The following is a 57671-nucleotide window of genomic DNA, read 5'->3' as shown; positions in this document are numbered from 1 at the left end:
ATGACTCTACCTCATGAATCGATTCGGCCATAATTTTAACGAGATAACAGTACTGTCCTGTAACGCGATGGCACTCGACGACGATCGGTGACTGTTGGCACACTTGTTGGAATACAAGCATTTTTTTCGTCTCGAATAAAATAAAGGCGGTAACCTTTCTGTTCAATTTCTCAGGATTAACGATGGCTCGATAGGCCTCAATTACGCCAGCACTCTCCAGCTTCCGTACCCGTTCCGTAACAGCTGGTGTAGATAGATTAACCATCTGACCAAGCTTGGTCATGGAGATGCGGCCGTCCTCTTGCAGAATGCGCAGCACTTTTTCATCGATATGATCCATTTTGAAGTTCTCCTTTATTTTTTAAAGTTTGATCGTAATATAGCTAAAAATATTTTGTTTTGAAGGTAAAACACCTTTTAAATGTTATGTAAGTTACTCCCTGCAATTCTTATACTTTTAGTATAACGAATATGTGTTCGAGAGGGAGCTAACATGACGCTTAAGATGATGACTAATTGTAAAAGATGCAGCCAACGCATTCAAGAAGATGAAGCGGCTTATATATGTTCGGAAGAGTGTACGTATTGTAAGTCTTGTGCAACAGTATTGAAACACTCTTGCTCCACTTGCGGTGGAGAGATTGTTCAGCGGCCTCGTCCTAAGATTACGACAACTAAGGCAGGGAGTAGTGGCGGTTGGAGCGCTTATGGAATGCTTCCTTATTAGAGTTGTGCATAAATATTAAATCTATAAAGTATATACCTAACAAGTACGATCCGACAGTTTTATAAAATAGCAAAGAAGGCAAGTTATACTTAAATTATTATAAGATGTTGAGAAATAAGCCGAGGACTGCGTTCCTTCGGCTATTTTTATTAATTGACTCCCCATTCTTTAAGAAACTACACTTACCCTCAGTATAGAGCCGTTGGAATTCATGAGCTAGGCCATGCACTTGGTTTAAATCATGAGAATGACGGAACTCCTTCCATTATGAACGACCAATTATATCCCCCTAATAGCTATTTAGTACCTCAACAGGATGATATAAATGGAATCAACAATCTCTATTAATCGATAGGAGGAATTTATTGATGAGACATATAGTATCGACTCTGATTATAGTGGCTTTGATGATAACAACTTTATCGGCATGTGGTAATGAAAAACAAAATCAAGCACAACAAAAAAAAGAGAGTAATGTGTATTATGGAAATTTTATGCTAGAAACACATTATAAATCTTTAGAGGAATTGGCCTATGATGCTGATCTAGTAGCGGAAATAGAAGTGGATGAAAACAATCAAAATATTAGTTATATAGACCCCACATTTAAAACCATTGAGGTTAAAGTAAATAATGTGTTGAAAGGAGATTTCAAAAATAAAATCTCGGACAATTCGTATTCTCGAAATAGCTTCCACCGTTAGCGGAAATGCTAATAAAAAGAATATCGTGTTCCTCGATAAATACGAAGGTGTTAAGCACTTCCAAGCATCTGTGGAAGGCTTAGATAAACAATCTTTTGAACAAAGAATTCAAGAAGCCATTAAAAACGCTAGTCCTCCTCAGCCGAATATACCTCAATTAAGTGAGGCTGATAAGAAATTAGAAGAAGAAGGCCACAAGATATATTTGGAAGATAAAAAGCGATTAGAAGAAATGAAGAAGAAAAGTACGGAAGAAAAACAAAAGCAAGCAGACCCAACTAACAAATAAAAGGCAGCCAATTAGCTGCCCTCTAGTTCATCGAGCAACCTTATCCCCTATAGGGAAAAAGATTGCTCTTTTTCTTTTAATCATTTTATCTCCACAACACCATCTACCACTCACGCGTGCGAATGTTGCGTGCCCAGTACAGAAACGGTGTCGATGCAATCGATACGATTAACTTGATAACATACGTCGTAATGAAAATTTCGAACCATACATCCCATGGGAATACGAATGCAAAAGCGATAAAGCAAAATACGAATGAATCCGCGAGCTGACTTAGCCCTGTACTTACATTACTGCGAATCCATAGCTGATTCGGCTTGTCGAACTTCTGCTTGATGATGCTGAACAGCTTAACGTCCAAGAACTGACTGATGAAGTAAGCCGTCAGGCTTCCGATCGCGATACGCGGCATCAATCCAAAGATCGATTCCATCGCATGCTGCATCGTCATATCCCCTTGTGGCTCAAACACAAGTACAAGCTGCATAAGGACTGTTGTCATAATAAGCGTAAAAAACCCAAACCATACAGCGCGGCGCGCTTCCTTCGGTCCATACTTCTCATTTAACAAGTCTGTCGCCAAGAACAAGGTTGCATTCGCCGTGTTGCCTAGTGTCATGACGATCGTAAACATTTCAATCGTCTTTGTTACTTGGATATTAGCAAGAACAGTCATAACCCCGATCCATGCATACATCCCAGCTTTACCGAATTGACGGTAACAGAGTAGGAAAAATACGAAGTTCACAAGAACGAACAGTATCCCCCAATAAAAATTAAACATATAGGATTTCCTCCTAGTTTTGATATCGCGGGATGGTTACGAACCGCGGTGCATCTCGCACAATGTGCTAACACAATGAGTTACTATATCACAATTAAAATGGAGCGCCAATAAATTTTTATCTTTCGTTGAAATTGTGATAAATATCATAGCAAATTGGAGTTAATTTTGCGTATATTTCTGGAATTGTGATGAAAATTTGAACATTGTTATCGATCTCTCAATATGATGCAAATTACGTATATGAAAGGCTTGAATCGTATTGCGAAAGTGCTACAATGAACTTGAAATCACTAAGATATTTTTTTCACAAAGTATTAATAACTTAATTTTACAAATTAAAAAGGTGGGGGAAATCATGAAAAAACTTTCATTGATCCTTGCAATGACAATGGCATTGGGTTTACTCGTTGGCTGTGGAGCTAAAGAAGAAGCGAAAGATGCTGCTCCTAAAACAGAAACTACAGCACCTGCTGCTACAACCGAACAACAAGCAGCTTACAAAGACGGTACGTACCGTGCTGAAGGCAAAGAGTTCGACGCGAAGTCTGGCTGGAAAGGCACAGTCGAAATTACCGTAAAAGGTGGAAAAATTGAAGCAGTAAACTGGGATGCTGTTCATAAAGATGGTGGCGACACAAAGAAAGTTCAGTCCCAAGACGGTCGCTATGACATGGTAAAAGGCGGAGCTTCTGCTCATTGGCATGAACAAGCTGCATCCATGGAGAAAGCACTTGTCGAGAAGCAAGATCCTGCTGCTATCGTGCTGAAGGAAGATGGCAAGACAGATGCAGTAACCGGCGTATCGATCCACGTATCTGAGTTCGTGCAATTGGCTCAAGAGGCTCTTGAGAGCGCGAAATAATTGAATGTTCGTCATGAGACAGCTCCGCTGTAGAGAAAGCAAGAATGGATCTCACGTTATGTGGAGACCTCCCCTTTTCTGCAGCGGAGCTCCCTTTTACGTATAGATTGATTTAAATTTGAACATTTCCGCAAGATCTAGCACTACAGTCCACTTGGACATTACACATTTTAGGGGTGACCAATAACCATGAAGAAAATCGTTGTTCTCGGCGGCGGTTATGGTGGTGTCTTAACAGCGAAAAAGCTGGCAAAGCGCTTAGCGAAGCATAAAGATGTCAGCATTACACTTGTCGACCGCCATCCATACCATACGATGATGACGGAGCTGCATGAAGTAGCAGCCTGCCGTGTAGATGAAGAAGCTATCAAAATGGATTTGAAACAAATCTTTGCAGGTCGTAAAGTTGACGTCGTATTAGATGAAATTAAAAATATCGACTTCGACGGGCAAGCTCTAAAAGGAAACAAGAAGACGTATGACTACGACTATCTTGTTATCGGTACCGGATGTAAGCCTACTTTCTTCGGCATTCCTGGTGCAGAAGAGCACGCAATGACACTATGGTCGTTCGATGATGCGGTGAAGTTGAAGCGTCAAATCCGTGATATGTTCAACCTTGCTTCGAAAGAACTGGACGTAGAGAAACGCAGACAAATGCTAACGTTCGTCGTTGTCGGCGCTGGTTTCACAGGTATTGAGCTGATTGGTGAAATTGCAGAGTATCGTGAAGAGCTATGCCATGAATACCATATCGATCCGAAAGATGTTCGTCTTGTCGTAGCAGATATGGCGCCGAAGATTTTGCCTATATTGCCAGACAAGCTTATTAAGAAGTCTGAGAAGTATTTGCAAAAAATGAACGTAGAGATGATTACGAGCGCGAAGATTACAGGTGTTACGGAGAACTCTGTCGTACTTGGTGATAAAGGCGAATTGCAAGCGAAGACGATCGTCTGGACAGCTGGTGTGGAAGGTTCAGAGCTCGTAGGCAACCTAGATGTGCAGCAAAATGGCCGCAAACGTATTGTAACGAATGACAAGCTGCAATCGGCTGATCATAAAAATGTTTACGTTGTTGGCGACAACATTTTCTATGTGCCAGAAGGTGAAGAACGTCCTGTACCACAGATGGTTGAAAATGCGGAGCACTCAGCTACTCTTATTGCTCACAACATCACAGCCGACATTAAACAGACTGGCAAGTACAAATCGTACAAGCCTACCTTCCATGGTACAATGGTGTGCATCGGTGGACGCTACGGCGTTGCTGCGATCGGTACACCGAAGAAAATGTTCCATTTCACAGGCTTTATGGCGATGTTCTTCAAACATATGATTAATATTGTCTACTTCCTGCAAGTGCTTGGCTTCCATAAAGTCTGGTCTTATAAAATACATGAGTTCTTTAAAGTTAAAAATAAGCGCAGCTTCGTTGGCGGACATCTCGCCATGCGCTCGCCGAACTTCTGGCTCGTTCCGCTTCGTATTTTCCTAGGCTTCAAATGGTTAAGTGAAGGTTTGGCGAAGCTCCCTAAAGTGTTGGAGAATCCATCGAACATCTTCTTAATTCCACCCAAGGCAGCCGATGGAACGACAGGTGCATCGCAAGCAATCGAAGCCGTTCAACAAACCGTTGACGGGCATACCGCTGCTTCTTCCGTCCAAACAGCAAAGACAGCTGTTGAAGCGATTCCGGTTCCGGATTTCCTCAAGAGCATGGTCGACGGAAGTATGGATATGTTCTTCTACACGACTGATGGCGGATTTACAGCATTAGCGACTATTTTCCAAACCGGCATGGTGTTCGCAGAAATTATTTTCGGGGCGATGCTAATTCTAGGCTTGTTCACATCGCTGGCATCAATCGGTACGATTGCGATGGGGGTTATGATTTATACCTCTGGCATGGCACCATTCGAAATGCTATGGTATTTCTTCGGTGGTATCGCTCTCATTGGTGGTTCCGGCAGCACGCTTGGCCTAGACTATTACTTGTATCCGCATCTCAAACGAATTTGGAAAAACATACCTTTCGTGAAAAAATGGTACCTTTACACGGACTAATCCGTAGTAAATAGTATATTCATTTATATAGGCGTAAAGTAATGTGTACATCGTGCACATTACTTTACTTATTTTATCGGGAGGCGGGGGATCATGATTACGCAATTCATTCAAGACATGTATGAACAATTGGAGCGAGAGCTTCCACAACAAGCCGGCATACAGCTCAGCGCAGATCTACACAACATAAGACTTCAAGACATGGCCGTTCGCTTGCATCATGTTGAGATGGCTCATAAGGAACGACTAGCATTGCTTGGCTGCTATGCGCTCGTCCTTCTTTCCTTGCGCATTCATGATCAACTTCCCACCGACCCAGCGGCTGCTGGACGATCTGTACTGGATGGAGACTTTATCATGAGTTTCTATTTGCAGTTCGCCCTGCGTCACGGATTCATCGACCTGATTGCAGAGCTCGCCCCTGTCATTAAGCAAGTACAGATTAAGCGTGCTGAGCAAAAACTAACGGATGAAGCCAATATTCACAAACAGACGGTTAGATTTATAGCTAAACGTTATAAAAAACTGTATCCATTGACTCAAACGTTTAAGCAGGTGACTTATGACGTTGTCTAACCTTTCATTACCCGACCAGTTGCAAATTTCCATGAAGCGGATTAACCGTGATCTGGAACGTATCGTGACGACTGACCCTGATGTAGCATCCCGCTCCATTGTAAGAAAAAGTGTGCTGGAGCTCATTCGTTCAGGGGGCAAACGACTCCGTCCTATTATGGTTATCGTCGGCAGCCGATTTGGGACGAAACCGGAGAGTACAAATGTGTATCAACTAGCTGCTGTCTGCGAGTTCATTCATGCAGCTTCACTTGTACACGATGACATCCTGGATCAGGCTGACACCCGCCGTGGACAGCCGTCTTTGCATAAAATAACGGATGTAAAGACCGCCGTACAAATCGGAAACTACATGATGAACCGTGTATTGGAACTGCTATCTGCCCGCACAAAAGACCGCGACCGCAACATCGAAGAGCTCGCTTCGCTAACAACGACACAGTTGTGCCTAGGCGAATATCAGCAGATGGATAATCGTTATAATTTCGACCTAACCTTGGAACAATATTGGGAGAAGACCCGAAATAAGACAGCTGTACTTATGGCTACCTCGCTGCATCTCGGTGCTAGAGCAGGTGAAGCCAACGAAAGCGTAGCTAAGCAGCTGTACGAGTTCGGCGATCAATTGGGCATGGCGTTCCAAGTACGAGACGATGTGCTCGATCTACAGCAGTCAGCCGAAACACTCGGCAAGCCTGCAGGAGCTGATTTGCGCAATGGACAAGTTACCTTGCCTGTCCTGCTCGCTATGGAGGATCCCGCTATAGAAAGCCACTTGCGGAAGCTGCATGAAGGAGCACCCGATCATCTCTTCGATGAAGCAATCACGCTCATTCGGGACAGCGACGCGATAGAACGAGCTTTGGAAGTGAGCCATACATTTATGCAGCGTGCTTGGGATATTACCGAACAGCTATCTGCCTATCCCGCTCATCGCGACTTGCAAACCTTGTGGCATTATTTCGAGAAGCGTACGTATTAATAAGCTATCTGCTAGTGAATACGTCTGACAACATAATAGGAACCAATCCTGTAGAAACACAAATAAGCTCTTCGCCCATGTACGGTGTACATGCGCGGAGAGCTTTCTGATTTCTGTTATACGGCATGAATGACTCTTTTTCGTGTATAATCACAATGGTAAAATAAAAAGTGGGACAACAGCATTCGCATTGTCCATTACAGACCACCTGCAATATTGCTTATAGGTGGGTGTTCATGAAGGAGGACCGAGTGTGAAGCCACGGCGATTCGTAATTGAAGCAGTCATGTTAGCCGTATACGGTCACCTATTCGTCCCGAAACGGCCTGTAGAATATATGATTCCATACTCTACGATTAGTGAATTGTATGAGTTGCGCATTACTGACGAGCGCATTATGCCTGATCCAGAGGATGACCAACATGCTAAGAAACATGTGGACTTGCTGATCGAACTTTTTGAAAGGCCATTTAATAAGAAAAAGATCGACCGCGCACTTGGCATCCCTTGGCGGCAAAGCGCTCCTTTGCTAATAAACGAGCAGGTATCCATTATCATCATCAATGGGATGGACAGTATGCAGTACGGGGAAACCTTTGACCCCATTGAAACAGAGCTTATTCTCACTTGCATACGCGAGCAAGCCCCTTTGCTGACCGACCAAATAGAATACGTCGAACGACTTATTCAGCATGAGGTGCCGATTCCGATCTACGATATTGAAGATTATGAGTATGCGTTAGAGCATACTGAGGAATAACGTTGGCTGGCAAGTGAATTCATAGCATGCAGAGGGCGGAAGACGAAAAGCTCGATATGTAAGTGTCTAAACGGCCCCTGGTCGGTTACAGTAGAATATTTATGACTTTTCGTTTTCGCCCCTGCGTAAATGAAGATGCGCTATGGCTTGCTGCCTAATGGGGTAGACCATGACAATAAACCATGTCAGTGAACGATGCTGACACCTATTGATTAACATATGTTAGATCGAATCGTTCATGTTTAGAGACTACCGAACTCAAACTCTCTCGTCTTCAACCATTGCAGTAACGGTTGCCACATAGGCTATTCCACTTATATTACTTGTTTTTGATATGTAAAGGATGCCAAAGAGCTTATTTGCTCTATAAAGCGATATTTTCGCCAATATTACTAAAATAATCTCTCGTACGACCGTTAAAATCTGAATACAGACGATTTCGTGAAAATAACGTCAATGGCGTTCGTTAGATAAAACGCCGCGGCGTGATACAATGTCAAAATAATATGTCCAGGACCATCATTAGGTTCAGGTTTATTAGGCTTCACCTATTACACGATTCAACGACACCTGGAACAACTTCCATTCCTCCGTTTTTTCCTGAAGCTGCTTTTTCCCCTTCTCGGTAATGTGATACGTCTTGCGAGCCCGCCCCTCTGCTTCGCTCCAGATCGCTTCCACATGACCTTCATTCTCCAATGCGTGAAGAATGGGATATAGTGTACCTTCTTTCAGTGCAAATACTCCATTGGATTGAGCATCTAACCGCTTAATGAGCTGATAACCATACATCGGCTGCTGCTCCAGCATGGACAGCACGAGCATAACCGTACTCCCCTTGAGCAATTCTTTACTCACTTTCATATTTCATCTTCCTTTCCCGATTGCAACTATCCTATCCCATCTAGCCTCATGTTTTGGGAGAGTATCTTTACGCATATAAATATTCGTACATAATCCAAGCGTAAACATCCAAATGAGCATGGAATTAGCACCATAGCTTAGCAATGGCAAATTTGCCCCATTCATAGGTACTATGCCAATTAGACCACCTACATTGAATATAACAGGGATTGTAACGTAGCAGCTAATGAATAACATCAAGCCTTTCCCAAAACGCTGCTTTACTTGATACGCAGAACGGAACAACCATAATAGTCCTCCAAACAAAACAGCCAGCACTCCTAACCCAGCAATCCAGCCGAATGCGTGAACAATAACGATTAACATATGATTAGAATGTGGGTATGGAATATCCGCTGGTTGAGCCCATCCCTTTCCCCACCAACCAGATTCTACAATTAGCTGCTGCATATGATAGAACAGCCATGTTGCATCATTCGTATTATAACCTAGTAGTTGGTTCATCCATGTTTCTAGCCTCTGAACCATGTAAGACTTCAAACTCAAAAATCCGAGCACACCTGTACTTATTGCAGCAATTCCTCCTATAATCAAGGCTTTCAAAGAAAACGACTGTATCAACAATATAAGTATAAAGCCTATTAAATAGACAATTACTTCATAGTACTGGGAGCTAATAACGAATGTAAGGACTGGAATAATCCCAATGAACTGAAGAATAAGCTGGACTCTAATACTGAGCTCTGAGTGCTCGGCACGATATTGTGAAATGATTAAAAAGGTCCCTAACAAAAATGAAAAGGTTGTCAGAAACCCAACATCTAATACAATACCACCGATTGCAATCCAAGCTCCCACTCCATTTACCTCTAGCCCTATTAATTGTCCTAATCCAAATAAAGCCGTTGCCGTTACATATAAAAACCATCCTTTATTACGCCACCAGCGATAGTCGATTAATGAGGTAATGATAAATATAACAAGTCCAAACCCTAGAAAAACAAAATGTCTATCCAACAAACTTCTTTCCGCATAATTACCTGTAACCGTATGCTGTACCGCCCAAATACCCAATACACTTACTATTAATAAAATAGCAATCATACCCCAAAACAACCATGGATAACGTGTTCGATGCATCATATTAAACTTCTCTGCTAACGTATCAATAGATCCCATTTGCCTAACCGCTTTCGCTTCGGCTTCAGAGCGAGACATCCCTTTGTCCACTTGCTCTTCGACCTGATTGTACAGATGGTCCTCCAGCTCTGCACGTATGCTGGCTCTCATTTCTTGTGCATGAATACCCGCTTCTACTTGATTCACATAGGAATCTAACAGAGAGCGTTCATTCGCTTCTCGATCCATGGACAGATAACCCTCCTTTAATTCGCTTTCTGACTTTCCACAATGAACCATTTTTATACCTAGAAATACCATACATAGATTTACTATGCATGTAAAGGTACTTATCTATTCCTATCCTAAATGTTAAGCAGATCCTATTCGCATTAACTGAGGATCGTGCTTGAGAGTAAGCTTACACACGTGCACCAGCAATTCAACTATAGTTCCATAGAAAAAGGAGCAGCTAGTAGTTTCACTGCCCCTTTCGTAACTATTAGTTTCCTCCCCCAATTAAAAGACTCCTAATGTTAAACAATCTCCGCTTTTACCTTAATCTACTCCCCCCTCCTTATCATTTCTCTTCCTCTAACTCCTATCACAACGTGAGCTAACCTACACCGTAGTTCATATCCTTGCCATAACCTACATGCTTATTCCACCCAAGTTCCTGAACACATTTCCGCTGTAAAGCCTGGTCCAAATGCCGCTAGTAAGCCTTTATCCCCGGGGGAGCACGTTCCCACTTCGAATAGACGCGCTAAGACATCAAATACGACAACGCTGGACAGGTTTCCGCACTCTGACAAGCTTTCTCTGCTCAAGCCTACACGCTGCTCTGCAATGCCAAGATGCTTCACCAGTTCATCTAATATGCGTCGCCCCCCTGTATGGAATACGAAGAAGTCGATATCAGATGGCGTCCGCTGCACCGTCTCTTCCACAAATTCGCGCATGACCGGAGCTACCGTCTCAATCGTATACATTACCTGCTTGTCCAACACAAAGTGGAAGCCAGTATCCTTTATATCATAGGCAATATAGTTCTCCGTATGCTTAATCAGATAGGAGGCATTCGACTCGACTTGAAAGCCTGTTCCACTAGTACCTTTCATAACACAAGCAGACACGCTGTCCCCGAATAATGCAGCAGATACGAAATCAGAAATTGCACTTTCAGCAGGCTGGAAGCAGAGTGAGCACAATTCGGCACTTACAATAAGGACGTTGGCGCCAGGGAATGCTTCGCAATATTCAGCAGCACGATTAATGGCAGACGCTCCAGCAGCACAACCAAGCTGTGCAATAGGAAGCTGTTTCGTTTGTTCACGGAATGGCAAATCGCTTATTAGGTAGGCGGTCATGGAAGGCATCATAAATCCGGTACAAGATGTCACAATAATGAGGTCAATTTGGAAAGCTTCTAACTCAGCATTCTCCAACGCTTGCTCAACGGCTTGGACGCTAAGTCGTCTCATCTCTTCTTTGTAAATAAGGCTGCGCTCTTCAAAACGAGAATGCGCAATAATCTCTTCAATTGGCCGTACGATATAGCGCTCATTTACTTGTGTGTTGCGAATCATACGGTTGATTTTACTCCAATCGGGATGATTGGGATGGAGCCGTTGAAGCACATCCACCATTTCGTCTTGGGTAATGCGATATTGTGGTCGTACGATAGCCGGCTTCGTTAATATACCCATGCAAGTCACCTCTTCATATGAAATTGGAATGGAAAATGATATACAAAACAAACGAATGTCAAGCAAGGATGGCGGTATCATTTCAATAGAATATTAAGATGAAGAACATCATGTAGAGATAAAAATATCCGGCAGGATTAGATCTTTAGGAAGAGATGTAGAAAGAGAGTAGCATTTCCCGTGGATAAGAATGACGCTTGACGATGCATAGCGTTCTTGCATTCATGAGGCAGCGGATGGTTAGAACATGTAGGATTTCTGTCTGTAGACTAGAATACAATATATTTACCGATGGGGAAATATGTATTTTTCCATGTGTTTCTTGGATCTTCATACCTATTCTTGTCGAAAAGACGAAGAATGAAAATAGCCGCTGTTCGAAAATACGATTGATTCGCACTTCTACAGCGGCAGATTTTATGATTGGCTACAATAACTGATCCAACAGCGTACAAGCTAATATAACCATACTAATGACTTGATTCAAATTGTAGGAAGCAACATTCATTCGCTTACGGCTCGATGGTTTAATAATCCGATGCTCAATCGCAAGCAGGACCATCGACAAACCTATCCCTATCAGATAGAGCCATCCAAGCGAATCTCGGAAAAAGTACAGCAGAATAAGCAGCAGCACCATAACCGTATGCAGCGTACGCGCAATGAACAACGCATCCTCATAGCCAAATACACGCGGAACGCTCCATAGCCCTGCACTCCGATCAAACTCGATGTCTTGCGTAGCATAAATGATATCAAAGCCTGCAATCCATAGCATGACGACCGTACCAAGCACGAATGGCGTCAACGCCAACTCTCCTGTCACAGCAATCCATGCACCAATCGGGGCAGAAGCAATCGTAAAGCCAAGATAGAGATGGCTCAGCCATGTAAACCGTTTCGTATACGAATAGCTAGAAATAAGTACAATTGCCACTGGTGATAGGGCTAAGCACAACGGATTCAACATCGCCGCTGCTAGAATAAATAGCGCATAGTTTACTACGATAAATACCGTTACCTCTCGTTCCATTAGTAATCGTCTAGGCAGATGACGGTGTGCTGTACGCGGATTTTGCGTATCGAACTCCCTGTCTACGAGACGGTTGAACGCATTCGCTCCATTGCGTGCTGCCACAAGGGCAATTAGTGACCACAGCATCACCTCACCAGCCGGCAAGCCATTGGCTGCCCACACCATCGAAATGATGGCGAAAGGCAAAGAGAATAACGTATGCGAGAACATAACCAGTTCTCCAAACATACGAGTCTTATAGACGACCTTATGAATCATGTCCATCCTTTGGCCCCCTCTCTTCATCGGCATAAACCGCTTCAGAGAGAACTTCGTCTAGTATCGAAAGCATCACATGAATCTCATCTTCCGGCATGATGAGCGGAGGCTGGAAAGCAAGGACGTTGCGCCCAACTCCATTTTTGCCAATCAAATACCCGCGATCTTTCATATTTTCCAACACATAATCTGTCAACGCTGCATTTAATGACGCTTCACCCGTATTTAACTCGGCTCCTACCATAAGCCCTTTGCCACGAACATCTGCAATGACACTGTGCTTCACTTGCAGTGCACGCAGTCCGTCTTTCAGCTGACTGCCTAACTCGGCGGAGCGCGCTACAAGCTGCTCCTGCTCGATATAGTCCAGCACCGCCATAGCCGTTGCAGCAGAAACTGGATTGCCTCCAAATGTAGAGGCAGATGGACGATTAAAGCTGGCTGCGATTGCATCTGTCGTTGCAAAGGCTCCGATTGGCACACCGTTGCCAAGTGCTTTCGCCATCGTGATGATATCTGGCGCAACCTCATAATGATCCATCGCAAACATGCGACCCGTACGGCCGAAACCAGTCTGAATTTCGTCTGCGATGAGCAAGATGCCGTATTCCGCCAGCAATGTTTTTATTTCGCGGAAATACCAGTCAGGCGGGACGATCATCCCCCCATTGCCTTGAATCGGCTCCACGATCATGGCAGCGAACGTATTCCCCTTTTCCGCTAGCACTTGTCGCAGCGCCTCAATGGAACGATGGGCAGCATCCTCCGTGTCCATCTCTTCATCGTACGGACGAGGAATAAAGGTAACATGCGGATCAAGGTAATCATCCGTGCGCCACATCGGCATCCCTGTTACTCCCATCGTGAGGAACGTTCTGCCGTGCAGCCCGTACTCCAGCGCTAGGAAATCTTTGCGCTTCGTATGCAATCTCGCAAGCAGCAATGCCCCTTCATTCGCCTCGGAGCCGCTGTTGCAGAAGAACGTTCGTTTCAGCTCACCTGGCAAGCATTCATATGCCAGCCGCTCTGCTAATTGAACCATCGGCTCTGTCAGGTAAATCGTTGTCGTATGCTGTAGCGTTGTTAGCTGTTCAATGGTCTTAGCCGTAATATGCTCGTTGCAATGTCCGCAAGCAACGACAGATACACCTGCGAAGAAGTCTGTATATGCCTTGCCTGTATGGTCAATAAGCTGATGCATGCTCCCCTGCACGATTTGCGGCGGATCTTGGTAAAAATGATGGGTACAAGGGAAGAAATATTGTTTGCGCTTCTCTAACACATTTTCTGGACCGATATAGGTTGGCTGCTTTATTGTTACGCTTGTCATGCGTATTCACCTCGTCACATTCTGAATCCGTAATATCTTCGCGTTACTACCTATTCAACTATCAGTTATCGTCTCTATAACCTAATGCCTAAACATTTGTGCTTATTAGCTCAATATGGCGTGCCGCCCCGAACTGCAAGCTGCCAAGCGTATAGCCTGCATAAACGGGCTTCATCTGGGCGAACAAGCTGCCGCATTGGTCCAAGTTATCCGCTGCTTGACGGTAAATGCGTACAATCGTCCGCAGCTGCTCATCTGTATACGTCTTGCCTTCGATTCGGAAATAATGGACGCCTGCTTCATATAGTTCCTTCATCATCGGCAAGTAACACAATTCTTTGGACAATGCGAGATGGTTGCGTCCGCTCCAATCCCGATAGACTGGGCTCTCGCCTTTGTCTGTCATAAGGACAAGATATTGATTGTCCACATAGGCGTTATCCTCTTGGCCGATCGACTCCATCACTTCCGTATTTTCATAGAGATCAAGCTCCAGATACATGACGATCGGCGAGCCATGCACCGTCATCTCCACAGGCACTTTTGTATGCTCAATAAAGTTCGCCAAATCATTCAACGGCAGCTCTACGGAAGCATGGACCCGCTTTACTCCGAAGTGCTTCTCGTACACAGCAGCAGACATATAGTTGTATACATTCAAGTTAGCATCGCCAATCATAGGCAGCCCAAGCTCAAGTGAGCCAAACTTATGCAGCGCTCCGAAATTGGATACGAGCAAGCCATCCAGCCCATACATGCCCCGCTGCTTTCCTTGCTGCAAGAAGTGCGTATACTGCTCTATATGAAGCTCTGTCATCATACGAGGCGTGCCAAGAATAATTTGCGACGAACCTTTCGATGCGGTCAGCTGCTCAATATCTTCAAGACTATAAGGACGGTCCGGCATATACACATCACCTGTTAAATAGATGATATCCGCTCCTTCTTCGAGCGCAGCATATGCCTGCTTCACAGTGTTCACATGCACAGCAATTTGTGGACGTCCTGTGTGATCGGTATCTTTTTTAGTGTCAGCAAGACGCTCGCGAATTTGAGTAACACGTTCTTCCTTCAACTCACGTTCTGTCGTAGGCGTACTGAACACTTTCCCTGTGCTGTAGAACTTGCCTGTCCCTTCATAACGTCTATTAATATAGTTGAGACCTGGCTTGCCAAATGCATATGCCGTTGAGAAATCCCGCTTTCGGTTATCGTACAGCTTGTCCGCATCTTCTTCGCGGTTAAAGCCAATCGGGTCTGCGATATAGCGATCGATAGCATCACCATACTGATTGACCAACAAGTTCAAGAACTCGATATTGCGCATTCTGCCCTCAATTTTAAAAGACATAATGCCTGACTTAATCAGTTCTGGAATGTGTTCATACATGTACATATCCTTCGCAGCTAGAGGGTACTCCGTCGGATAAATATGCCCATCCCTCTTCACACGATAATCCCAGCGGCAGGGCTTCATGCAGCGCCCACGTTGAGCACTGTTACCAAACATCATCGAACTAATCGTACAATTCGCACCGTGAACCGTGCACATGTCGCCATGAACAAAATATTCGAACTCCATGCCGCTTTTTGCTTGCAGCAGCTCGGCTGTGTGCAGGTCCATTTCACGGGAGGCAACAACCCGAGTTACCCCAAACTTCTTCATCGCCTCAATCATTTCAAGATTGTGAATGTTCATCATGACGGAAGAATGAACAGGAATATTCGTATAGTTCTGCTCGTGAATAAGCGGGAACACGGCCATATCCTGCGCAATGATCGCATCAGGTCCGACTTCGTTAAGAAACTCGAAGTACCGCTTCGCCTCATCCAAATCTTCTTCGTTCAATAAATTGTTCACGGTAACATATGCGCGCTTGCCTCGGTCATGAGCCATTTGAATAGCTTCACGTACTTCGTCATAGGACAAATTGTATCCTTTGCGCATCATCCGCATATTGAGTGACGGCCCGCCGAAGTAAACCGCATCACAGTTCATATCAATTACCTCTTGGAAAATAGGAAACGTTCCTGCAGGAGCCAACAACTCTATCTCTTTACCGTTGAAATATCTAGCCATAACTATTCCTCCCCACCCTAATTTTTGTGATTATTTTCACATTTTAATTGCTATTCGTGCTGCAAGCGCCTTACAAGTAAGCAATTGTTCCGCGGAATACCTAATCTAACGTATGGCCTTGTTATAGAACTAAAATGATAACTTGGTCTACATCACGAGAGTGAAGACAAGCATCATTCCAAAACCAATGAGAAACAGCGAATCGATTCCCCGCCATGCCAACGCACGAAGGGAAGTTCGTGCTCTATCCAGCACATACCCTCTCGACTCCATCGCCTGCACTAAGTCTTCCGCTCTGCGGAAAGCCCCTACGATAATGGGAACGAGTAAGGTGAGCAGCATTTTCCCCTTTGCCGCCAACTTCAAATCGTTGATATCTGCTCCCCGAGATGCCTGAGCCTTTAAAATACGGTCAGCTTCCTCAAATATCGTCGGGATAAATCGCAGCGCAATCGTAATCATCATTGTCCACTGCTGTGGAGAGACACCAATTAACTTCAGCGGCTTCAATACCGCCTCAAGCCCAAGATTCAATTCGATTGGTGTCGTTGTAAAGGTCAGTATCGAAGTAAAGCACACGAGCAGCAGCATACGCCATACGGATGCTAGCCCAAGTAATACGCCCTCGCTGCTAACGAGGAAGCTGCCTATTTCGAGCAGTGTACTTCCACCTTGCTCAAACAGTACATAAAACAAAAACATAAAGAACATGAGCGGCCATAGCGGCTTGGAAGCACGACCATAGCGAGATAACGGGATGCCTGAGCTTGCTAAAACGAGAAGCGCGATGGCAGTTATCGTGCTTAGTTCCACGAATGAGTGAGCGCTAATGACGGCTGCAAGAAACAGCATCATTGCTACTAGCTTCGCCCGTGGATCTAAGCGATGCACCCATGATGAAGCTTCCACATAACGTCCCATGACCAACTTAGATGGCTGCATCATCACTCGTCCTCCTCACTTAACAAGCAAAGGGAACGCTTCGCACTTTCACTTTCCCCCGTTATCGCGTAATAAACATTGGCCCCTCGCTCTGCTGATTGCGCGGACTGCTGCTGTTGATGCAGCTTCGCACTGCTATCTTCATGAACAACCGAAGCTCGTCCTCCATCTTGATTTTGCTGATGCATTTGGATCAGTCGATCTGCCCATTCCTTCACCGTAATGGGCAATTCTTGCCCCTGTGTTTCTAATACACGGCTCTGCCCTCTGCATCGCTCACCCACCAGCTGCCCAAGCCTCAATGTGGCAGGCAGGACGAGCCCTGCGTCTTGCAGCTGCAAAGGCTGTGCCAGCAGCTCAGCACGACTGCCTTGAAACACGAGTCGGCCAGCCTTCATTAGCATGTAGTCACTCGCGAAAGGCAGCATCTCATCGAGCCGATGCGTAACGACCGCAACCGTCTTGCCTTGCTCGACTGTAAGCCGGTGTAAGAGCTGGATAAGCTCCTGTCTGCTGAGCGGGTCGAGCGTAGCCGTGGGCTCATCCAGTACGAGTAAATCTGGATTAGATGCCAGTACAGCTGCAATGGCCGCCTTACGCATCTGTCCACCGCTGAGCTGGAATGGATTCATCGTGAGCACAGCTTCGGGCAGCCCTACCGTCCGCAGCGCCTCGCGGGCCGCTTGACGTGCCTTCTGCTCAGACATGCCAAACTTTAAAGGACCAAACATAAGGTCCTGTTCCACCGTATCTGCAAACAGCTGCTGCTCAGGAAATTGAAAGACGAGCCCGACCCGTTTGCGCAGCTGCTTCAACCCATTCCGCTTCACTCCAGCCTCGAAAATCACATCCAGCACACGAAGCTGACCCGCAGTCGGCTGAAAGATACCATTCAAATGTTGAAGCAGTGTCGACTTGCCGGAGCCTGCCGCTCCAAGAATGGCATAGAACTTCCCTTGTTCCCATTCAAAGCTAATATCCTTGAGCGCAAACGACTGATCACTGCCACCGTTAACTACATATTGATAACCTAGTTTTTCACTGGACACGATAGCCATAACGCATTCACCAACTCTTCTTCATCTCGGCATATATTCATCTCGACACCACGGCGCCTCAATTCTAGCGATAGCTCCATGGCAAAGGGTGGACGAAGGCGACATTCCTCCATTAGCTCTTCCCGTGCAAACAGCTCCATTGGTGACAAGTCGGCTGCCAGCTCGCCATCCTTTATAACAAGGACACGATCCGACGCCATAATTTCTTCTGCATCATGTGTTACCGATACAACCGTCAATTCTCGTTCCGCACGCAATTGCCGCATGCGAGTCATAAACTCTCGTCTCGCCTGCTCATCCAACATGGACGTCGCCTCATCCCAAATCATGACCTCTGGATCAAGCACGAGCAGCCCTGCAATCGCTACGCGCTGTTTCTGCCCTCCAGACAAGGAAGATGGATGACGATGCAGCCAATCCTCCATACCTAACTCCACTGACACCTGATTGATTCTCCGCTGCATCTCTTCTCGCGACAAGCAGCGATTCTCCATCCCAAATGCCATATCATCTTGTACGGTTGCTGCTATAAATTGATTGTCTGGATTTTGAAACAAGTAACCAACTCGTCGACGTATATCGCTGAGCGTATTGCCATTCAACGTTACACTGCCAATCTGAATCATGCCTGACTGGGGTGCAAGTAAGCCATTCATCAGCTTCGTCAAAGTTGATTTGCCAGAACCATTAGGGCCCACAATGGTCACCCACTGTCCTTGCTCGATATGAAGCGACAAGCCTATGAACATCGGCTCACGCCTTGGATACTGGAAACTTACCTGATTGAATCGTATGATAGCTGCCACCACCTTTACTGCATTTCTGGTGCAAATGGTTCAAACAACGATAGCTTATAAAGCGATGCAACCACATATTTTACCGCAATCCCCACAAAGATACCGGTCACAATTCCAAGCAGCATTAAGGCTGGCAAGTAGTAGTAAATTTTCGTCGTTTGGAAGACGATATAGGCCGCTGTTAACTGCCCTACATTATGCGCTACACCGCCCATTACACTAACCCCGATTAGACTGAGACGTCCACGCCCGATTCGGATAAGGCCGTACATGACAATGAAACTGAATAGTGCCCCTAGAAAACTAAATAGGAACGCAGAGAATGCACCATAAATCAGGGTCATAATTAATGCTTTCAATACGACCAAAGCTAGCGAGTCCCTCCAAGGCAGGAAGCATAAGCATGTCAGCACCATAATGTTCGCCAAGCCTAATTTGGCGCCAGGAATCATCATAAACATTTGTGTTGGAATCATCGCTTCTACCAATCCCAGTACAGCAGCTACCGCCGCAAATATCGCAATAATAACGGTCTTCTTCAACTTAAGCGAAGAAGAGGAGTAATTAGCTGACGACGGCATCGATTTCACTCTCCTCTGCTTGATCCGTTTTTAACTCTACGAGCACGCGATGAGGCAGGCAGACAATCGTATCTCCCTTGCGGCTCACAAATCCAAAGGACAGGCACACCTGATCAGGACAATCCGCCTCGATCATTTCGATACCATGATTATGAACTTTTAATACATTCGTACCATGATCGGTCGGCACGGTAATGATTTGCTCTTCTTCAGTTAACGTCACTTGCTTGAACAACTTGCCATCAACTGTAATCTCTGCTGTCATCGTCATATTGTGATTATTTTCACTTGAATTCTGAATCAACCACTTAGGAATAAAGAAAGCAAGAGCAGCGACAATGACGAGGCAGATTATTACTATATCCCCACGCTTCATACCGAGCATCTCCTTGAACTGTTAACTAACAATCTTTAAAATTTTAATGATTTGAAATTTCAATATAATTATACTGCCACCTCATTTATCATTCAATGTTGACGCCTTGGATGGATGCCAGAAAAACCCTTATACAGCGGGATTTTGGCTTATTTTTTGTGACAAACTTCCTAGGCATTGCCTCTTCATTCTGATATAATGATTTGCTAAAAGACAGGCAGATCGTATAAGCCTACACCTATGGATAGATTATGGAGGGACAACTATGAGAGGAATACGCTTGCTGAAACTTCCACGCTGGGCCTATATTGTTGCAGTAGCGCTAACAATCGCTATGCTTGCAACAGGATGTGATTCACCATCATCCGATTCTAAACAGGTGCAGCAACCAACGATTCAATCCAAGTCCTATTTTATATTTGATACCATGGTTACGGTGAAATTGTACGATGATCCTGCTTACGAGCAACATTTTGAACATATTTTGAACATTATGAAAGACATCGAGCAAAAGATGAGCCGCACCCTAGAAACAAGTGAGCTGTACAAGCTGAACGCCCACTCTGGCAAAGGTGCCTATCAAGTCTCAGATGAAACTTTCATGGTTATAGAGAAGGCGTTGGACTATGCGAAGAAAACAAATGGGCGCTTCGATCCGACAATAGGACCGCTCGTTAGTTTATGGGGTATTGGTACGGAGCAAGCACGCGTGCCCGCTCAAGATGAAATTGATAAGGCGCTTAAGCTGGTCGGGTACGACCACGTAACACTGGATGCAGCCAAGAAGACCGTAGCACTGGCGAAGCCAGGTATGGAGATCGACTTGGGCGGTATCGGCAAAGGATATGCAGCTGACGCTATTGCCGATTATGTTCGTGAACAAGGCGTAAAGAGCGCTATTATTGATCTAGGCGGCAATATTTTTGCAGTTGGCGCGAAGCCTGGCGGACTCGATTGGACGATTGGCGTACAAGATCCGAATGAGATGCGCGGCAACCAGATCGGCACGATGAAGATAAAAGATCGCACCATTGTCACTTCTGGCGTGTATGAACGTTATTTGGAGCATAATGGGCAATACTATCATCATATTCTTGATCCGAAGACAGGCTACCCTGCGAAGAGCAATCTAAATAGTGTTACTATCGTAACGGATCGCTCAACTGATGCCGATGCGCTATCTACCTCTGCCTTCGCACTAGGTGTTCAAGAAGGGATTGCCTTTATTGAAGCGAAACCGAATGCAGAAGCTATTTTCATAACAGAAGACAAACAAGTGTATACCACGTCAGGTATTCCAAGCTTTTTCAGCCTGACGAATGATGAATACAAGCGCGCTGACTGACTAAGTAAGAATGGACATGCAGCTAGAAGTTCGACACAGACTAGACCCGCCATAGAAAAGGCTGACCGGTCACACGGACCTGTTACGTCTTTCCGTTGGTGGGTCTTTCTTTGTACATAGCTATTAGGTAAGAGAAAGGCCACTGTACGAATGCATGTAGCACGCTCTATCCATTGCTAGTATCAGCTTTGTTCAACAGAAAGGAAGGAGCTACGTTATATGTTTTTATTGCAATTAATTATTGTCTTGCTTGCCATCTATGCCGGCTCAAGACTTGGAGGCATTGGTCTCGGTGTTATGGGCGGACTTGGACTCGCCATCCTTACATTCGGCTTCGGGCTTGTCCCATCCGATCCGCCGATTGATGTCATACTAATGATCGCTGCTGTCGTTACAGCGACAGCGACGATGCAAGCGGCAGGCGGTATGGATGTGCTCGTCAAAATAGCAGAACGCGCCCTGCGCCGTAATCCGCATCATATTACATTTATGGCACCTGTGGTCACGTATTTGTTCACACTATGTGCAGGAACAGGACATGTCGCTTACTCGGTTATGCCCGTTATCGCAGAAGTGGCACGCCAATCCGGTGTACGTCCTGAACGCCCGATGTCTGTCGCAGTCATCGCATCGCAGCAAGCGATCACGGCAAGCCCGATCTCGGCTGCTACCGTCGCACTATTGGCCTTGCTTGCGCCGCAGGGCTACACACTGCCGAACATTTTGCTCATAAGCATTCCGGCTACGATTGTCGGCTGTATCGCGGCAGCGCTAGTGATGAACCGCTACGGCAAGGCACTTGCGGAAGATGAAGAATTCCAGCGCCGTGTAGAAGCAGGAACTGTACCGCCAATCGGTGAAGCAGATCGCTCTGGCTCTGCTGCTAGCGACGATGGCAAACTGCCACGTGGAGCGGTTGCATCGGTATTTATTTTCCTAATCGGTGTTATTGCCGTCGTGTTATTCGGCTCTTTCCCTGACCTTCGTCCATCCTATATGGATGCAGAAGGCGTCATGCAGACACTCGGTATGCCGCAAGTCGTCGAAATCGTCATGTTGTCTGTCGGCGGTATTATTTTGCTCGTATCGCGCGCTCCAGCAGAACGCGTGGTGAAAAGTAATATTTTCAGCGCAGGTATGCAGGCTGTCATCAGCATCTTCGGTATTGCGTGGCTTGGGGATACGTTCTTCCGCGGCAATATGGAGATTATCGATGCAGCCATTAAAGATACGGTCACTGCTGCACCATGGATGTTCGCCGTCGCGTTGTTCTTTATGTCCATCCTGCTCAGCTCGCAGGCAGCAACGGTACGTGGATTAATGCCGCTTGGTATCGCTCTAGGTATGCCAGCACCGGCCTTGATCGCGATGTTCCCATCGGTAAACGGATACTTCTTCTTGCCGAACTATCCGACGGTTATCGCGGCGATCAACTTCGACCGCACAGGTACAACGCGAATTGGCCGCTATTTGCTGAACCACAGCTTTATGGTTCCAGGCTTAGTGGCGACAATTGTTTCTGTTGCCGTAGGCTTTGGCTTAACGAAAATTTTCTTATAAAAGACTATACCGCACATTAAGAAAATGACGCAGGCATCTCCATAACCATGGGAGACAGCTTGCGTCTTTTTTAACTATGGAAAGTTTATTAGGCATTTATCTAGCTTAGAAGTACACCATTTATATGAAGAATATAATAGTATCTGTCGCCAATGACTTTTCTATAGTCTAGAAAGACCAATTGGGATTGAATGATGCGGGGAAATAGCATTCGCGAATATATAATCCGCTCAATAACAGTCAATTGATAACAAACTCACGGGTTTAGTACTACCTCATATTGCGTATTCTCAACTTGCATCGGTGCAGACGGAACTGGCTCAGCTGATACTTTTACCGTAAATGGAATAAGTACGACGATTACGACTAAGGCTAGTGTTAGAATCACTTGTGAAAAATCAATATTAGTTTGGTTATTCATGTTCGCGTTCGCTCCTTGTTTGTTTATATGGCAAGTATAGCGAATGAGCGAATGAGATGCCTTCGATTTAGCTGATGGAACCTTTCAATCTTGTCATCCAAACTGCAAGCTGAATGAAGTAAGAATCAAGTAGTAGTTCCCCACCGTGGCCGCTTGACTTATTTATCACCATATATTATCTTTAATTCAAGATATTATGGATTAAGATACAAGTTATAAGTTATCACCCTAGAGGAGGTTCCCCATCATGGAATTGAAAGGGATTCACCACATTTCGTTATTAACAGCAAATGCCGAGAAGAACTTGGCGTTCTATACCGATATACTTGGCATGCGTCTTGTGAAGAAGACGGTCAACCAAGACGATACATCGATGTATCATTTGTTTTACGCGGATGCTGAAGGCAATCCAGGAACAGAGATTACGTTTTTTGAGATTCCGATGGCAACTGCCCAACAATACGGCATTAACAGTGTTTCCGCCACTTCATTGCGCGTAGCTTCAGACGAAGCACTATCGTTCTGGAAGAAGCGTTTCGAAGCTCTCAAAGTATCCCATGGCGAAATTACAGACCGCACGGGACGCAATTCTTTATCTTTTACGGACTTTGAAGGCACCAGGCTGATTCTTGTCTCAGATGAACATAACCATGGCGTCGCTGGAGGATTACCTTGGACACACAGTGACATACCATCGCAATATGGCATCATTGGGCTAGGTCCAATCAAATTGACCGTTCGCAAAGCTCAATCGACGATTAACATATTAACGTCTGTTATGGGCTTCCGTCACAAATCGACCTATCCATCTTGGTTCGACGGCCAACCGGATATTATCGTACTAGAGACAGGCGAAGGCGGAACTGGTGCTGAGGTTCATATCGAAGAGCGCAATGATCTGCCTATGGCTCGTCCAGGTCGAGGTGCTGTGCACCATGTCGCCTTCCGTGTAGACAATGAAGAGGAAATGCATCAATGGGTCAATCATATTGAGCAGCACAACCTGCCAAACTCAGGCTTCGTAGACCGTTACTATTTCCGCTCGCTCTATTTCCGCGAACCGAACGGCATTTTGTACGAGCTAGCAACTGACGGACCTGGCTTCGATACAGACGAAGCTATGGAGCATCTAGGTGAGTCACTGGCCTTACCGCCATTCTTAGAGTCGCAGCGTGAAGAAATTGAAGCGAACCTGAAACCACTTCGCACGAAATGATTGTTATTGGTCCGATTGCTACTCCATATATAACCTTTGCTATCCAGACATTTATAATGAAAGACGGCTTTCTACTCGTACATCGAATAGAAAGCCGTCTTTTTTCCATGCTTTTCGATTGTTCCATCGTATGTTCGTACGTTTCTTATTTCTTCGCTTGCTCTAACGCTTGCTTCACAGCCGCAATTACACCTTCCGATGACTTCGTTGCACCTGTCAACGCTTCGACCTCATCTGCTCCTTGCTTCTCAATGATCTCAGGAACTGTGTTGTCCGTTACCGCTTGAATCATCTGCGCTGTCTCTTCATGCTGCTTCACTTCAACGGATTCAATCTTGCTGGACTTAACCGTTACGGCCACAACGATATCACTGGTCGCTCCTCGCGACTTGCCTTCATAGACCCCATCTTTATAAAGGCCACCGTTTCCACAGCCCGACAATGCGAACATAGCTGCAATCCCTAGTATGATCCATGCCTTTCTCTTCATCACAATCTCCCCTTGATGTCTATATATTTAAAGTAGAATTACGATAGCTCATCAAAATTTCCGAATCAATTCCATCCCGCTACTTTATGCCAGTACTCGTAGCACCTTACTACTGCTCCACCTTCGCAAAGTTAAACGCATTCAAGCCAGCAATTTTGCCGAACGTAATAATGTCTGCCAAGGCATTGCCGCCAAGACGGTTCCCACCATGAACGCCGCCTGTTACTTCACCCGCTGCATACAAACCTTTTATGGCTTGTCCGTCTTTGTTCAATACTTCTGCATTCGTATTTATCTCCAGACCACCCATCGTATGGTGGACAGCAGGTGTAACCTCAATCGCATAAAATGGACCATCTTTTAGTTCACGCGGCATATCAGGACGCTGGAATTTCGCATCTTTGCCTGCTTTCACAGCTTTGTTGTAGGTGCTCACTGTACCAGCTAATACAGCGGACTCGACTCCCAGCTTTGCAGCCAGCTCTTCCACACTTTCTGCTTCAGTTACTAGCTGCATTTTGAAATACTCTTCTGTCGCTTTCAAGCTGTCCCGAAGTCCTTTATCGAACAACAAATACGCACGTCCATCTTGTTGCCCTAGGATTGCTGTAGATACGACATCGCGCGTTAACAGCTCATTGACGAAACGCTCACCGCTTTTATTGACCAGTATAGCGCCATTACCTCGGACTGCTTCGGTTACCATGACACCTTTATCCGGTACGACTGTCGGATGGGTTTGTATTTCAGCCATATCAACAAGAGCCGCGCCATGCTTCTCCGCAATCGTTATGGCATCTCCTGTCGCGCCTGGATGATTCGTTGTAGCGAAGCCCTTCAACTCTGGCTTATACGATACGACCATCTCTTGATTCGCAGAAAATCCACCCGTTGCTAACACTACTGCTCTCGTCTCTATGGTATATTCCTTGCCCTCTTTGTCTTTCGCCTTTATACCAGTAACCACGCCTTCGTTATCGATAACGATATCCGTCATTTGATGGCGTGTACGCACATCGATCTGCTTTTCCTTTGCGGTCTTTTCCAACACCATAGCAATATGAGAGCCTACCGCCGCTCCACCCGCCGGACGGTGAGTACGATTGACACTGGCGCCAGCCATCCGACCAACATCGGACATATCCGCGCCATACTTCTCCAACCACTCTACAGAATCTTTCGCTTGCTCCGTGAGCAATTTCACTAGTTCTGGATTGTTTTTGTCATAGCCGCCTTTCATCGTATCCTCATAGAACAACTCCAAACTATCTTTATATCCCTTATCTATTTGCTGCTTCGTCCCAGCAGCATTCAAACCGCCTGTTGCACGCGCCGTATTTCCACCTACGATCGGCATTTTTTCCAATACAATCACGTTGGCGCCTTCTTCTTGCGCACGCACCGCTGCTGCAAGTCCTGCGCCGCCCGCTCCGACGACAACGACGTCCGCCGACTCCTTCTTCGCCCCACAGCCCGACAATAATGATAAAGCCATTGCAGCCGCAAGTACGGTTGGTATCCACTTTTTCATGATGCAGCACTCCCTTATGATGATATTCTCTCTGTTTTAGAAGCTATAGGCTGAACGTTATCAAATAACTAGCATAGACTGCCTCAGCTTCAATACGTGATTAATTTCACGTAAAATCAACCTCATCGTAGCACACCACTAGTTTTGTTTATGTGAACTAATTCACATAATATCCAGTACGATACTTATTACCCTGCCTTATAAATAGCTATGCGTTGCATGGACGATAACACACCCTATTCTCCTTCAACGCAAAAAGCCAGCAAGTTCTAACCAACTCATTGCTGGCTGTATCTTGCTGGCCCTAACATTCATCCGTCACTCATTCCACCATATAAATATAGGATGAATATTGTCCTTGTTCCGATAGCTTGACTGGCAATCGGATATGAACATCGAAACCGCCACCTATACTTGTTACGATCTTTATTTCCCCTTCTAGGCTGCGTACGCGTTCATGAATGCTGGATAAGCCCATGTGCATTCGATTGTGCTTCCAAGAAATTTCATCCATCCCGATTCCATTGTCTGTGTAGCGGAATAAAATATAGTCTTCACTCTGCCGCAGCTCAATAATGGCGCAGTCCGCTTGGGCATGCTTGTCTGTGTTCCGAAGAAGCTCCTGAACGATGCGATATACACCTGTCATCAACTCGTTGCTTAGCGTAGCATTTACAGGAAAGGCTAACAGCTCTATCGAAAAGTTTACTCGAAGCAGTTCATGCTCAATAAGATGCCTAAGCGATTCAACCAAGCCCATTTCTTTCAACAATTGCGGCCTCAGTTCTTGACATGTCTCACGTATTTGATGGATAACATCCAGCAACCCTTCCCTGATCTCTAGCAGCTCGCGCTGCAGTTCACGGCTCATCGGATAATCGATCATCGATGTTTCCAGCTTACGGTACCAGATAATTTGATCCTGCAGTGCTGCATCGTGTAAATCGGAGGCAAGTTTCTGCCGCTCATTTTCAGATAGACAAAATAATAAGCGCGACATCCACGGAGAAGTAAGTTTACGATTGTTCAACTGGTCTTGCAGATCCTCCACCATACGCTCCACAGAGTATAGATTCTCATATACAAGACTGGCATAGCGCGTAATGGTTTGCAGCCACTTCCATTCATCAGGATTGAACTTTGTATGATTGGATTTATTACTCAGCCACACTACTCGATACGTATGCTTGAAACAGCCTAGCACAAGAAGAATGCCATCTGACAAGTTCACAAGCTCGGCTATGCGCAACTCTCTTACTTCCTTAATAATAGTCTTGGAAGCATGGCGCGCCATAACCGAGTTTGGCAGCGGACTCACCTGCTTGGTAGCCAGATCTATATCAAAGAACTGATAGCTGCACAGCGGAAGCATTTCAGTTAGTTCTTGTCCGAGAATCTGCTCTAGTTCCGTATGCTTCATTACCCCTGACAGCTGGCTTGAAAATCGCTCCAAACTATCTTGCCCGTTAAATACATTACTAAAAAGCCGGGAGCGAAACTGGTTCATTAGTATCTCGTTCCCATACAAAAGAAGCGTGATTGACAGAAGCATAACAATGAATAACTTTACTAATTTCCCCGTATCAAGTACAAATCCAAAGTCAACAACGGCCGCTATTACTGAAACAATAATTACCGCTGGAAGGAGGGCAACAACGAGAAACCTTCTTAATCGGGTTACAATAAAATCAATATCAAATATTTGCTTGGACGAAACTAAATACATATAACTAATAGGCAGGCTGAACAAGAATAAGGTACTAAAGGGGACGTTCGTATCTTCTCCATTAAAAAAGTACGGCATAATCACATTAAGCAAAATGAATGGTGTAAATGCTACGATATGTACGACGAGAAAAATTTTAAATAGCGGCGGGGTGCTATCGTGTCGATGGCGTAAGAAAAGATAAATTAAGCGAAATAAACAAATACCGTAACCAATCGCAATTGTTAATTTTAAGACTAAAGGATTCATTCCTTTTATATCAATAAATTTAAATACATAGCGATTGGACCAAGCCAAAACACTAACGATTACATCAATAACAAATAAGGAGGTAAGCACCTTCTTTGAGATAAAGGACAGGTTAAACTTCTCCAAAAACACGTTCATAAAATGCATGAATATGTAGGGGATGGCAGGAAGAGCAATCATGATAATTGCTCCACCTACTACATCCTTACTGTAAGATGCAACATTTCCGTAAAAGGATATACCTATTGTAAGAAAGCAAACTATAAGTATTCGAGCGTCCGGCTGATCTCGTTTATGTTTCCATAAGTAATAGGCCATATAGGAAAACAAAATCAAAAAAATAGGAGACAAAATAAAAAGGACAATAAACAAATCCTGAGGCAAGCCCTCACGCCAATCATCCTTTAGCAAGGCTGTCTGAACCTGATTCCCTGGTTTCAGTATCGTTAGTTCCTGTACTGCTCCTGGAACGATATAGTAACCATCAATACGGTCATTTTCCGAATAATACTCATGGACGGGGATACCATCCACCTTAAGGATCCGATCACCCTTCTTAATCGGAGTATCATAGACGCCTGCACCTGGTAAGACAAGATGAACAACATATTGCTGTCCATCGGTTCTATCAATTGTTATCGTTCTAGGCGGTGCAAAATACGAAGCAAACGTTAAATACACGACGATGCACAGTAAACCTATTATTACTACATATAGCTTCAAATTATTTTGAACTCTGTTAAACATGGACAGACAACACCTTTATAAACAAATAGTTTTCCTGCATGCTTATATTCATGGAAGTGGTGTACAAAGGGAAAGGATAACCTGTCGGACATCCTCTTAGCATAACAGCATATATTCATTTATGTTCTACTGTCCATCATATGTAAACGAATTGTTGACTCGTAATTTCCACAATTTTTATTGCGGTGCTGCTTCTGTTGGCTCTACGCCTAAAAAGATTGCCTTGAATTCTTCAAAATAAGGGGCGGTTACTGGGTGCTGCTTAAATAAATCTTGAAATTGATAGTAGTGGACCCTCATGCGCACGGCTGAAGCAATAAAGGTTCCTGTCTTTTCGCACGCTTCATGAAGCTGACATATTTGCTCTTCCGAGATATGATCGGAATGTCCGTCCACATAATCCTTAATCCATTTATACTCGGCCTCATTCGCGGCTTCTGCCAAATACAAGAGCGGCGCTGTGCGCTTTCGTTTATGAAAATCATTTTTAATCGCAAGTTGATACAAGTCCTTCATATCATTTTTTAATTGCGAAGAAAGGCCCAATTCCTTCGCATAAGCTGCCACCGTTCCATTCCACTCCCCTGTCGCCAACATTACCCCCGTCATGCATGCCATGATGAACATAGACGCTGACTTTTGCTCTACCATTTCTATATAGGCAGGAATGTCAGCGATATCATTTTCAAGGTCGGCCATTTGCCCATTTAACGCGACTACCATTTGCTGATTCATCATTTCCAACGCTGCGCATACGTAATGCCCATTCATAGTGGAACGGCATTGCTTCATTGCCAGTGGAACTAATTGCAGCAGCCCTAAGGCCACATTCAGTGACAATGGCATCGGTAACTGCATCCAGCGCTTGGCTCCATTATCTTGGTCTTGCAGGTCATCGATCACATCGGATGCAAGCAGGAACAACTCAACTGCTGCACACGCGGAGTAGATGCCTTCATCTGCTCCTCCGAACATGTTGTAATGATACTCGGCCAACAGCCCAAACCGTGAGGGGGCCTCTGATCGCTTATCTTGTAAAAATTCATGCGCATACTGCCGCATCATCGACTGTGTAAATGATTCGTCGATCAAATCCTTCATAATGGTATCGATTCGTACCAGTTTATGTTCCATAGCATCTCCTGTTTACTAGAGTAAAAACAATATCAACATAGTTCTATTGAGCTACGAATACTGTATTCATTATTAGGATAGGCACATACATTCATTTATTCAATAGTAAAAGGCCCATTCCTCCTATATTTCAAGATGGAATCAGCCTTATTTTCATGCGATTTACCGTATTCAATTTGCTTTTGCCTTAACCTTATCTAAGACGATCGTATTATCATTTACAGCAACGGGTGATACTTTTGACCGAGGTTTCAAGTATGCCGCATAGTACGCTCCTGCAACGAACAGCATCCCTCCGACAAGATTGCCGAGCCAAACGGGAATGAAGTTCGTGAAATAATCTCCCCATGTATAGTAGCCTTCAAATATAGCAGCTGGAATCACGAACATATTCGCTACTACGTGTTGAAACCCTATTGCGACGAATGCCATCGTAGGGAACCAGATACCTAGAATTTTACCGCTAAAGCTTTTGGAACCGTAACTTACCCATACTGCAATAGCAACCAACCAGTTGCAGCCAATCCCCGATATAAATGCTTGTAGAAACGATTCATGCAGCTTATGGCCAGCTACTGCTATCGTTTTCTCCAAATATACGCCACTAGCGGTTAGCCCGACAATATGCCCGAATGCGTAAGCGACGAATATGGCTCCAGCAAAGTTAGCAATCGTAATGATAATTAAATTTCTGGTCGCTTCCCAAGTTGTAATGCGTCGTTTCATACGAGCTAATGGTACTGCCATCATATTCCCAGTGAGCAATTCTCCCCCACCCAGCAGCACAAGAATAAGTCCTACTGGGAATAAAGATGCGCCAATAAGACCGCCAATGCTTCCCCATTCACCCGGTACTGCTGCCGTAATACGTATATATAATAAATAGCCAAGTGAAATAAAGGCCCCTGCGAGAAATCCAAGTACCAGCATCACGGGTAATGGGGTCCTTGCTTTGGCAGCTCCAGTCTCCACGGTTGCTTCCGCAATTTCATGCGGCTTCAAATATCCTGCCATCTTGTCCTTCCTCCCTTGCCACTTGCGAATGATCGATATACTTCCATTGTATTCACCGCATGTGAGCTATTATGTGATAATAATCACAAGTTAAACAATAACCTATTTATCTCAACGAAATGCATTCTATTGTGTGATTGAGTCCCTACTATAGAAACGTTTATGTTTCCTTCAGCACACAATCCATGATTCAACTTCATGCATATTCTACTAGTAAGAAAAGATAGAAATGGAGAGGTGCACATATGCCGAATCAAACCGTGTTCAACACCTCATCGATGCCATTGTTTACTTCTATGACCAATACGTATACGAACCCTGGCGTAGGATCAAGCGCTGCACAGGCGGCTGCATCAGCAGGGGTTGGCTTCCGGCTAACAACAGCTAGTGTAAGTGTCGGGGGAAGCCAAAATCTACTGCTTCAGATTACAAACCCCGCAGCCAGCGGTAAAAATATTTATCTGATCGATATTTCAGGCGGCACTACTGCAGCTGCAACAATTAACGTATATTCGGGTGGGACCATTGCTGGAGGAACGACTCCTGTACCCGTCAACACTCGGCTCGGAACAGCTACGGCCAGTGTTGTCACCACCAGACAGCTTAGCGGAACCTTGGGGGGAACGCCAACTACCTTTTTAACCACCTTCGTTACTGCCGGGGCCTATCTCCTCGTTTTTGACGGCGGTCTAATCGTACCTGCAAACCAAGTACTCACCGTTTCATTAGGTGTGGGCGCATTAAATGGTTCTATTAACTTGCAATGGTGGGAACTATAATGCCGAATTTCTTACCATTCAATCGTTCTGACCGACCTGTCTTCGATCAAATTACCAATGCGCTTAATTCGCCAGCCATTATAACGAGTCCCCCCTATAGTGCAAGTGTTGCTGGCAATGTATTCAGCGCATTTACAACAACATCAGCCTCGCTCGGTCTGCTTGGTGGTACCGTGCAATCCTCCATCCGCCTGAATAATGCAAGCAGCACGAGAACTTGCTACATTATTCGCATTGCAGGTGGTGTCGGAGTTGGACTGAGTTTGTTATCCAGCTTAAATGCATCCTACTCTGTGTACCAAAACGGCACGATTACTTCTCCTGTTACGCTAACACCTCAGAATGCAAACTTAGGCAGTACGAACACAAGCAGCATGACAGTAACGGGGTCAACTGGAGCTGTCAGCGGCGGAACTTTGCTGCTCACGGTACCTGTCACCGCTGGGCCAATTGCCTCTGACTTCAACGGCAGTATTATCGTCCCTCCATCAACGACACTTTCCCTTGCCGTCAGCGCTTCTCTTACAGTTGCCGGTACGTTGTCTACGCAAGCAAGTCTTCTTTGGTGGGAAGTGTAACAAGCCTTCATTACAGAGCCAACAGCCTCATGCAACCGTCGCATTGCGATGGCTGCATGAGGCTGTTATCCAAATTTTATTTGTTCTCGTTTCAGATCTAATATATAATCAATGAATTCACAATATATGGGAGGTAATGTTAATTGAAAGTGAAGCATATCCTTTTTGTAATGTTAATCATTGTATTCTTGATAGGCTGTAAAGAACAGGAGCCCACCCCGACACCTCAGAAGAACACCCCTTCAATGACTCAAAGTGACAATTCCACGCATAAGAGCATACCCAATAATGACGAAAAAATATTAACTTATCCAGAGTTTCAAAAGCTTGCAATTGATTTGGAGGAAAAACTAAAAATAAAAGGATTTTACTTCAAAAATGGAAGTAGTAACCTCCCTAATATTACATTTATAGATAAAAAATTAACTTTCGGTACAAGAGACACATTAGTCTTAAGTGGATCTATGAATCCTGACGAAGTTCCCTTACCCACTCACCATTTACTTATTTTTGAAGACCATAAAGACAAAAGCAAGGTAAACAATCAACTTGTCGTTAGACTGGCCTACACAAAATCATACATTGGCAATGATATTGTAGATGGAAATGATAACTTTGGTTTTTCAGAAACTAATCAATCTCTAGCAGAAGCAACCAACCTCATCATACTAAGCTACAAAAATCTGATTATCAGTGTTCAACTTACCTCTCAAGATAAAGCGGATGGAAAACTATTTATCGATTCGATATACCCTATAGTAGAGATGATCAAAAACTATTAGTTGTAGTTTGACATTTGATGGTATACAGTATATTATTTATTTCGAATTACATATTATAGGAGGTTTTTATATGTCTTTGAAAAGTAAGCTCGCAATCTATGCTACTAGTTTTGCTCTGCTCACAACATTGCACTCAACAGCATATGCTACTTCAACCGTTTCAATTGAACTCCCTAATGAAGTTCTAGAAAAAGTAAAACAAGCTGAAAATGAACAGGTGTTTACGATTCCTGAAATAAAAGCGTGGGAAACTGATCTTGATGGTGTTACACGCGAAGTAGAACCTTTACATCTGTCTGGTAGTGAAAACAGCACTTTAGCTCCGCCTGTAGGCAATGGCTACAATTATGTTTTTTCCCACTATGATCAAAGCCGAATGTCCAAGGACTGGAAATATAAGAGTATTGGCACATACAAAATTAGTAATAAATACTCCACCCCATTGCAAGCATCCTACACCCAAACCACTACAGCAACTTCTAATTGGAATGTCAGCGCGAATATTGCAGGAGAAGCAACGATAGGAAATTCGTTTCTAGGTAAAATTGAAGTAACAGCAGGAGCAAGCGTCAGTAAACAATGGACATATCACTCCGGAGCAACTTATGGTATTACTCAAACAATTCCGGCTAACAGCGTTGCCTATATTAGCGCCTATTCTGTAGGCTATAATTCTGGTGGTACCTTAGTTTGGAACAAATACGATATTGATTATATGACTCATTTAGGCACTTATAAAGAAAGTGCTAGCGGGACAGCTATCAGTAAAAATGATGTTAGCGTTGAAATATCCTCTACTCAGCCAATATGAAACTCGAAATTAGCGTCCAACTTCTTTTAACAACGTTTAATCGCTCTCTTTAATAACCATTTCAATGACTCATACAGTCATCATAACAACTCCTTGGAAAACAACTCGATCTGTTATATAACTCAAGAGTAGCCTAGTAGCCCCATATCATTTAGAGGCTGCTAGGCTACTGCTATGTCTTACATTATATTAGTTTGCTTTAGTACACTTACTAGCTTCTTACCCCAATGATTGCTTCGTTCTTATTTTTATCCTCGCTTCTCAATAATGCCGCGAGCGATATGCACGCCTGCTGCGCCTGCTTGTGCGAGGCCACGCGTAATCCCCGCGCCATCTCCGCCGCAGTACAAGCCTGCAATCTCGGACTCGAAATTAGTGTCCAATTTCGGACGTGCGGAGTAGAACTTCGCTTCCACACCGTAGAACAACGTATGCTCAGATGCGATACCTGGTGTTACTTTCTCCAACGCATCCACCATTTCGATCAAGCTTTTCATCGTGTTATAAGGAAGAACGAGTCCCAAGTCTCCGGGAACAGCTTCCTTCATCGTCGGCTCCAAGAAGCCTTCACGAATACGATTCTCCGTAGAACGTCTGCCGCGGATAATATCGCCGTATTTCTGCACGATCAGACCGCCGCCAGACAAGTCATTCGCACGTTTACAAATTTCACGAGCATATTCATTCGGCTTATCGAACGGCTCCGTAAATTTATGCGAGACGAGTAATGCAAAGTTCGTGTTTGGCGATCCGAGCTTCGGATCTTTATAAGAGTGACCGTTCGCACACATAATGCCACTGTGGTTCTCAACCACAACATGCCCAGACGGATTGCTGCAAAATGTACGTACACGCGTACCAACAGAAGTGTTAAATACGAATTTCCCTTCATACAAGTGCTCGTTAATTTCACGCATCACGACATCGGACGTCTCCACGCGAACACCAACATCGACTTGGTTGTTATACATCTTCAAACGACGCTTCTTCAATATATCCGTCAACCATGCGGAACCATCACGACCAGGCACAATGACAACAGCTTCCGCCTCATAGCGTTCACCATTTTTCAGCTCGACACCTTTTACCGTGTGGCGGCCATCTTCTTTTACCGTGATAATATCCTGCACTTCCGCTTTATAAATCATATCGATATGAGTAGCCAGCTTCTCATAGATCGATTTCAAAATCTCCAAATTCTGCTCTGTACCTAGGTGACGCACTTGTGCGCGCAGCAGCTTCAAACCAGCTGCATACCCTTGCTGCTCAATATGGCGCACCGTATCAGTTGTCGGGTCCGTAATGTTAGTCGTTGCACCATGCTCTAGGTTAATCGCATCTACATAGCGAATCAAATCCAATACTTGAGTTGGAGAGAGATAGTCCGTCATCCAACCGCCGAATTCAGTCGTAATGTTGAACTTACCATCACTGTAAGCTCCTGCACCACCAAAGCCATTCGTAATCGAGCATGCTGGTACACAACCCGCAAATTCTTTCTTACCTGCCGCAGGCGGACATTTTGAAATTTTCTCCTCCAAGATTGGACAGTTGCGTCGATAAATATCATGACCTTTATCAATAAGTGCCACCTTAAGCTGCGGCGCCTTCAACATTAATTCATAACATGTAAAAATACCTGCTGGTCCTGCCCCGACTACAATTACATCGTATTTGCTCATGAGCTCCTCCTTAAGGTCCATTCGAATCGTTGCATGCTGTATTTGCTTTCCTCATCCATTGGTTTTGACGATTGAACATGACAAAACCTGCCTAACACGAAGGTGCGTCAAAGCACGCTTCGTCGTAGACAGGAATTTACGGCTCCTTGTAGAGACCCCTGAACCTTATTATCAGGGTTATACGAACGAAATGAATTCTATTTATAATAACCTTCGTGCAACATCACCTATTGTAGAGGTATAACACGAACGAGTCAACATTAAATTTAATTAATGTTCGTGTTTTGTTGTTGTTGTCTAATTGTTAAATATAAATAGATCCTTATATATTCTATTTTACGAACATTATTTTGATACCCGCAAATAACCATATTTTATCTAGCTTATCGAAATATTTCGTATTATCATTGTAAGCAACTTATTTTCAACCCAAATTTTAACTACTAACAGGAGTGAACACCCTATCATGATGCCAGATACGACAAATACGACAGACACAATAAGTGCAATAAAGACAACAGATACTGCTACAGTTCCATGTCTCATTGTTCGTGATCTGCATGTCACGAGAGGAAACTCAACTTTGCTTGGCAAACTCTCATTCGAACTGCTCCCTGGGCAATGTTTAGCTATTCAGTCCAATCACATAACAGGCCAATTACTTATTGATGTGATGCTCGGCTTGCAAGAACCCTCTGGCGGTCAAGCATTACTTCATGGCCAACCGCTCCGTAATAACGGAGAGCTAATGCCGTCTGTCAGCTGCATACGTCAACAATCTGCTGTATATGATAGACTTCACGCGCGCGAAGCACTCACTTTCTTTATGCAGCTGTATGGCAAAAAAGATAAAGCACGCGTTCAATCCTTGCTGCAAATCGTTGGTCTTAAAGAAAAGCAGCACACCGCACTTGGACGACTTACGCCTTCGGAGCAGCGGCGCTTTCACTTGGCTCGGGCTGCTGCACAACGCCCAGATCTTATTCTTATCGAAGATCCTGAATTCCAGCTTGATATGGAAGGAAGTTATTTGCTCAGACAATGGATTCAAGCGATGACAGAGGAAGGAACAGCCGTATTATTGACCGTTCCTGCCCTTGAGGATGCATTAACGCTCACTTCGAATGTAATTCGCTGGACGAGAACAGGCTTTAAGTCAGTCATTATTGAAGATGAGGATAAAAGAAATGTTATCGATAATAAGCCTGCTATATATGCAGAAGACGACAGTACAGACACGATGATTGTAGAAGATACGGAAGTGGCAGATGCTGCGTCTATACTAGAGAATATCGTTCACCCTGAGGATGCCGCCACAAACGATTCTGAGCCTGAAACAGCAGCAGCGACGATATTTACTCCATTTAAGCTGGATAAGATACCAGCACGTATTCAAGACAAGATCATTCTTATTGATCCGGTTGACATTAATTATGTGGAAAGTCAGGATGGCATGTCTCATCTGCATGTTCAATCTGAAGGTATATCCAAGCTCCATGACGCTGCAGCAATTGGAAGAGAAATTGAGAGTGTACGGGTTTTTCCGCTGTCATCGTTCTTATATCGTAAATGTTCAACGCATCCGTGAAGTTATCATTTGGTCGCGTAATAGCTATAGCCTAATTCTTGATGATGATAAAAAGAGCAAAGTCCCTTTATCTAAAAATAAATACGAAGAAATGAAGAGCGTAATGGGTCTGTAAGGGCCCATTTTTCGATCATAGCAGCATAATCTAATGTTCCATTCATCTTTCATATGTGCACCACTCAGCCCGAATACTGATCTATTCATGGCAAAAGCAATGCGGTTGATGATAATACGGCGTACGATGAGATTGTGAACGGCGAGGACGACAAACAAACAATGACAACAAAAACACCACGCCAACAGCGGCAGTGAGAAAAAGCAAACCTAAGCATTACGCTCTTAACCCGCTCACAACGATTCAATACGTTTCATTAAACATGCGGGATTTACCCGCCATCATACATCGCAAAGTGAGGGTGCATTTATGACTTCCATTATTCAAATTGAAAACATAACGAAAGCGTACGGAAACAAAGCAGCACTGCAACAACTTAACTTTGAAGTCGCACAAGGCGAAATATTCGGCATGCTCGGTCCGAGCGGCTCAGGCAAAACAACTACTGTAAAAATTTTAACCGCACAGCTGCTTCCATCCAGCGGCCACGCCTCTGTATTCGGGTCGATTTAACGAAAATGACGGAAGCCGAGCGTCATAACCATATGCGTCAAATCGGTATCTTAACCGATAACAGTGCCTTATATGAAAGACTTACGATTCAGGACAACTTAGAGCTGTTCTGCAAGCTTTACGGGATACATACGAAGCAAATCGCTACCGTGTTAGAACAAGTCAACTTGAGCAATGAAAGCAACACAGCAGTAAAAAATCTATCTAAAGGGATGAAACAACGCGTGACGTTGGCCCGTGCCCTACTGCATGAACCAAGACTATTGTTTCTAGATGAGCCGACATCGGCACTAGATCCGACCAATACGCGCAATATTCATGAATCATTACGCCAGCTCAATAAAGCGGGGACGACCATTTTCCTGTCTACACATGATATGGAGGAAGCTGAATCCTTGTGTGACCGTATCGCATTCTTGCATCAAGGTAGCATCGCAGCCCTGGATACACCACAGCAGTTACGACTCACTTATTCAGACAACTCGCTTACAGTCAAGACGACAGAAGGTTGTTATCACCTTCCACAAAATGAAGAGAGCGCTAAACGAATTTACGATTGGATGAGTAAAGGCGAACTGAAGTCCATCCACTCTAATGAACCGACATTAAGCGATATATTCATTACACTTACAGGGGGCACATTAAAATGATGATATCTATGAACCGATTGAACGCGATTATTGCGAAAGAATATAAAGATGCGCTGAAAAATTCTACTTTATTGCTAACAGCTGTTATTCCAATCTTACTTTCTTATGCTATCGGTACCCAAATGAATGAACTAGTCAGCATACTTTTCATTACGCTACCCATTAATATGGCACTTGTTATGACCTGTGCAAATGTACAAGCAATGATGATCGCAGAAGAGAAAGAAAAGCACACGCTCCGCGTGCTCATGTTATCACCAGCTCGTCCCATGGAGGTTCTACTTGGCAAAAGCTTTATTGCGATGATGATGACGGTCATTGTAATGGTCGCTTCTTATATGGTCGCTGGCATCGATAGGATTCCACTGACAGGTCTTATTGCCATATTGATCCCGAGCATCATTATTTACTTGGCGCTTGGCACCATTATCGGATTATTATCCCGTACAGCAATGGAATCATCATTCGTTAGTATGCCAGTTATGCTATTGTTCTTAATGGGCCCTATGTACGCTCCTGCGCTTAATATTGAACTGCTTACATCCCTTATCGTGTATACGCCAACTGAGCAGCTAGCAGCAGCGGTCGGTATCATGTTAGAAGGCGGTACGGTTGCAGACATTTGGAAGCCGATTGTGATTGTATCTGCATGGATGGCAGCATCTCTCGTCGCTTGCTTAGCGCTTTATCGCAACAAACGTTATGACGGATAGCGTCATATGATGACAATATTTCCCGAGAAATAACAAAAAAGCCCCCGTTAAGGAAAACAGCTTTATTCCTTAACGGGGATTTTCGACGTTTGACGTATATAGAGAATATATCATTAATCTAGCTTAATTACAGAGGCAATCGATCCTTCAAGCACGCATCAGCACGTGTAATTCGTATTCGTTGAAGCGAATAATCCGTAACTTGATGCTGATAAAACGAATCTTCCGATATAATCCTTTTCACCTCATCCTCATCATCAATGTCAATCATAATAATCCCACCGTCCCGCGGCTCAAATGGCCCTGATAAAAGAAACTTACCCGCCGCATAATAGCGATCAAGGAACGCCAAATGTGCCTGCAAATGCTGAGCGACCTCATCTATTGCTTTTGTATAACGAATTTCCACCAAGTACATACGAATCATCCTTTTGTTGGAATACTAATAGTTCAAGAACATTGCATTTAGTCACACCTACAAAACTTAGACCTAATGTGTAAATAACTTCCACCCCCTAGAGGGTTGGAATTTGACCTAGAATCGTATAAAGTTGTCCTTGTTGCATATTTATACTCATTTCGGTATAGGAGATACAGATCATGAATTCACATAAAGAAACGGCACCGTCGCCGGATAAATGGCCATCGCTCGCTTCCATTTTAGCCTTTGCGATTCCATCCATTATCGGCCTCATGCTATTCGTCGTCCCTGTGACATGGAATGACGAAGTGACGGTACCGATTGCTTTTTTAGCTAAATATATTCAGCACCTGCTGGGTGACTTTATCGCTCCAGCTACGGTAGCAATCATAACAATCGCATGGGTTGGTTCTACGATTTCCTTACTGCTTAAGCCTAAACAGTTGTTAGCACAATCGTTATGGCGCACCCTATTTCATATTACACCATTCTGGTACGCGGTTCGCACGGTTGGATTCCTTTTCGCATGGTCGGTCTTGCTAAAAATCGGTCCCGAGTGGATTTGGTCAGCAGATACGGGTGGAATGCTGCTCGAAGGATTGCTTCCTGGATTATTCGTCGTGTTTCTGCTGGCAGGCTTGCTGCTGCCATTGCTTGTCGACTTCGGATTACTGGAATTTGCAGGTACGTTAATGACAAAGATTATGCGTCCGCTCTTCAAGCTGCCAGGCCGTTCCTCGATTAACTGCATGGCTTCTTGGCTCGGGGATGGTACAATCGGTGTCATGATGACGAGCAAGCAATACGAAGAAGGCTACTACACAAAGCGTGAAGCCGCTGTTATCGGTACAACTTTTACAGCTGTATCGATTACGTTTACCTTCATTGTCTTGTCCAATGTAAAGCTTGGGCACCTGTTCTTGCCTTTCTACGCGACTGTAACCTTCGCAGGTATGGTTGCTGCGATCATTATGCCTCGTATACCGCCTCTGTCTCGCAAGTCAGATACGTATTATGAAGGCATAGAGCCGAAGCAAGATGAAATGATTCCTGCACAATGGAAACCATGGCGCTGGAGCTTGCATCAGGCAGTAACGAAGGCTCAGAGCCATAAAGGTGCCGGAGCATTCATGAAGAACGGATTCCATAACATATTGGATTTATGGATCGGTGTGCTTCCTATCGTCATGGCAATCGGCACAGCTACTGTTGCCTTGGCAACCTATACGCCATTATTCGAGTGGCTTGGCAAACCGTTCATTCCTATCCTGAACATTTTAGGCGTACCTGAAGCTGCTGCAGCATCGCAAACAATCATGGTCGGTTTCGCAGACATGTTCCTGCCTACGGTATTGGCATCCGGTATCGAAAGCGAACTAACTCGCTTTGTCATCGCTGCCTTGTCGGTTACCCAGCTTATCTATATGTCTGAAGTAGGTGGACTATTGCTTGGATCGAAGCTTCCTGTAAAGCTGCATGATCTAATCATTATCTTCTTGCTTCGTACGATTATTACACTGCCAATTATCGTTGGTATCGCACATCTCATTTTCTAAAATGAAATGACCTTATATAACAAACTAGCTAATCAGCATCTCTAATCGTAATCACGGGGAACCTATTACAAGGAATCATTCCCGTGCATACGGTAGGAGATGCTTTTTTTCATTTATTAATCAGCAGCATGGTTAAACGCCCCTGATCCTATCATTTTGCAAAATAATCAGCATATGCCCGCCCAGATGAAAAAGAGATACGATAACCCCCTTTTTCAGACTAATTCGTGCATTGCAGACCCCGACATACAGGAGTATCGTTAACTATTAAATCCGTTAGTAAAGAATGGATATTTTTATACATCCTCTTACATATAAAGCGAGGTGTCACCCTGATGTCACAGCCATCAGCAGCCACTACGAATCCTACTGCCATATCTGAAACGAAGAATGCCCATAAGCACAGTGCACAGCAAACAACACCCGCTAACAGAACGCTATACAACATCTTGCTGGCTATAAGCTTCGTTCATTTGTTCAACGATTCGATACAGGCGGTTATCGTAGCTATTTTCCCAATTTTGAAAGACTCCATGCAGCTTAGCTACACCCAGATCGGTTGGATTTCGTTCGCCCTGAACGTCACCTCATCCATCTTGCAGCCTGTCATTGGCTTCGCCTCAGATCGCAGGCCTACGCCCATGCTGCTGCCGATTGGCATGTGCTTCACCTTTACAGGCATGCTCGTCCTTGCCTTTGCACCGACTTATGCAGTCGTCATGGCTGCCGTCATCTTCGTTGGCCTCGGCTCAGCGATATTCCATCCAGAAGGAATGCGAGTCGCGCATATGGCTGCCGGCGGGCGCAAAGGGTTGGCTCAGTCCATTTTTCAAGTTGGTGGTAATTTAGGACAGTCACTTGCCCCATTATTAACAAAATGGGTGTTCATTCCCTTCGGACAAATGGGCGCGCTTGGCTTTACTGCTATTGCAGCAGCAGGTATTGCCGTCCAAACCTATATCGCACGCTGGTATCAAGCTTCCTTGAACAACGGCTACGTATTTGCTAAACGCAAACCACAAGGCCAAGTCGACTCAGCTCAGCGTAAAAAGGTATGGACAATAACAGGTATCGTCATCATTCTCGTCTTTGTACGGTCATGGTATTCATCGGCAATCGGCACCTATTACTCTTTCTATTTGATTGAGAAGTATGGATTGTCCATTGATGCAGCTCAAATCTATATTTTCGTCTTTCTGCTCTCTGGTGCAGTCGGTACATTCTTCGGTGGACCGTTAGCAGATCGGTTTGGAAAAAGGAATCTTATCATAGCTTCACTGCTTTCCGTTATTCCATTCGCACTGGTATTGCCCCATTTACCGCTGTCCTGGGCAATGGTGGTGCTTGGCTTAAGCGGTTTCGTCTATTTCACGAGCTTCTCGACTACGGTCATCTATACCCAAGCGCTCCATCCTGGCAGCATCGGTACCGTATCTGGTCTTATAACAGGCTTTGCATTCGGTATGGGTGGACTAGGTAGTTTAGCGATAGGTCAATGGATTGATGTAAGTGGCATTGAAACCGTTATGTTCATATGTGGATTTCTACCGCTGCTCGGCTTATTAAGTCTGCTTCTGCCGAATGACAAGGAGATTGATTCCTGGACTTCGCCAACAAAGGAGTAAGAGTAGGGGAATATAGAAGCGGAGCCGTCGAATATCGGAAAGCTTATACTAGACAAACATCAACACACAAAAATAGCCACCGCAATGGTGGCTATTTTACATAATCTATAAGTATCACTCAAACGAGATTTTGTCTTATCTAGATGCAATTGAAATGCGAATATGAACAGATTGTGGTTGATCACTTAGCAATGCAGCGTATTTTTGCAGCATTTTAGCAGTTGCTACGCCTGAAGCGAAGCCTTGTACATCTAATTGGATATCACCGTTTGCCAAATGAATCTCTTCCTGAATCGGCAAGGAAGGTACATGTACAGTACGACGATCGTTATCAAGTGGAATCGACAAATCATACTTCTTTGTCACTTGATCATAGATTTTGTGCTTCTTCAACCACATATAGTAAGCATTGTTGTGCGGGAATCCTAACCCTTTGCGTATGTCTGATACTTTGTATGTTGCTCTTAAAGATTTAAGCGCCTCAACTTTCTGGTCGTTATCTAACTGTTCCAGCTCGGAAAGTGTAATAGATAGGTCCATAGCTAGCCTCCCTCTTATATTATCAATTTGAAATATTAGAAACATAATAACACTAAAATTGTAAGAAGGAAACGGGATGAACAGCTCTATATACACTTTTTTTTCAAAAAACCGACCCGAAATATGTTATAAATTACATGATATCACCAGTAATATCGAAAACAGTATGGATTTTTTTTCTATTACACCATTGTAATCGTTATATTCGCTCGCTAACTTTTATTTGTACTTTTCCAACTACTACAATTATAATTAGCAATCCAGCCAATACGCATCCCGCAATACGAAGTCCTGTGTCATAGCTGCTCGTCAAGTAACCAATACCCGAAGAACCTCCAACTACACCAAGTGAGAAAAATGCATAGAACATGCCAAATGCTTTACCTTTATCTGCTTCCGAAACATGGCGAATGAGCAGTGTATTCATCGAAGGGAACAGCAGCGCGTAGCCTAAACCGTATACACCCATTGTAATATACATCATCGTCTGATCCGTTGTAAGAGATAATGTCAGTAAAGATGCAATTACAATCCCACCGCCAAGCATAATAAGCTTCAATGGTGCCACTCTATCGAACAATCGGTTCGTCGGCAGCATAAAGACCATAATCGCTACTACACCAAACGTACTCAGCATCATTCCTGAAGCTTGGCCTCCAAATTCCAGGGCATCTGTCTTTATCGGTAACGCGAAAGTAAGGGACCCCATCCCGAACATCAGTGCAAATGCAGCGATATAAGATTGTACAACGGGACGCATAGAGAACAGGGTTCTCAAGCTGCTCTCCGGTTGGAGCCTGCTAGGTTGTGAATCTGTCCGTTCAGCACTGCTCTTACCCCTATTAGAACGTCCACCTTCTGTACGAGGTATAAATATCGTCAATATGACGCCAAGAGCCAACAAAGCGGCTACTGTAAGGAAAGGCGCTTCGAATCCTAGCTTTGCTTTCATAATGCCGCCTGTAGCTGGTCCAATAATCGCAGCTAAGCCAACTGCTGCGCCAGATAAAGCCATCGACTTCCCTTGACGTTCGTTAGGCACATGTCGAGATATTAGGGTGAACACGCTCGGCACAAGCAATCCCCCTGCTAAACCATGTAAAAATCTTACCGCGATAAGCTGGGTATCATTAGTCACTTGTGAGTACAACAGCAAAATGGCGGATGTAAGTATAAAACCAATTAACAGCACACGCTTGCCGCCGTAGCGATCAATCCAACGTCCTGCTGCAATATTGCCCAGCATATTGGTCAATGAATACATACCAATAGCCAGGCCAGCCCCAAGAGAACTCGCTCCTAAGTGAAGCGCATAGGGTCCAACGACTGGCAGTTGTACAAATGTATCCATAAAGCAGATGATAACCAAAATATACATCAATGCTTTCATCTAACTCGTGCAGGAGATCTCTGCCTCTTGAGGGAGGAAGTAATCGTATCGGATCCGCTAGACTTTCACTCAGTCCATTTTGATATCCAACACTTTCCCCTGCCCCTCCTTTCCGAGATAAAATATGGGAGTTGCAGATTATTGCTTCTATCCTCATGAAAAAAGGAATGCGTACATGCATTCCCTTTTATTTTACGTGATTTGCCCATAACACGCGATAGCAGGAAAGCAGAAACGTTACGGAACCTTTCGTTCTGTTCACGGATTCGACATATGATGAAAAAAGGAGTTATCATAGCTGTAACTTCATTCCATCATAAGCTACTTGAATGCCCTCCGGCTCAAATAAATCACATAAATCCTGATGGGTCAGATGTGCATTATGGGAAAAATGCGTCACGATGAAAATAGTCTGTTGATCAGCCACCTTACACGCGATTAGGCGCTCCTTCGTCTTAAACACCTCTGCTGCGTTCATATGCGTACCGGAATCAGGGTCATTTCCCATCGTACATTCCAATATGGCGGCACTCAGTTTGTACCCTTGTTGTCCGCGCTGTTCCAGCCAACTCCATGTCTCATCAGGAAACCAACCGCTGTCATGAGCATGCAGTACGGTTTGACCGTTCTTCTCGATCCAATAAAGCAAACAAGTCTCTTCGTCCATATGATAGGCAGGCAGCGGAACAATCGTCGCAGTACGAGTCGTTGTGGGCACAAACAGCTGCACTCGATGCAGCACATATTTATTCGTTTGACCGATTCGTTCACGGATACGAGCCAAGGGCATATCATGGGCGTAAATATGTATCGGTTCATTTCCTGACTGCGCATACCCTGGCAATCTTGCCTCCAAATCTTCAGCGTACAAATGATCGGAGTGAGAGTGGGTAATGAGCAAATCTTGAATATCCTCCAAATCCAGATTATCACGCAGCATATGCAGCAGTGTATCTGGCGGAAAGTCTATTTTCAACTCATGATCAACCACGACTGAAGTGCGAGTACGGATGTCCTTCCCCTTAAGCTTTCTGGCTTGTTGGCATAGTGTGCAGCGGCAAAATAAAGACGGGATTCCTTCGTAGGCGGCCGTGCCAAGCAAATGGAGCAGCATGTTGAATAACTCCCCCTTTCCCGTTTCCCTTACTATATGCATATGCAGCAGCATGACAAATTCGGTTGTATGAAGGAAAATAGCATCTTCTTCTTTAAAAAAGAGATAGGCTATACGAACCGAGACCATCAAAAGATGGTCTCAGCTTCCAAGCTTATACTCCGTTAATGCACCAAAATGGTCCTCTTACAACCACTCTTTTCCGTGTTCGCGAATGAATCGAAGTTCCTCTTGATAATGGTCATAGTGTCCTTCATCGAGCATTTTTTGAAACGCCATATCGCCTTCTTTGGCTTTCCTTTGAATGGTTTTGCATAATCCTTCTACTCGCAGCAATACCATTTCTAAAAAGCCTTTTTCCATTCCTTCCATACCATAGGAATCAAAAAACAAGGTAATCCTTTGTTTGATTCGCTCAGCATCCTTTAACGAATTATAATAAATGGCTTCGCCTGCTTCCGTATGATAAAGCCTACTTAAAGGAACGCAAGTGTACAGTGTATAGGCGATATCCCAAAGTCTTGGACCAGGAGCAGCCAAATCAAAATCAATCACACCTACTGGCTTTTCGTTATTAAAAATAATGTTATAGATCGCAAAATCATTATGACACATTACCTCAAATGGCTGTGGAGTGTTATCAATGGGCTGCCAACGTTCATCCATAGGAAAATCACTCACCGCATCATGATAGTGACGAAGCATGTTGGCGATTTCTTTTAGAGCTTCATCGGACCGCATGTATGGTTTTAACGGATAATTGCCAGCTGCTCCCTCGATAAAGGATAAGATTTCTCTCCCTTTTTCATCTATACCTAGAAACTTTGGCACACCATTCAAGCCTTTGTTCTCAAGGTGCTTTAGCAATGTATGAATTTTATCACTATCAGGTTTTACTTCTCGTCGAACCGTATCTCCCATACGAGATACACTGGAGACATTTCCTCCTGTTAGTGCTTCTTCTTGTTCGTACTGACTGTTCATTCAAATTCCCCCAAGTTAGGGACTCCATGATTGCGTCAATCGAGATGTATGTTTACCCATAAATAAAAACAGATACATAAAGGTATCTGCTCGGCAATGGGAATATAATTGTCCACACCATGTATCCCTTGAATGATTTAAGATAGACAAATAAACGCATCCTTAACAACCAAGGACCGCCACTGTCTCTATCCAATTAAATAATCATTTCAAGGTATTCCACATGGGTATAGATTCCCCTTTCTTTACATCTCTAAATTAGATGTTACCAGTGATTACTATATAAGAAAAGAATTTTGTATAGGGATAGTCAAACGTCCTTGATATAAAGCAAGGGGGCAAATACGCTAATGGTTGCCACAGAGGCTATTCCGTGCATATGGATGGATTTTGAAATGTAACGGATATGACAGTGCTTATTTGTCAGAGTGAGCGATATCATTTACCCTCATTTGCTAAAATAAGCTCAACTGCAACCGTTACGAATCTGAAATGAACGATTTCACGAAAATAACGTTCATGGCGCCCGTTAGAGGAAGTCGTGTAGGTTATCGCGCGATGCAGCACGGTCTGAAGTCATATCTGCAAAAGAATTATATCTTATTCGATTATTCAGTTAATCGGTTAATCAGCTAATGTGCATGAGAATCTACTTATAGCATTCAAATCACTTGTATTATTGTGTTCAAATGAAATAGCCGAATCCCTATTGGGACCCGGCTATTTTTACTTATTGGTTAGAAGGTTTCGTGCGTCTGGTTGCCACCGCTGCCAACGGATCATCCGGCCAGTAGTGCTTCGGGTAACGGCCTTTGAGGTCTTTTTTGACCTCAAAGTACGTGTTCTGCCAGAAGCTCGCCAAGTCTTGCGTAACCTGCACCGGCCTCTGTGCCGGGGATAGCAGGTGGAGCGTCAGCGGGACGGCGCCGCCTGCGATGCGCGGCGTCTCCCGCATCCCGAACAGCTCTTGCAGGCGCACGGCCAGCACAGGCTGTTCGGGGTTGGTGTAGTCGACAGCGATGCGCGACCCACTCGGCACTGCGATGTGGGTCGGGGCTTCGTCGTCGAGCTGCTGCCGCTGATTCCACGGCAGCAGCCCTTCCAGCAGCGCAGCGACCTGCAGCTTCTGCAGGTCATGGCGGCTGCTGAGGCCGTACAGATGCGGCGCGAGCCAGTCCACCATATTGGCGGTGAGCGCTGCATCTGAGGCATCCGCCCAATCATGAGGGCGATGATGGTGCAGGAACGTGAGCCGTGCTTGTAGTTGGCGTGCAGACTTTGTCCATGGCAACATGCCAATGCCTAGAGGATGTCGGGCTATGCCTTCCATAAGGGCTTCCAACACCTCATCTGCATCGGGGTTCTGACATGACCGCTCACGCAAAACGATAGCACCAAGACGGACCTCTTCTCGTGCTCGAACCGCCTCTGCCGTCTTGTCCCACTCCACGGTGACCCTGTTCTCCATTTGAGCATCCATACACCGCTCCAGAACATCCTTCGTGACTTCGATCGCCAGACGGATACGGCTGTCGGAACCTTGATCGTCCAAATCGATAGCTACGATGTAAGGCGCATAATGGATAGGATGCTGCGCTCTGCCTATACTTGCAGACGAGCCTGCATGCATTGCATTGCCACCATTCTGTCCCGCGAAACTAGCTCCACGACCGTTGCTTAGCAAATACCGCCCATCGTCACGCCGTTTACCGACTCGATCCGGATACGCCATAGCCAATAGTACGCTATACATCTCGCTTACACCGTTGTTGCTTGTTCCAGATGCTTCAGTTGGAATTCTACCAAGGTCTAGATTACTAGCATCACTTGCAGCACTTGAGTGACCCACTTTATATGCATTGTTAGACAACTTTCCAGTTGCTCTTAACTCTCCATCACCTTCGACAAAAGAATTTGGAGAAGCCACTTTCCATTTTTCAACGATGAGCTTAGATAACCTCTTTTCCTCATCATGAATTCGGCGCACAACTGCTTCATCTAATGAGGCCAAACCTCCTGAACCAAGTGTAGATGTGGAGCTAGTAGCATCATTGGAATACTCCTCCCTCTGTACTTGACGATGGGCAAGCAGCAGCTCCAGCCGGAAAAGCAAATCTGGGTTAGAGACAACATATGATGATATTCCCGGATTAGCGGCCGCTCTGACACTGCCGCTTGTACCGCGCAGCAAATCCCGCTCCTGCAGCATCGCTGCCAATAGGCAAGCTTGTTCTACCACACCAAGCTGGATCGCCTTCAACAGCATATGGGCAAGCCGTGGATGCAAACCACTCAGTGCCATCTGGCGTCCATGATGAGTTATGCTGCTGTCCGTGTCCAGCGCACCAAGCTGCCCTAGAAGCTGCTCTGCCTGCTGCAAAGCGGCAATTGGCGGAGACGTCAGCCACATGAGCGAATCCACATCCGTTCCCCAAGCTGCCAATTCCAAAGCCAATGGCGCCAGGTCTGCATCCAATATTTCCGGCAAGCGCTGCTTCGCCAAATGACCGTGTTCAGCTTCTGACCATAGCCTATAGCAAACCCCAGGCCCTAGCCTTCCTGCCCGACCTCGGCGCTGATCAGCCGCGTCTTGTGTGACTCGCTCCGTTACAAGCCTTGTCATACCTGTTCGTGGGGAATAACGAGACACGCGCATCAAACCGCTATCAATGACGATCCGAACACCCTCTACTGTTAAACTCGTCTCCGCGATAGAAGTCGTAAGCACTACCTTGCGCTCTCCATGCTTCGCAGGTGCAATCGCTTCATCTTGAGTCTGCTGCGGCAGTTGACCATGCAGCGGCAGCACACGTAGTTGGGTTATCTCCACCTTTGTGCTATTCGTTTGACGGGACAGTATGTTAGCCAGTTCTTGCTGGACTCGTCGTATTTCGCCAACGCCTGGGAGAAACACAAGCATATCTCCCGTCTCTTCCTGAAGAGCGGCCTCAATCTGTCTTGCTGTCGCTTCTTCCATCCGCTCTTGCACTCGTCGCGGGACATAACGCGTATCCACCGGATACATACGCCCAGCACTGCGGACGATTGGTGCATCTCCTAGCAGCTCAGCTACCGGCTCAGCTGCAATCGTCGCTGACATAACGAGCAAGCGCAAATCTTCGCGCAGTACAGCTTGCGCTTCGAGCGCCAAGCTTAGTCCCAAATCAGCATGCAAGCTCCGCTCGTGGAACTCATCAAAAATAATCAGTCCGACCCCTTCCAATGAGGGGTCTTCCTGCATCATGCGCGTCAGGACGCCTTCGGTCACGACCTCGACGCGGGTAGCCCGGCTCACCCGGGTGTCCATGCGCACCCGGTAGCCAACCGTCTCGCCGACGCGCTCACCGAGCGTCGCCGCCATATACTGCGCAGCCGCGCGTGCCGCCAAGCGGCGCGGCTCCAGCATCACGATGCGCCGGCCAGCAAGCCATGGCGCATCCAACAGCGCCAGCGGGACGCGAGTCGTCTTGCCCGCCCCCGGCTCCGCCACTAACACCGCTCCCGTCCGCGCGCTCAGCACGTCGCGCAGCTCGGGCAATACTTCATCTATCGGCAATGTGCCAGACATTTCATTCACTCCACAATCAGTATCGTATCCTCATCATAGATGACAACAGAACCCAATGCCAACTGTCGATCGTAATTGCACAATCAGACGGACGACGTCATTGCATGAATCAAACAAACTAGCGTCATTACATGAATGAGTCAGTCAAACAACTACAGCCCAACGCTACAAACGAATATCATTTGCAGGTTGGGCTGTTAAGTTAACGTATAACTGCTGCGTATTACTTCTGCTTTTTATTACTGCGTCAGAGATAATCCCAGTTTAGATTAGTGATTAGTGACAATTATGCAGTTATTTAATCAGAAATCACCCCTATTTGATAGATTACCGTCAAAAATACAGTTATTTTAGCTGCTTTACCTATTCAAATGCATAATCAAGAAAAATAAATGCACATTTGTCCTTATTTATAGCAAAATGGAGTTTTCTACTTTAAATACCTGCACTTTTGTCCAGAACAACTTAACTATGCTCCCTACACCTGCACCTGCCCTCAGGTGGGAAATTCGTGTACCAAATTGCTCTATACACCAACTAGCCTTGATTCCGCTTCAAAAATGCGGCAACACGGCGGCAAGCTGTAATATTGTTCTCCCTACGTGAAATACCATGCCCCTCATCATCGAATACAAGGTACTCCACATCGCGCCCCTGTGCACGAAGTGCTTCTACGATTTGATCGGATTCTTCCTTTACGACACGAGGATCATTTGCCCCTTGAATAATAAGCATCGGATTGACCATCTGATCGAGATACGTTATCGGAGAATCTTTTACAAAGCGATCATGATCTCGCTCTGGATCACCAATCCAACGATCCATCATCGGTTTCCAGAACTCAGGTACTGATTTCACAAACGTAAACAGATTACTTACTCCTACAATATCAACCGCCGCACGGAAGTAATCCGCATTGCGCCCTGCCAACAGCAAGGTCATATAACCGCCATAGCTACCACCCATTACAAATAGTCGATCTCGGCTCGATATCCCCTGCTCAAACAGCCAATCCATACCGGCAAGACAATCTTTGCGCGGCCCTTCGCCCCATTCCCGCTCCACAAGCTTCGTGAACGATCGGCCATAGCAGGTGCTTCCGCGGAAGTTCGGGCAGAAAATATGATAGCCCTCAGCGAGCAAGTATTGGAACATCGCACGGAAATGTTTACGTTCCGCATACTGCGGTCCGCCATGCGGCCAGAAGATTGTATAGCCATTAGCCAGTTCATCCTTGGCACGGAACAACAACGCCTCAATTTCCATATCATCGAATGACGTATAGCGTACTGTTTCTGGTGAGACCAGATCTTCATTCGTAACTCCAAGCACGACATTGCGCGTCAGCATCGTCCATTTTCCAGCATCATATCGATAAATATTATCTGGGTCGACTGATCCACGAGCCAAAATATACACTGCCCCTGACTTTACTACATGCATTTGTCCTACAACACTAGTCGGAAGCTTCAGCGCCTCTAAGTTTCCTGTATCATACGCATACACATAAAGTCCGTCCTCTACTCCCTTTTCGGTCAACACATAAATAGAACGGGATTCTTGATGCCAGCGCAGCTCAGACACGTCCTCTTGCGGAATCTCAAATAACACCTGGAACTCTCCTGTTGAGATCGTATATTTTGCTGCATATGCAAATTCAGCCTTATAATCCGTTGTAAAAATAATCGTATCGTTATCAATAAATCGTGCCTTACCTGTTACTTGCTCTTCATCCGCACTGGGTGTTAAGCATGCGTCTACCCCATCTGCTCCTCGAACGAGAGACACACTGTACGTATTAGAATATCCTTTCTGGTACACAATAGTCTGCTCATCCGGACTCACTGCAACCAAAGAGGTCATTGCATCTTTGCCTTCAACAAGTAACTTCTGCTCTCTCGTTTTTAAATCAAGTACATATGTATTTATAAACTGCGGATTGTTCTGTGAAGTCCCATAATAGAGACGCTGCCCATCTTCAGATAGGAAACTAAAGAAAAACTTATCTATCGGCTCTCCCTCTACTAGCTTTAATGGCACTCCACCTTCAGGACGCAGCGCATAGAGATGATAGTTTTCATTTCCGTCATGGTCGAAGCCAGCTAGTATATGGCGGCCTTGTGGATCTATTTTAATAAAATTGCTAGATTGCCCTTGATACGTTAACGGATAAGGATAAGAGATTTCATCTTGAAGCTCGATCGCATACACATCTAACTTTCCATTCATATTCGAACTGAATACGAGTCTTGATTCATCAGTACTTACATCAAAATTACGAATGACAAATGAATTATAATACTGTTCTGCATCAGGCTTTGGAAAATTGATCATGGAATGCTCCCCCTATAAGATATCATCTTAGTTGTTAAAAAGTGGATGAACACTTTTCATCATTATATAGAGTCGATTCGCTTAATACAACCAACTTCAAAAGGAGGCATGCTCCGCCTAGAGACTTAGATGAGAAATCAGCAAATGCAAATGTCCGTACTAGCCCATTGACATGAAAATTTTCCAATGATATGATAACAGCCAATCAAAATACCAAGTAATCACGTAGGTATTATATGTCTACCGGACAACCGGAGATGACCACCACTTCTTTATGGGAATGAAGAGGGAGGCATCTCCTTTTTTTCGTTCCTTAAGTGGCCCTTATAGTGGAACTGCTAGGTAAGATGACTGGCCGTATTGCATTCATAACTAAGGAAAAGGGGCGTGGAGAACATGCTGCTAAAAACGATTCGTACATGGAAACTTATTGCTATTGGAGCTTTATTGTTGATGGTGCTGAGCGGTTGCAGCGGCGGTGTGCAGCAGCAGAACGCCGTGGCTGAGGGAAAGAATGGAAGTAAAGCTAAAGTTTTTCGAATCGGTTATCAAAAATACGGGGTACCCAACTTCCTAAAAGTACGCGGAGGGCTCGAAAAAAGATTGGAGCAAGACGGAGTGACTGTGGAATGGACCGAATTCCCTGGCGGGCCGCAGCTGCTAGAAGCACTTAATGTCGGCAGCATTGATCTCGGGCATACCGGTGAAGCGCCGCCAATCTTTGCGCAAGCGGCTGGAGCTCCGCTCGTTTATTTAGCTCATGAAGCATCGCGTCCGCACAGTGAAGCCGTTCTCGTCCTCAAAGACTCCCCCGTTCAATCTATTGCTGACCTTAAAGGCAAAAAGATCGCATTAAACAAAGGCTCAAACGTTCATTATCTGCTCGTAAAGCTGCTGGAGCAGGCTGGACTTCAATATAGCGATGTAAAGCCTGTGTTCCTACCGCCTGCTGATGCAAGAGCTGCATTCGAGCGCGGAAGTGTGGATGCATGGGCGATTTGGGACCCCTACCTCGCATCGGCTCAAAAGAACCTCGATGTAAGAATCGTTGCCGACGGTGAAGGCGTCGTGAATAACTTTGAATTCTATCTGGCTGCGCGCAGCTTCGCAGAAAACAATCCTGCTATTATTGACGCTTTATTTGAGGAACTAAACAAAGCTGGAGATTGGGCCAACGCCAATCATAAAGAGCTGGCAAAGCTGTTATCCCCACAGCTTGGCATCGATATCCCTTCCCTAGAACTGGCCTCTAGCAGACGGGAATACAACAGTGTTCCGATTAGCGACAACGTTGTCGCGGAGCAGCAAAAAGTGGCTGACACCTTTGCCAAGCTCGGCTTGATTCCGAAGCCGATACAGGTCAAAGACGCACTACCAAACCACAAATAAAAACAGGGTAATGGAGGGGTTCTATATGGAAATGTTCTGGTTTATTCCGACACATGGTGATGGCAAATACTTAGGTACAACGAAAGGAGCACGCGCAGTTGATTTTCCTTATATGCAGCAGATTGCGCAATCGGCCGATCGACTAGGTTACAGCGGTGTGCTGCTGCCTACCGGCAAGTCCTGCGAGGATGCATGGATAACGGCATCTGCCTTAATCTCCTCTACCGATAAGTTGAAGTTTCTCGTTGCTCTCCGCCCAGGATTGATGTCTCCGACTCTAGCAGCTCGTATGGCCTCCACCTTCGACCGAATTTCTGGTGGCAGGCTGCTCATTAATATCGTGACAGGCGGTGATCCTGTAGAGCTGGCTGGTGAAGGCGTATTCCTTGATCATGATGCGCGTTATGAGCTGACAGATGAATTCCTTCATATTTGGCGAAATGAATTGCTCGGAGAAGAAGTGACTTTTGAAGGAAAACATTTGCAAGTTCGCGGAGCTAACAACCTTTATCCCACGATTCAAAAACCTTATCCGCCGCTGTATTTCGGCGGTTCATCATCTGCTGGTCAGCAGGTGGCAGCGGAACACGTAGATGTTTACTTAACTTGGGGCGAACCCCCACATCAAGTAAAAGAGAAGGTTGATCATGTTCGGGAGCTTGCTGCACAGCAAGGACGCACGCTGCGCTTCGGAATCCGCCTACACGTTATCGTACGCGAGACGAATGAAGAAGCATGGGCTGCTGCACACCAGCTCATCCAATATGTCGATGATTCCACGATTGCCGCCGCACGTAAAGTATTCGACCGCTACGACTCCGAAGGACAAAAAAGGATGGCACAGCTTCATCACAGCAGCCGAGAGTCACTGGAAATCAGTCCGAACTTATGGGCCGGAATCGGACTTGTCAGAGGCGGTGCTGGAACAGCACTTGTGGGTGATCCTGAGACCGTTGCCGCCCGAATCCAGGAGTATGCGGCGCTTGGCATCGAGACTTTTATTTTGTCCGGCTATCCACATTTAGAAGAAGCTTATCGCACAGCTGAATTACTCTTTCCGCTGCTCCCCATCCAACAACCTCGACAGCAAGAAGTAGCGCACCACTCAAATAGTCCACTCGGCGAAATCATCGCCAATGACCGACCACCAAGCCACGCAGTTATCCGTGCCACGAAAGAGGTGACAGCCGATGCAAAGAGTGAGGCTAGACAGCATGCTTAGAAAATGGCAGAAACGTTCATGGATTGATTGGGTCTTACCGATTACCCTGCTATTACTGTGGCAAATCCTTGGTCAGCTCGGATTTATATCTACCCGCATCCTACCTACACCCATCGCTGTTATAGAAGCACTAATTACCCTCATCAGCAATGGCATGTTGTTTGACTATATTGGAACAAGTACAGGACGCGCGCTCATTGGTTTCGCGATTGGCGGCAGCATCGGCTTTATCCTTGGTCTGCTAAATGGAGTTGTTCCTTTGGCTGAGAAACTGACGGATACGTCCATTCAAATGGTACGCAATATTCCTCACCTCGCGCTCATCCCGCTTGTCATCCTTTGGTTTGGCATCGATGAAGCAGCAAAGCTGTTCCTCGTTGCACTCGGCGTGGCGTTCCCTATTTACTTGAATACGTTCCACGGCATTCGCAGCGTCGATCCGAGCCTGATTGAAATGGGCAAAGTATATGGACTTCGCGGCTGGGCGTTATTCCGCAATATTATTCTTCCAGGTGCGCTGCCCTCGATCCTCGTAGGGGTTCGTTTCGCACTGGGTACGATGTGGATTACACTCATCGTTGCGGAAACCATTTCGGCGGATTCAGGCATCGGCTATATGGCGATGAACGCCCGTGAATTTATGCAGATGGATGTCGTTGTCTTGAGCATCCTCTTATATGCGCTGCTTGGCAAGCTGTCTGACTCGATCGCCAAACTATTCGAGAAGCTGTTCTTGCAATGGCATCCGAATTACGGAAAAGGACAACAGGCTGGCAAAAAAGGAGTGACATCATGAGTACTGGTGTATTCGGCTCTTCGCTCTCCGCTTCCCAAGTGTGGAAGCAATTCGATCATGTGACCGTGTTGGAGGAACTAAGCCTTCAAGTCAAGCCAGGAGAGTTTATCGCCATCGTAGGAAAAAGTGGCTGTGGCAAAAGTACACTGCTGCGCTTAGTAGCTGGTTTAGAAGAACCAACGGATGGAACGTTATTGCTAGATGGGAAACCGATACAAGGCATCGATCCCGATACGAGAGTGCTGTTTCAAGACGCCCGACTGCTGCCATGGAAAAAAGTCATCGATAATGTGCGGATCGGCGTGCGCGGTGGACATACAGATGACGCTTTAGCAGCCTTACAAATGGTTGGACTTGAAGACAAAGCGCAAGTGTGGCCGAGTACCTTATCCGGCGGACAGCGGCAAAGAGTCGCACTTGCGCGAGCATTAGCTGGTAACCCACGACTGCTGCTGCTGGATGAACCATTGGGAGCGCTGGATGCATTAACCCGCATTGATATGCAGGACTTAATCGAGAAGCTGTGGCAAAGGCAGCGTTTCTCTGTCATTCTCGTCACCCATGACGTCAGTGAAGCAGTAGCGCTTGCCGACCGTGTTGTACTAATGAAAGACGGAGCCATCGCGCTCGATGTCGCCATTACACTGCCGCGGCCACGGGAACGAGATAGCGGCTTCGCTTATTTTGAACAGCTTATATTGGACCGTGTCATGGAACGCGATACCCCCTCTGAACGAGCTGCCAGACGGCAGACGTCCTATTCGATTTGATTCAGAGCACAATGTCATTTCAAAAAGCCAGAAGCGTCAGGAAATATCCTTAGCTTCTGGCTTTTTGGTATCTTTCTAGATCTCGTGTTATCCATACGTACTTACTGAAATAGTGATCTTCTCTCCACTATGAAATAGCCTCAGAATCGCTTGATTGTACACAAACGAGGTGTGTACGGCATTCTTCCACGAATGCCCGAGGATCATCGAGCGTCAAATAAATATCTGTAACCGTCCGATCAATACCCAGCATAATTCCCACCTTGGTCGCTTCTTTTAGTCGTATGTGCACATTTGTTGCAGGGCCTATCGGTATGAAGGAATTCTTCTCTTCTTCTCCCGACAGCTCCAAATTATTTACAACCTCTATCGTCTCGGTCTGTTCATACAAAAGCGTTGTCCGAAGCTGATTCC

At 45.2% G+C, this 57671-nt stretch carries 53 protein-coding genes, 1 pseudogene and 1 riboswitch (2 of these 55 cut by a window edge); of the genes and pseudogenes, 26 read left to right on the top strand and 28 right to left on the bottom strand.

Going from position 1 to position 57671, the window contains the following annotated elements; genetic code table 11:
* On the bottom strand, positions 1-340 hold the 5' portion of the coding sequence (locus tag NQ117_RS13300) for an Lrp/AsnC family transcriptional regulator (protein ID WP_258278515.1). It extends 80 nt beyond the left edge of the window; only the first 340 of its 420 coding nucleotides appear in the window; its start codon is at positions 338-340; the stop codon falls past the left edge of the window.
* Positions 341-493: 153 nt separating this feature from the next.
* Between NQ117_RS13300 and NQ117_RS13295 the strand changes: the two genes are divergently transcribed.
* The 4 genes from NQ117_RS13295 to NQ117_RS13285 all read left to right on the top strand — a co-directional run bounded on the left by NQ117_RS13295 (position 494) and on the right by NQ117_RS13285 (position 1720).
* On the top strand, positions 494-727 hold the full coding sequence (locus tag NQ117_RS13295) for a DUF1272 domain-containing protein (protein WP_258278514.1): 234 nt from the start codon (positions 494-496) through the stop codon (positions 725-727).
* Positions 728-880: 153 nt separating this feature from the next.
* Entirely contained in the window at positions 881-1075 is a 195-nt protein-coding gene (locus tag NQ117_RS24185; protein ID WP_375163069.1) for a matrixin family metalloprotease, read from the top strand.
* A gap of 20 nt (positions 1076-1095) precedes the next feature.
* On the top strand, positions 1096-1431 hold the full coding sequence (locus NQ117_RS13290) for a hypothetical protein (protein WP_258278513.1): 336 nt from the start codon (positions 1096-1098) through the stop codon (positions 1429-1431).
* Positions 1432-1456: 25 nt separating this feature from the next.
* Positions 1457-1720 carry a hypothetical protein gene (locus NQ117_RS13285; protein ID WP_258278512.1) on the top strand — a complete coding sequence of 88 codons (264 nt, stop codon included), beginning with the start codon at positions 1457-1459 and terminating at the stop codon, positions 1718-1720.
* Between the two features lie 103 nt (positions 1721-1823).
* Here the strand turns inward: NQ117_RS13285 and NQ117_RS13280 are convergent, their stop codons facing one another.
* On the bottom strand, positions 1824-2504 hold the full coding sequence (locus NQ117_RS13280) for a queuosine precursor transporter (protein ID WP_258278511.1): 681 nt from the start codon (positions 2502-2504) through the stop codon (positions 1824-1826).
* 358 nt (positions 2505-2862) lie between these two features.
* On the opposite strand from NQ117_RS13280, the gene NQ117_RS13275 reads away from it, so the two are divergent.
* The 5 genes from NQ117_RS13275 (at position 2863) to NQ117_RS13255 (ending at position 7754) form a co-directional block, all read left to right on the top strand.
* Positions 2863-3369 (top strand): FMN-binding protein, encoded by a 507-nt coding sequence (locus NQ117_RS13275; protein WP_258278510.1) that lies wholly within the window; start codon positions 2863-2865, stop codon positions 3367-3369.
* Between the two features lie 189 nt (positions 3370-3558).
* Positions 3559-5436 (top strand): FAD-dependent oxidoreductase, encoded by a 1878-nt coding sequence (locus NQ117_RS13270; RefSeq protein WP_258278509.1) that lies wholly within the window; start codon positions 3559-3561, stop codon positions 5434-5436.
* 93 nt (positions 5437-5529) lie between these two features.
* Positions 5530-6012 (top strand): adenylate kinase and related kinase, encoded by a 483-nt coding sequence (locus NQ117_RS13265; protein WP_258278508.1) that lies wholly within the window; start codon positions 5530-5532, stop codon positions 6010-6012.
* The gene (locus NQ117_RS13260; RefSeq protein WP_258278507.1) at positions 5999-6994 is read left to right on the top strand and encodes a polyprenyl synthetase family protein; all 996 of its coding nucleotides are present in this window, start codon (positions 5999-6001) and stop codon (positions 6992-6994) included. Before NQ117_RS13265 ends, NQ117_RS13260 begins: the two co-directional genes overlap by 14 nt.
* Positions 6995-7247: 253 nt before the next feature.
* Complete coding sequence (locus NQ117_RS13255; protein ID WP_258278506.1) at positions 7248-7754, top strand: ADP-heptose synthase; 507 nt, start codon at positions 7248-7250, stop codon at positions 7752-7754.
* Between the two features lie 537 nt (positions 7755-8291).
* Here the strand turns inward: NQ117_RS13255 and NQ117_RS13250 are convergent.
* From NQ117_RS13250 to NQ117_RS13200, 11 genes are all read right to left on the bottom strand, one after another.
* Entirely contained in the window at positions 8292-8618 is a 327-nt protein-coding gene (locus NQ117_RS13250) for a PadR family transcriptional regulator (RefSeq protein WP_258278505.1), read from the bottom strand.
* Positions 8619-8621: 3 nt separating this feature from the next.
* Positions 8622-9986, bottom strand: a complete 1365-nt coding sequence (locus tag NQ117_RS13245) for an FtsW/RodA/SpoVE family cell cycle protein (protein ID WP_258278504.1) — start codon at positions 9984-9986, stop codon at positions 8622-8624.
* A 410-nt stretch (positions 9987-10396) separates the two neighbouring features.
* Positions 10397-11446 (bottom strand): type III polyketide synthase, encoded by a 1050-nt coding sequence (locus tag NQ117_RS13240; RefSeq protein WP_258278503.1) that lies wholly within the window; start codon positions 11444-11446, stop codon positions 10397-10399.
* Between the two features lie 427 nt (positions 11447-11873).
* Positions 11874-12746, bottom strand: coding sequence for a UbiA-like polyprenyltransferase (locus NQ117_RS13235; protein WP_258278502.1), 873 nt, complete (start codon positions 12744-12746; stop codon positions 11874-11876).
* Positions 12730-14070, bottom strand: a complete 1341-nt coding sequence (locus NQ117_RS13230; RefSeq protein ID WP_258278501.1) for an aspartate aminotransferase family protein — start codon at positions 14068-14070, stop codon at positions 12730-12732. The genes NQ117_RS13235 and NQ117_RS13230 overlap by 17 nt, the downstream gene beginning before the upstream one ends.
* Positions 14071-14158: 88 nt before the next feature.
* Positions 14159-16150, bottom strand: a complete 1992-nt coding sequence (locus NQ117_RS13225) for a peptidase U32 family protein (protein ID WP_258278500.1) — start codon at positions 16148-16150, stop codon at positions 14159-14161.
* Positions 16151-16297: 147 nt separating this feature from the next.
* A complete protein-coding gene (locus NQ117_RS13220; protein WP_258278499.1) occupies positions 16298-17095 on the bottom strand; it encodes an energy-coupling factor transporter transmembrane component T family protein in 798 nt (265 codons plus the stop codon).
* Positions 17095-18150: an ATP-binding cassette domain-containing protein gene (locus NQ117_RS13215; RefSeq protein ID WP_258278498.1), complete on the bottom strand. Its 1056-nt coding sequence runs from the start codon at positions 18148-18150 to the stop codon at positions 17095-17097. Before NQ117_RS13215 ends, NQ117_RS13220 begins: the two co-directional genes overlap by 1 nt.
* On the bottom strand, positions 18123-18956 hold the full coding sequence (locus tag NQ117_RS13210) for an energy-coupling factor transporter ATPase (protein WP_258278497.1): 834 nt from the start codon (positions 18954-18956) through the stop codon (positions 18123-18125). The genes NQ117_RS13215 and NQ117_RS13210 overlap by 28 nt, the downstream gene beginning before the upstream one ends.
* A gap of 5 nt (positions 18957-18961) precedes the next feature.
* On the bottom strand, positions 18962-19528 hold the full coding sequence (locus tag NQ117_RS13205) for a Gx transporter family protein (protein ID WP_258278496.1): 567 nt from the start codon (positions 19526-19528) through the stop codon (positions 18962-18964).
* Positions 19512-19904, bottom strand: a complete 393-nt coding sequence (locus NQ117_RS13200; protein WP_258278495.1) for a NusG domain II-containing protein — start codon at positions 19902-19904, stop codon at positions 19512-19514. The genes NQ117_RS13205 and NQ117_RS13200 overlap by 17 nt, the downstream gene beginning before the upstream one ends.
* A 265-nt stretch (positions 19905-20169) precedes the next feature.
* Here NQ117_RS13200 and NQ117_RS13195 point away from each other — a divergent pair, with 265 nt between their 5' ends.
* Both NQ117_RS13195 and NQ117_RS13190 read left to right on the top strand, forming a co-directional pair.
* Positions 20170-21249: an FAD:protein FMN transferase gene (locus NQ117_RS13195; RefSeq protein ID WP_258278494.1), complete on the top strand. Its 1080-nt coding sequence runs from the start codon at positions 20170-20172 to the stop codon at positions 21247-21249.
* A gap of 219 nt (positions 21250-21468) precedes the next feature.
* Positions 21469-22809 carry an anaerobic C4-dicarboxylate transporter family protein gene (locus NQ117_RS13190; RefSeq protein ID WP_258278493.1) on the top strand — a complete coding sequence of 447 codons (1341 nt, stop codon included), beginning with the start codon at positions 21469-21471 and terminating at the stop codon, positions 22807-22809.
* Positions 22810-23065: 256 nt separating this feature from the next.
* Here the strand turns inward: NQ117_RS13190 and NQ117_RS13185 are convergent, their stop codons facing one another.
* Positions 23066-23230 (bottom strand): hypothetical protein, encoded by a 165-nt coding sequence (locus tag NQ117_RS13185; protein ID WP_258278492.1) that lies wholly within the window; start codon positions 23228-23230, stop codon positions 23066-23068.
* Between the two features lie 247 nt (positions 23231-23477).
* Between NQ117_RS13185 and NQ117_RS13180 the strand changes: the two genes are divergently transcribed.
* Positions 23478-24446, top strand: a complete 969-nt coding sequence (locus NQ117_RS13180) for a ring-cleaving dioxygenase (protein WP_258278491.1) — start codon at positions 23478-23480, stop codon at positions 24444-24446.
* Positions 24447-24591: 145 nt separating this feature from the next.
* Here NQ117_RS13180 and NQ117_RS13175 read toward each other — a convergent pair whose 3' ends face one another.
* The 5 genes from NQ117_RS13175 to NQ117_RS13155 all read right to left on the bottom strand — a co-directional run bounded on the left by NQ117_RS13175 (position 24592) and on the right by NQ117_RS13155 (position 31337).
* Positions 24592-24936 carry an FMN-binding protein gene (locus tag NQ117_RS13175; protein WP_258278490.1) on the bottom strand — a complete coding sequence of 115 codons (345 nt, stop codon included), beginning with the start codon at positions 24934-24936 and terminating at the stop codon, positions 24592-24594.
* A 109-nt stretch (positions 24937-25045) separates the two neighbouring features.
* The gene (locus NQ117_RS13170) at positions 25046-26467 is read right to left on the bottom strand and encodes a flavocytochrome c (RefSeq protein ID WP_258278489.1); all 1422 of its coding nucleotides are present in this window, start codon (positions 26465-26467) and stop codon (positions 25046-25048) included.
* A gap of 322 nt (positions 26468-26789) precedes the next feature.
* The gene (locus NQ117_RS13165; protein ID WP_258278488.1) at positions 26790-29189 is read right to left on the bottom strand and encodes a sensor histidine kinase; all 2400 of its coding nucleotides are present in this window, start codon (positions 29187-29189) and stop codon (positions 26790-26792) included.
* 177 nt (positions 29190-29366) lie between these two features.
* Complete coding sequence (locus tag NQ117_RS13160) at positions 29367-30323, bottom strand: polyprenyl synthetase family protein (protein ID WP_258278487.1); 957 nt, start codon at positions 30321-30323, stop codon at positions 29367-29369.
* A 171-nt stretch (positions 30324-30494) separates the two neighbouring features.
* On the bottom strand, positions 30495-31337 hold the full coding sequence (locus NQ117_RS13155; protein ID WP_258278486.1) for a formate/nitrite transporter family protein: 843 nt from the start codon (positions 31335-31337) through the stop codon (positions 30495-30497).
* Between the two features lie 245 nt (positions 31338-31582).
* Between NQ117_RS13155 and NQ117_RS13150 the strand changes: the two genes are divergently transcribed.
* The 4 genes from NQ117_RS13150 to NQ117_RS13135 all read left to right on the top strand — a co-directional run bounded on the left by NQ117_RS13150 (position 31583) and on the right by NQ117_RS13135 (position 34287).
* Positions 31583-32116: a hypothetical protein gene (locus NQ117_RS13150; protein WP_258278485.1), complete on the top strand. Its 534-nt coding sequence runs from the start codon at positions 31583-31585 to the stop codon at positions 32114-32116.
* Positions 32116-32694 carry a hypothetical protein gene (locus tag NQ117_RS13145; protein ID WP_258278484.1) on the top strand — a complete coding sequence of 193 codons (579 nt, stop codon included), beginning with the start codon at positions 32116-32118 and terminating at the stop codon, positions 32692-32694. The genes NQ117_RS13150 and NQ117_RS13145 overlap by 1 nt, the downstream gene beginning before the upstream one ends.
* Positions 32695-32837: 143 nt before the next feature.
* Entirely contained in the window at positions 32838-33476 is a 639-nt protein-coding gene (locus tag NQ117_RS13140) for a hypothetical protein (RefSeq protein ID WP_258278483.1), read from the top strand.
* A 70-nt stretch (positions 33477-33546) separates the two neighbouring features.
* Complete coding sequence (locus NQ117_RS13135) at positions 33547-34287, top strand: hypothetical protein (protein ID WP_258278482.1); 741 nt, start codon at positions 33547-33549, stop codon at positions 34285-34287.
* Positions 34288-34535: 248 nt separating this feature from the next.
* On the opposite strand, the gene NQ117_RS13130 is transcribed toward NQ117_RS13135, so the two are convergent.
* Positions 34536-35969, bottom strand: a complete 1434-nt coding sequence (locus tag NQ117_RS13130; protein WP_258278481.1) for an NAD(P)/FAD-dependent oxidoreductase — start codon at positions 35967-35969, stop codon at positions 34536-34538.
* Positions 35970-36074: 105 nt separating this feature from the next.
* Positions 36075-36175: riboswitch (purine riboswitch) on the bottom strand.
* Positions 36176-36435: 260 nt separating this feature from the next.
* Between NQ117_RS13130 and NQ117_RS13125 the strand changes: the two genes are divergently transcribed.
* The 4 genes and pseudogenes from NQ117_RS13125 to NQ117_RS13110 all read left to right on the top strand — a co-directional run bounded on the left by NQ117_RS13125 (position 36436) and on the right by NQ117_RS13110 (position 39548).
* The gene (locus NQ117_RS13125; RefSeq protein WP_258278480.1) at positions 36436-37557 is read left to right on the top strand and encodes an ABC transporter ATP-binding protein; all 1122 of its coding nucleotides are present in this window, start codon (positions 36436-36438) and stop codon (positions 37555-37557) included.
* On the top strand, positions 37466-37672 hold the full coding sequence (locus tag NQ117_RS13120) for a LytTR family DNA-binding domain-containing protein (RefSeq protein WP_258278479.1): 207 nt from the start codon (positions 37466-37468) through the stop codon (positions 37670-37672). Before NQ117_RS13125 ends, NQ117_RS13120 begins: the two co-directional genes overlap by 92 nt.
* Positions 37673-37981: 309 nt before the next feature.
* A pseudogene (locus NQ117_RS13115) lies at positions 37982-38835 on the top strand (ABC transporter ATP-binding protein).
* On the top strand, positions 38832-39548 hold the full coding sequence (locus NQ117_RS13110; protein WP_258278478.1) for an ABC transporter permease: 717 nt from the start codon (positions 38832-38834) through the stop codon (positions 39546-39548). The pseudogene NQ117_RS13115 and the gene NQ117_RS13110 overlap by 4 nt, the downstream one beginning before the upstream one ends.
* Before the next feature lie 127 nt (positions 39549-39675).
* On the opposite strand, the gene NQ117_RS13105 is transcribed toward NQ117_RS13110, so the two are convergent.
* The gene (locus NQ117_RS13105) at positions 39676-39966 is read right to left on the bottom strand and encodes a YciI family protein (RefSeq protein WP_258278477.1); all 291 of its coding nucleotides are present in this window, start codon (positions 39964-39966) and stop codon (positions 39676-39678) included.
* A 182-nt stretch (positions 39967-40148) separates the two neighbouring features.
* Between NQ117_RS13105 and NQ117_RS13100 the strand changes: the two genes are divergently transcribed.
* Together NQ117_RS13100 and NQ117_RS13095 are read left to right on the top strand one after the other, a co-directional pair.
* Positions 40149-41525, top strand: coding sequence for a YjiH family protein (locus NQ117_RS13100; protein WP_258278476.1), 1377 nt, complete (start codon positions 40149-40151; stop codon positions 41523-41525).
* A 335-nt stretch (positions 41526-41860) separates the two neighbouring features.
* Complete coding sequence (locus NQ117_RS13095; protein ID WP_258278475.1) at positions 41861-43150, top strand: MFS transporter; 1290 nt, start codon at positions 41861-41863, stop codon at positions 43148-43150.
* A gap of 135 nt (positions 43151-43285) precedes the next feature.
* On the opposite strand, the gene NQ117_RS13090 is transcribed toward NQ117_RS13095, so the two are convergent.
* The 6 genes from NQ117_RS13090 to NQ117_RS13065 form a co-directional block, all read right to left on the bottom strand.
* Positions 43286-43690 carry a hypothetical protein gene (locus NQ117_RS13090; RefSeq protein ID WP_258278474.1) on the bottom strand — a complete coding sequence of 135 codons (405 nt, stop codon included), beginning with the start codon at positions 43688-43690 and terminating at the stop codon, positions 43286-43288.
* Between the two features lie 199 nt (positions 43691-43889).
* The gene (locus tag NQ117_RS13085; protein WP_258278473.1) at positions 43890-45080 is read right to left on the bottom strand and encodes an MFS transporter; all 1191 of its coding nucleotides are present in this window, start codon (positions 45078-45080) and stop codon (positions 43890-43892) included.
* A 292-nt stretch (positions 45081-45372) separates the two neighbouring features.
* Positions 45373-46194, bottom strand: coding sequence for an MBL fold metallo-hydrolase (locus NQ117_RS13080; RefSeq protein WP_258278472.1), 822 nt, complete (start codon positions 46192-46194; stop codon positions 45373-45375).
* 186 nt (positions 46195-46380) lie between these two features.
* Positions 46381-47178: a phosphotransferase gene (locus NQ117_RS13075; protein WP_258278471.1), complete on the bottom strand. Its 798-nt coding sequence runs from the start codon at positions 47176-47178 to the stop codon at positions 46381-46383.
* A gap of 730 nt (positions 47179-47908) precedes the next feature.
* Complete coding sequence (hrpB, locus tag NQ117_RS13070) at positions 47909-50746, bottom strand: ATP-dependent helicase HrpB (protein ID WP_258278470.1); 2838 nt, start codon at positions 50744-50746, stop codon at positions 47909-47911.
* Between the two features lie 537 nt (positions 50747-51283).
* On the bottom strand, positions 51284-53080 hold the full coding sequence (locus tag NQ117_RS13065; RefSeq protein ID WP_258278469.1) for a S9 family peptidase: 1797 nt from the start codon (positions 53078-53080) through the stop codon (positions 51284-51286).
* 396 nt (positions 53081-53476) lie between these two features.
* On the opposite strand from NQ117_RS13065, the gene NQ117_RS13060 reads away from it, so the two are divergent.
* Genes NQ117_RS13060 through NQ117_RS13045 form a run of 4 tightly spaced genes read left to right on the top strand, consistent with a single transcriptional unit; the run spans position 53477 to position 57257 of the window.
* The gene (locus tag NQ117_RS13060; protein ID WP_258278468.1) at positions 53477-54469 is read left to right on the top strand and encodes a sulfonate ABC transporter substrate-binding protein; all 993 of its coding nucleotides are present in this window, start codon (positions 53477-53479) and stop codon (positions 54467-54469) included.
* A gap of 25 nt (positions 54470-54494) precedes the next feature.
* The gene (gene ssuD, locus NQ117_RS13055) at positions 54495-55691 is read left to right on the top strand and encodes an FMNH2-dependent alkanesulfonate monooxygenase (RefSeq protein ID WP_258278467.1); all 1197 of its coding nucleotides are present in this window, start codon (positions 54495-54497) and stop codon (positions 55689-55691) included.
* On the top strand, positions 55684-56487 hold the full coding sequence (gene ssuC, locus NQ117_RS13050) for an aliphatic sulfonate ABC transporter permease SsuC (RefSeq protein WP_375163076.1): 804 nt from the start codon (positions 55684-55686) through the stop codon (positions 56485-56487). The genes ssuD and ssuC overlap by 8 nt, the downstream gene beginning before the upstream one ends.
* Complete coding sequence (locus NQ117_RS13045; protein WP_258278465.1) at positions 56484-57257, top strand: ATP-binding cassette domain-containing protein; 774 nt, start codon at positions 56484-56486, stop codon at positions 57255-57257. Before ssuC ends, NQ117_RS13045 begins: the two co-directional genes overlap by 4 nt.
* 127 nt (positions 57258-57384) lie before the next feature.
* Here NQ117_RS13045 and NQ117_RS13040 read toward each other — a convergent pair whose 3' ends face one another.
* On the bottom strand, positions 57385-57671 hold the 3' end of the coding sequence (locus NQ117_RS13040; RefSeq protein WP_258278464.1) for a hypothetical protein. It continues 409 nt past the right edge of the window; 287 of the gene's 696 nt are visible here — the last part of the coding sequence; the start codon falls outside the window, past its right edge — the gene reads right to left on this strand; its stop codon occupies positions 57385-57387.

This window comes from Paenibacillus sp. SC116 (assembly GCF_024733555.1).
In the GTDB taxonomy this organism is placed as follows: Bacteria; Bacillota; Bacilli; order Paenibacillales; family Paenibacillaceae; genus Paenibacillus_B.
Note: the sequence above shows the minus strand (reverse complement) of the source record. Positions and strands in the feature narration are given on the sequence as shown.

Coding starts and splice junctions, on each gene's coding strand:
- NQ117_RS13295 (WP_258278514.1), top strand. CDS start 494: ATGACGCTTAAGATGATGACTAATTGTAAAAGATGCAGCCAACGCATT.
- NQ117_RS13290 (WP_258278513.1), top strand. CDS start 1,096: ATGAGACATATAGTATCGACTCTGATTATAGTGGCTTTGATGATAACA.
- NQ117_RS13280 (WP_258278511.1), bottom strand. CDS start 2,504: ATGTTTAATTTTTATTGGGGGATACTGTTCGTTCTTGTGAACTTCGTA.
- NQ117_RS13275 (WP_258278510.1), top strand. CDS start 2,863: ATGAAAAAACTTTCATTGATCCTTGCAATGACAATGGCATTGGGTTTA.
- NQ117_RS13270 (WP_258278509.1), top strand. CDS start 3,559: ATGAAGAAAATCGTTGTTCTCGGCGGCGGTTATGGTGGTGTCTTAACA.
- NQ117_RS13265 (WP_258278508.1), top strand. CDS start 5,530: ATGATTACGCAATTCATTCAAGACATGTATGAACAATTGGAGCGAGAG.
- NQ117_RS13260 (WP_258278507.1), top strand. CDS start 5,999: ATGACGTTGTCTAACCTTTCATTACCCGACCAGTTGCAAATTTCCATG.
- NQ117_RS13250 (WP_258278505.1), bottom strand. CDS start 8,618: ATGAAAGTGAGTAAAGAATTGCTCAAGGGGAGTACGGTTATGCTCGTG.
- NQ117_RS13245 (WP_258278504.1), bottom strand. CDS start 9,986: ATGGATCGAGAAGCGAATGAACGCTCTCTGTTAGATTCCTATGTGAAT.
- NQ117_RS13240 (WP_258278503.1), bottom strand. CDS start 11,446: ATGGGTATATTAACGAAGCCGGCTATCGTACGACCACAATATCGCATT.
- NQ117_RS13235 (WP_258278502.1), bottom strand. CDS start 12,746: ATGGACATGATTCATAAGGTCGTCTATAAGACTCGTATGTTTGGAGAA.
- NQ117_RS13230 (WP_258278501.1), bottom strand. CDS start 14,070: ATGACAAGCGTAACAATAAAGCAGCCAACCTATATCGGTCCAGAAAAT.
- NQ117_RS13225 (WP_258278500.1), bottom strand. CDS start 16,150: ATGGCTAGATATTTCAACGGTAAAGAGATAGAGTTGTTGGCTCCTGCA.
- NQ117_RS13220 (WP_258278499.1), bottom strand. CDS start 17,095: ATGATGCAGCCATCTAAGTTGGTCATGGGACGTTATGTGGAAGCTTCA.
- NQ117_RS13215 (WP_258278498.1), bottom strand. CDS start 18,150: ATGGCTATCGTGTCCAGTGAAAAACTAGGTTATCAATATGTAGTTAAC.
- NQ117_RS13205 (WP_258278496.1), bottom strand. CDS start 19,528: ATGCCGTCGTCAGCTAATTACTCCTCTTCTTCGCTTAAGTTGAAGAAG.
- NQ117_RS13200 (WP_258278495.1), bottom strand. CDS start 19,904: ATGAAGCGTGGGGATATAGTAATAATCTGCCTCGTCATTGTCGCTGCT.
- NQ117_RS13195 (WP_258278494.1), top strand. CDS start 20,170: ATGAGAGGAATACGCTTGCTGAAACTTCCACGCTGGGCCTATATTGTT.
- NQ117_RS13190 (WP_258278493.1), top strand. CDS start 21,469: ATGTTTTTATTGCAATTAATTATTGTCTTGCTTGCCATCTATGCCGGC.
- NQ117_RS13185 (WP_258278492.1), bottom strand. CDS start 23,230: ATGAATAACCAAACTAATATTGATTTTTCACAAGTGATTCTAACACTA.
- NQ117_RS13180 (WP_258278491.1), top strand. CDS start 23,478: ATGGAATTGAAAGGGATTCACCACATTTCGTTATTAACAGCAAATGCC.
- NQ117_RS13175 (WP_258278490.1), bottom strand. CDS start 24,936: ATGAAGAGAAAGGCATGGATCATACTAGGGATTGCAGCTATGTTCGCA.
- NQ117_RS13170 (WP_258278489.1), bottom strand. CDS start 26,467: ATGAAAAAGTGGATACCAACCGTACTTGCGGCTGCAATGGCTTTATCA.
- NQ117_RS13165 (WP_258278488.1), bottom strand. CDS start 29,189: ATGTTTAACAGAGTTCAAAATAATTTGAAGCTATATGTAGTAATAATA.
- NQ117_RS13160 (WP_258278487.1), bottom strand. CDS start 30,323: ATGGAACATAAACTGGTACGAATCGATACCATTATGAAGGATTTGATC.
- NQ117_RS13155 (WP_258278486.1), bottom strand. CDS start 31,337: ATGGCAGGATATTTGAAGCCGCATGAAATTGCGGAAGCAACCGTGGAG.
- NQ117_RS13150 (WP_258278485.1), top strand. CDS start 31,583: ATGCCGAATCAAACCGTGTTCAACACCTCATCGATGCCATTGTTTACT.
- NQ117_RS13145 (WP_258278484.1), top strand. CDS start 32,116: ATGCCGAATTTCTTACCATTCAATCGTTCTGACCGACCTGTCTTCGAT.
- NQ117_RS13135 (WP_258278482.1), top strand. CDS start 33,547: ATGTCTTTGAAAAGTAAGCTCGCAATCTATGCTACTAGTTTTGCTCTG.
- NQ117_RS13130 (WP_258278481.1), bottom strand. CDS start 35,969: ATGAGCAAATACGATGTAATTGTAGTCGGGGCAGGACCAGCAGGTATT.
- NQ117_RS13125 (WP_258278480.1), top strand. CDS start 36,436: ATGATGCCAGATACGACAAATACGACAGACACAATAAGTGCAATAAAG.
- NQ117_RS13120 (WP_258278479.1), top strand. CDS start 37,466: ATGACGCTGCAGCAATTGGAAGAGAAATTGAGAGTGTACGGGTTTTTC.
- NQ117_RS13110 (WP_258278478.1), top strand. CDS start 38,832: ATGATGATATCTATGAACCGATTGAACGCGATTATTGCGAAAGAATAT.
- NQ117_RS13105 (WP_258278477.1), bottom strand. CDS start 39,966: ATGTACTTGGTGGAAATTCGTTATACAAAAGCAATAGATGAGGTCGCT.
- NQ117_RS13100 (WP_258278476.1), top strand. CDS start 40,149: ATGAATTCACATAAAGAAACGGCACCGTCGCCGGATAAATGGCCATCG.
- NQ117_RS13095 (WP_258278475.1), top strand. CDS start 41,861: ATGTCACAGCCATCAGCAGCCACTACGAATCCTACTGCCATATCTGAA.
- NQ117_RS13090 (WP_258278474.1), bottom strand. CDS start 43,690: ATGGACCTATCTATTACACTTTCCGAGCTGGAACAGTTAGATAACGAC.
- NQ117_RS13085 (WP_258278473.1), bottom strand. CDS start 45,080: ATGAAAGCATTGATGTATATTTTGGTTATCATCTGCTTTATGGATACA.
- NQ117_RS13080 (WP_258278472.1), bottom strand. CDS start 46,194: ATGCTGCTCCATTTGCTTGGCACGGCCGCCTACGAAGGAATCCCGTCT.
- NQ117_RS13075 (WP_258278471.1), bottom strand. CDS start 47,178: ATGAACAGTCAGTACGAACAAGAAGAAGCACTAACAGGAGGAAATGTC.
- hrpB (WP_258278470.1), bottom strand. CDS start 50,746: ATGTCTGGCACATTGCCGATAGATGAAGTATTGCCCGAGCTGCGCGAC.
- NQ117_RS13065 (WP_258278469.1), bottom strand. CDS start 53,080: ATGATCAATTTTCCAAAGCCTGATGCAGAACAGTATTATAATTCATTT.
- NQ117_RS13060 (WP_258278468.1), top strand. CDS start 53,477: ATGCTGCTAAAAACGATTCGTACATGGAAACTTATTGCTATTGGAGCT.
- ssuD (WP_258278467.1), top strand. CDS start 54,495: ATGGAAATGTTCTGGTTTATTCCGACACATGGTGATGGCAAATACTTA.
- ssuC (WP_375163076.1), top strand. CDS start 55,684: ATGCTTAGAAAATGGCAGAAACGTTCATGGATTGATTGGGTCTTACCG.
- NQ117_RS13045 (WP_258278465.1), top strand. CDS start 56,484: ATGAGTACTGGTGTATTCGGCTCTTCGCTCTCCGCTTCCCAAGTGTGG.